This is a genomic window from Paenibacillus arenilitoris (genome assembly GCF_014705655.1).
Lineage (GTDB): Bacteria > Bacillota > Bacilli > Paenibacillales > Paenibacillaceae > Pristimantibacillus > Pristimantibacillus arenilitoris.
The window spans coordinates 1-46,930 of the sequence record NZ_JACXIY010000049.1; the positions used below are offsets into that span (position 1 = coordinate 1).

Genomic DNA, 46,930 nt, shown 5'->3' on the forward strand with positions numbered 1-46,930 from the left:
TGGAAAAATATTCAAAATTTCAGGGGATAAGTGTAGCGCCCACGATTTTTTATCCACAGTGTCAGGTTTGATGCATGGCTAGTGCAGTTTTTGAAATTAAAAAACAAGCCTAGAGGTGGGGGCGTTTGCGCTTCGCCCATTATTGACGAAGGGAAGGCAGAATTAACTCAAAAACCAGAAATGGCGATGCAGGGATGAGCTCCCTCAGCATCGCCATTCTTCTCAACACTAGCCGTTCGCCCGTCCAACCGAATCCCCTTCGACGAGCGAGACATAGATGCGCTCATGCTCGGCTGAGCTGCCGCCTTCGATCAGCTTGATCAGCTGCTCTGCGGCCACCGCGCCCCATCTCCGCTCGGAATAATCGATCGTGGCAAGGCGAGGCTGCACGTAATCGGCGATGTCGATATGGTCGAAGCCGACCACGTGGACATGCTCGCCGATCCGGAACGGCGTCCCCTTCAGCGCATGGTACATGCCGATCGCCATCTCGTCGTTAAGGCAGAATACGCCGACGGGGCCGTCGTATTCGGCTATGATCCGCCTTGCCGCCGCTGCGCCGCTCGCCTTGTCGAAGTTGCCCGGGAGCTCCTCGTACCGGATGCCCGGCCCTCCGCGCTCCACCGTCTGGCGCGCGGCCGCGAGCCGCTGCACGGAGTCGAACGAGCCTTCGGGTCCCGATACCGCGTACAGCTTCTTGTGCCCCCGGCGAAGCAAATACTCCATCGCGAACGTAGCGCCGGCTTTATTGTCCAGCAGCACCTGCACAATATTGTCATGCTTAAGCTTCCTGTCGAGCACGACGAGCTTGTGTCCCCGGTTCGCGTGCAGCAGCAGCTCCTTGTCGGAGAACAGCCGGTCGAGAATGATCGCGCCGTCCAGCATGCCTTCCGGCAGCATCCGATGCGACTGCGTTCCGCTGCAGATGACGAGGTCGTACCCGTGTTTGTTCATTTCTTCCTTCATGCCTTGAAGCAGCTCCCCGTAGAAAGCCCCTTCGAAGGTCGTCAGGAACGCGCCGATAATTCGCGTCTCCCGCTTCTTCAGCGTGCGGGCGGCCGCGTTCGGCACATAATTCAGTTCTTTGGCCACGGCGAGAATCCGCTTGCTCGTCTCTTCCGTCACCTTCGGATTTCCGTTGAGCGCGTAAGATACGGTCGAGATGGAAACCCCCGCGTGCTTGGCAATGTCCTTGATGCTTACCACAGCTATCGCTCCTATCGCTTGCTAACCGCGTTCATTCAAAGTGTAAACGGCCGGTGCTGCGGACGAACCGTTAGCTGCATCTATAGACAGCTCGGTTCTGTGCCGTCCTGGCGGAGCGGCGCACAGCATTTTCGACAATTCCATGTCCTGAATTATAACAGAAAGCGGGGCAATGGGGGTTACGGTCCGCCGGATTACTGCGATTTCGCATATCCTCTCAGAACCTTTGCCCCCGACTGCCCCACCGTTCCCGCTTAAGCCAACTCTACCCATCCGCGGATAGGAAGGAAACGCCGCACTCGTCTACGCGCAGCGCTTAAGCCATTACGATCGCGATTTCGTTCGTCCTATTCGCTGCGAGCAGCGCTTCTAGCTTCTCCCGCGCAATCCGCACGCCGCCGCGGCGGTAGCGGTTCGGCTGCTCGGCCGTCTCGACCGGCACTCCATTCACGGTCACGCTGCAGACCGATTCGCCGCCGACGGCATAACGGATCAGGATCGCCTTGCCCATCCAGCCGAAGCGGAAGCAGAGGCCGTCCAGATCGGCCGGCAATACCGGATCCAGCACGAGACCGCCGCCCTCCTGCCGAATGCCGAGCACGTTCGAGATCAGCTGGTTCATGTAGATGCCCGGACCGCTGGAATAGATACGCCAACCGCCTTTCACTTGCACTTCGCCTGCGCGCAGCTTGCCGAAGCCTTCCGCGGCTTCGTAACGATCGTCGAACTTGCCGTCGGAGCTGCTGAAGTAAGCGTTGCTCTGGCGAATATCCGCGTTCGGCACGACGTCTCGAATGCCGACCGGATTAATGGTCTCAAGCGCCTTCCACGTCTCCTCCGTCTTGCCCAGCTTGGCCATCGCCTCGATGAAGCGGATATGCGCATGGACATACTGCAGACCGATCTCGCGTCCGAAGTTGGCCGCCTGCTCGGCGCGCTTGAATCGCGTGCTGACGCCGCCCGCATAGTCGGCCGGACGGTTCATGAGACGCACCCCATCCGGACAGAGAAGCTCTTGCTTGATTAAGCGATAATGCGATTCCGCTTGCTCCTTGTCGAACAGCTCCCCGATCATGCTGCGCGTCATCGGCAGCAGCCGGTACCGGATGCCGGTCTTGTCATCGTCCGGATGCAGCATCAGGTCGATCGCGCCCGGCTCCTCCATATATGCGAAGCCGGACGTTACGCCGTCCTTCACGAGGTAACGGTTGAAGTCTTCCTCGATGCCTTCCGCCAGCTCGCCAAGCTCCGCGGCCAGAGCCGCCAGCTCGCCGCCTCGGCCTGCCAATGCGCGGGCCAGCTGCGTGAACGTCTGGAACGTCAGCGACACGGTCCAGCTGCTGATCATGAATTGCTTCAGCTTCGCGTTCGCAGGCTGCAGCGTATCGTCCCAGTCGCCGTCGCCGTACGACGACAGCCTTGTGCCGTGCAGGAAATGATCCTTCATATACTGAATTTCCTTGCGCGCGTGGTCGAGAACGGTATAGGTCTCCGCCGTCAGCTCTCCGCCATGTCCCGTATAAGGCACGCGCTCATCCAGCAAGGCGTAATCGCCGGTCATCCGCAAGTAATCGCCGAGCACCTTGAGCGGCCATACGATGACGTCGCCGTGGCTCTCTTCCTGTTGAATCCGGTAATACCGGTCGAACATGAACCATTGCGGCCAATTGCCCTCTTCGATGTATTGATGCGAATAGACGGTCTTCAAAATTTCCTTCACCTGGCCGAACTTGCCCATCGCCAGGAAGTATTCCGTCGGGCCTTGGCATACGTCGCGCGTGCCCCAAGCGGCGCCGCTATATTGCTCGAGACCATGCGGCACGGAATAATGGACGAGCATGTTGTGGGTGTACCACCATGCCAGCGCGTTAAATTTCTCCAGCTCCGTCTTCTTGTCCTTCGAGTCGTGCGACAGCCCGAAGCCGTTCATGACGCTAGCGAGGAAGTCGCGGTAAGCCTCGATATCGGCTTCCGCGGGACGCTCGCTCCGGCCGTTCGGGCCGCCTTGCTCCGCCGCCGCTCCCGGAGTCTTCTCAAGCCTGCCCTGAATCGTCAGCCGCCACTTGGCAGTCGGTTCAAGCTCCAGCACGACCAGGGACGCGGAGCCTGCCAGCGCGCCTGCCGCCAGCGCGGTCTCGTCCAGCACCTGCATGTCCGCGCCGCTGACGCCGAGCCGGAAGTGCAGTTCCGGATAAACGCTAGAGCTGAGCGATGCCGGATCCGCGCGGAAAATAAGCTCGCCGCCGTCTTCCCGCTCCATGCGGAACGGAAGCTCGTATTCCTTGTCGTTCATCGTGATTTGGTTCGTCACGAGGAAGCGGTACGTCTTGCCCTCGCGCGAGACCGCTTCGAGCGCGAGGTCCGGCGCGTCCGGCGATGTCCATGCCGTCACGCGCAAGAGGTCGCCATCTATTTTGTAATGCCAACGCGCATAATTGAAGCCAAGCTCGTACAGCGACGGCAGCGTCAGCAAGCGGTAACGGCCATCAATCTCCACATAAATCCGCTGGCCCGACGTCTTCAGCACATTCAGCGCATTGCGCGCGTTCGTCATCAGCTTGTTGAACGACGTGTTGCCCACCGTGATCTGCGAGTGGAAGAGGCCGTACATATAGTTCGTCGACGATACGACGCGATCGTTGATTCGCGCGTTGTCTCCGCTCATGACAATGTGGCCGTGCGGACGCTCCATGCGAAGCTCCTTCGCCTTCAGCACGACATGCTCGTACTTATCCGTGAAGAAGGACAACAGCTCGCCGCCTTCGCGTTCTTCCTGCAGGCGACCGGGGAACAGCGCTTCGATCTCCCGTTCCGTCATCCCATCCGCTTGCAGCGGCGGACCGAAGCGTTCGTTCCACGAGAGCGGCTCGCCTGCCGGGCGAAGCACGTCATCCTTCAATGCCTTGGCGCCTTCCCAAGCGTTCTCGATCTCGCCCGCGTATTCCAGCTCACCGATCGCTTCCGCATGGTCCGGCTTCAAGAGGCCGTAGAAGACGAAGGCCGTCTCCCCGCTTCCAAGCGTCGCCTTCTCCGACTGCAGCGCCGTGTACGCGAATTCGTACTGGTACACCTTGTTCGCCAGATGCTCGCGACCGAGCGCTTCCGGAACGTCCGTCTCCTTGTACGAGAGACCGAAGAACTGGAAGCCGTCCGTCGAATACCCCGCCGAACCCGTAAGCGAGCCTTGCTGCAAGTACGGGAAGCCAGTCGACATTGGCTGATTCTGTCGCGAGCAGACCGCGTAGCCCCTCTCTTCCGTCCGGAAAGCGGTATGACCGACATATTGGGACATGTACGCCTCGTTCGTCCGAACGGCGCCTTTGTCCGCAAGTCCCACATCCTGCCCGTACAACACGTCCGCTTCGACGCCTTCGCCGCTAAGCGCGACCTCCCAGAACCAGATCAGCCCGGGCATCAGCGTGAACGTCACGCGATACGAGACGCCCAGCGCCTCGCCCGTCCACCGGACGCGGCGGTCGGACGCGCTGACCTTGCTCCCCGAGCGCACGCCGAGCAGAGGCGCGGACTGGATTCGCCCGTCCTTGCGCACGCGCAAATACAGATTGTTCATTGATCCGTCCAGCGGATTCGACATGATCTGATTGACCATGAATCCCTCGTATCCGATCTCGCGAAGGTCGCCGCTGTTCAAGAACGTGAACGCGAGCCCGTCCGCCTGCACGGAAATCGTTTTATCCACCTGTTCCATACTCATTGCCGTGCTCCTTTCCCGCTTTCCTCTATCTACAATCTTCTATCCGTTATTTCTCTTATCCCATTAACCGGCCAACAGCTTGAACGAAAGCTCCTGCACGTCTCTGCTGTTCGGTCCGACCATGATCTTGAACCCGCCCGGATCGCTCTCGAACGACAGATCCGCGTGATGATACCGGAGCATCTCTTCCGTCACTTCGAACCTGACTTCCTTCGTCTCGCCCGGTTCGAGCGCCACCTTGCGGAACGCCTTCAGCTCGCGGAGCGGCCGGACGGTGTCGCCGGCGATGTCGCGCACATAGAGCTGCACCGTCTCCTCGCCTTGGCGAGCCCCTGCGTTCGTCACGCTGACCGTCAGCTGCAGGCTGCCGCCTGGGCGAAGCGAGACGGCCGACAGCTCAGCCGCGCCGTACCGGAACTCCGCATAGCTTAGTCCATAGCCGAACGGCAGCAGCGGCGCGTTCGGAATGTCCAGATATTGCGATTCGTAACGAACCGGCGCATCCGGAGAGCTTTGCGGACGACCCGTGTTGAACGAGTTGTAGTAGACCGGCACCTGGCCGACCGAATGCGGGAAGCTCATCGTCAGGCGTCCCGACGGATTGGCATCGCCATAGAGCAGCTCCGCAACCGCGGCGCCGCCTCTCGTTCCGGGATACCACGCCTCGAGCAAGGCGTCGGCTTCATCCAGCACGCCATGAAGGTCAAGGGGCCGTCCGTTGAACAGCACGACCGCTAGCGGCTTGCCCAGCTCGCGTACCCGCTGGATCAGCTCCAGCTGGCGGCCCGGCAAGCGAATGTTCGCGCGGCACCCCGCTTCGCCGCTCATCTCCGAGTCTTCGCCGAGCGCCAGCACGACTACATCGGCCGAACGCGCCGCGTCAAGCATCGCCGCAAGCTCCTCGTCCGTCATACGCTCCGCGCCGCAGCCCGCGACCGTAACTGCGGCCGAGCCTGCAATGGCGCGCATGCCGTCCGCCAGCGTAACGGCTTCCTCGCGCCTGCCCATGCACGACCATGGGCCAAGCAGATCGCTGCTGGCCGCGAACGGCCCGACAAGCGCGATCTTCGCAGCCTTCGCAAGCGGCAGCACGCCATTGTTCTTCAGCAGCACGCAGGACTTGAGCGCCGCTTCGTGCGCCGCCGCGAGATGCTCCTCGCTAAGCAGAATGTTCCGCTCCGCCGCCGGATCAGCGTACCGATGCGGCTTCTCGAACAGCCCAAGCTTGCGCTTGAGCTTCAAAATGCGCATTACCGCCTCGTCCACGAGCCGGACGTCCACCTCTCCGCTCTCGACCAGCTCCCGCAGATGATGCGGGTAACAAGGCGACATCATCTCGATGTCGACGCCGGCTTCGATCGCCTTGCGCGCGCATTCCCGCTCGTCCTCGGCCGCGCCGTGCGGAATCATCTCCTTCACCGCGCCCCAGTCGGAGATCAGCACGCCGTCGAAGCCCCACTCCCCGCGCAGCAGGTCGCGCATCAGCCTGCGGTTGCCCGTGGCCGGGATGCCGTCCACCGTATTGAAGGCCGTCATGACCATCTCGCAGCCCTCATCCAAAGCCGCCTTGTACGACGGCATGTAATACGCGCGGCGCATCCACTCCGACATATCGACGGTGTTGTAATCCCGGCCGCCCTCGGCCGCCCCGTACGCGGCAAAATGCTTGATGCACGCCGCGATCTTATACGGCTCCCCGGCAACGCCGCTGCCCTGGTAGCCGCGCACAAACGCCCGCGCGAATTGGCCGTTCAGCCACGGATCCTCGCCCGTCGACTCCATGACCCGGCCCCAGCGAGGGTCGCGCGTCAGATCCGCCATCGGCGAGAACGTCACGTGGATGCCGGCCGCCGCCGCTTCCTTCGCCGCGATCGCCGCCGTGCGCTGAGCCAGATCCAAATCCCAGGAGCTGCCGAGCGCGAGCGGCACCGGGAAGATCGTCCGGTAGCCGTGAATGACGTCGGCCATCATAAGCAGCGGTATGTTCAGCCGGTTATGGCGCAGATGCGCCTCCTGAATGGCGATCGCCTCTTCGGCGCCGCCGAGTCCGAGCACAGAGCCCGTCCGGCGCACATTGTCCTCCGTAATGCCCAGCCCCGCAAGCGGCCCCGTGATTTGACCGGCGCTGTTCGCCCCTTCGTAGAAAGCCGGAGCAAGCTGCAGCAGCTGATCGACCTTCTCCTCCAGCGTCATTTCGTCAAGCAGTCGTTGCAATTCCGTATCGTTCACGCGTTACTCCTCCATGCTTCCGCCGGAAGTCCGTCCGGACCTCTAGTGGATATATTCGTCCTGCACCTCGTCCATCAGCTTCTCCAGCCGCTTCGTCAATTCGGCTACTCGTTCGGCGTATGCCGGGTCGGCGTAAACGTTGTTCAGCTCGTACGGGTCGGCCTCCAGATCGAAGCATTCCCATTCCGGCGGACGGTCCTCGTCTCGGGAATCCGTCGTGCCGAGCGCTTGCGCGTAGTAATAAATGAGCTTGTACCGATGCGTGCGGATGCCGTAATGCGAATACACCTCGTGACAGCCGTCCAGATGCATCCAATACCGGTACGCCATCGCCGTCCGCCAGCCCTCCGGCGTCACGCCGTTCAGGAGCGGCCGGATGCTGACGCCCTGCATCCGTTCGTGAACCGGCAGCCCCGCGTATTCCAGGAACGTCGGCGCGAAATCCGTGTTCAGAATCATCGCATCGGCGGCGCTGCCCGGCTTGATCTCCCTCGGATAACGAATCAGGAACGGCATGCGGAGCGACTCCTCGTACATAAACCGCTTGTCGAACCAGCCGTGATCGCCCAGGAAGAAGCCTTGATCGGACGTATAGATGACGATCGTATCCTCGGCCAGCCCCTTCTCGTCCAGGTAGTCCAGCATGCGGCCCACGTTGTCGTCGATGGAAGCGATGCAGCGCAAATAATCTTTGATGTAGCGCTGGTATTTCCATTTGCGCACCTCTTCCGGCGTCAAGCCTTCCGGCGGAGGTCCTTTCGTATCGAGATCGTTCAAATCGTCAATGCGCATCTTCGCCTGAACGGCCGCCTGCGAACGGGTTGCATAATCGTCGTTGAACGTTACCGGCTCCGGTATGTCGATATCCTCGTATAAGTGCATATGCTTCTCGTCCGGTTCCCAGTGGCGATGCGGCGCCTTATGATGGCACATGAGCATGAACGGCCGCTCGGGATCGCGCTTGTCGATCCAGTCGAGCGACTTGTCCGTAATGATGTCCGTCACATAACCTTCGAACTTCTTCCTCGTGCCCATCTCAAAAAAGTCCGGATCGCGGTAATCGCCCTGATCCGGCAGCACGCTCCAATAATCGAAGCCCGTCGGATCGTGATGGCCGCCATGGCCGAGATGCCATTTGCCGATCATCGCCGTCTGGTAGCCGTCCGCCTGCAGCAGCTTGGGGAACGTCACCTGGCGTCCGTCCAGGTCGTCGCCGAGCGTCTTGACCCCGTTAATATGGTTGTACGTGCCGGTCAGAATCGTCGCGCGGCTGGGCGCGCAGATGGAATTCGTGCAGAAGCAGTTGTCGAAGCGCATGCCCTCGTTCGCGAGCCGGTCGAGATTCGGCGTCTCGTTAATGCGGCTGCCGTAGGCGCCGATCGCGTGCGAGGCATGGTCGTCCGACATAATGAATAGAATGTTAGGCCGTTTTTCCTTGGAAGCCGACATGATCTTTACCTTCTTTCCCCATTTATTAGACTTGCTATTTCATACCGGAGATGCTGAAGTTCTCGATGATGTGCTTCTGGAAGTAGGTGAACAGTACGATAACCGGTGCGACCATGAAGGTTGCTCCTGCCATCTGCAGGCCGAAATTCGCGGCGTATTGCCCCTTGAGCAAGGACAATCCGACCGACAACGTGTACAATCCCTCGTCGTTCGCAATAATGAGCGGCCAGAGGAAGCTGTTCCAGCCGGCGATGAACGTCAGAATCGCTTGTACGGCGAGGATCGGCTTCGAGATCGGCAGCGCGATCTGCAGGAAAATCCGGTATTCGCTTGCGCCGTCGAGGCGCGTCGCCTCCAGCAGCTCCGTCGGAATCGTCGACATGAACTGGCGGAACAGGAAGATCGCGAAGGCGCCGACAAGTCCGGGCAGCACGATGCCTGTCATCGTATTGGTCAGACCGAGCGAGTTGAGGATCAGGTAGACCGGAATCATCGTCACCTGGCTCGGAATCATCATAGTCGCCAGGACGAGCACGAACAGCGCGTTCCGGCCTTTAAAATCGTATTTGGCGAAGCCGAAGCCGGCGATCGCGTTCAGCAGCAGGCCGACGAACGAGAAGGCGACGATGATCAGCGTATTTTTGAGATAGACGCCGAAATTCATATTTTCGAACAAATACGCGAAATTGTGCATGGTGAAATTTTCCGGCCATAAAGTCGGCGGAATTTGGACGATTTCGGCCTCCGGCTTGAAGGAGGACATGATCATCCAGAAGAACGGCAGCAGGAAGAACAGGCCGCCGATCGTCAGCACGATACCGGAAATCCATTGGAACCCACGGCCGCCTTCGCGCTCGCGCGAGCGCTTCCGTTTGCCTGCGGTAGTTGAACTCATCGTAATCTCTCCCTTGCCTTAAGTCATGTCCGACTCGTTCTTCTGCACCCTTAGCTGAACGAGCGTGACGGCGATAATGCAGACGAACAGAACGAAAGAGCCGGCAGCCGCATAACCGAAATTGTTGAATTGGAATCCGTTCTGATAGATGAAGAGCGAAACGGACAGCGTGCCGTCGAGAGGGCCGCCGTCGGTCATGACGAACGGTTCCTCGAAGAACTGCAGCCAGCCGATCATCGTCGTGATCGAGACGAAGAAGATGGCGAAGCGCAGCATCGGAATCGTGATCAACGTCACCTGCTGCCACGTGTTCGCCCCGTCAAGCTGAGCGGCTTCGTAATAGGACTTCGGAATGCCTTGCAGCGCCGCAATGAAGATGATCATGTTGAGGCCGATCGCCTTCCATAGCGCGAGCAGGATCAGGGACAGCTTGGCGACCGTCGGTTCCGTAAGCCACGGCACGTCGGGCAGACCGACCGAATTCAGCATGTAGTTGAACAGGCCGAGCGCCGGATTATAGAGATAACTCCAAACGACCGCGACAGCGACGATGTTGGTCACGGAAGGGAGGTAGTAGACGACCCGGAACGCTTTGAAGATGCGGGACGTGCCCAGGTTGATCAACAAAGCGATAGTCAGTGAAAATAAAATGACAAGCGGCACGCCGATGACGACGTAGAACAGCGTATTCAGAATCGCCTTCAGGAAGACGGGATCTTTGATAACTTCGACGTAATTGTCGAATCCGATAAATCCGACCCGGTCGAAGTTCGCCAGCCCGCCCAGATCCATGTCCGTGAAGCTGATCACGAGCGCGACCGCGATCGGAAAGATGGAGAACAAGGTAAGCAGCAGCAAGGTTGGCGCGATAAAGATATAGGGAGCTTGCTTATTCAGAAAACTCTTCATCAGGAACGGTCACTTCCTTCTTTCATGCCGTGGCAAATATGGGAGCGGGCCGGCCTGTGCAGCCGGCCCGCTTCGTACGTTGACGGCGGCCGCGGCTTAAAGCCGCGAACGCCGTCATGCTAAGCTGGTCAATCTTATTTCATGAATTTGACGGCGTCCGCATTGAAAGCTTCAAGCTCTTTCTTCACGTCCGCGTTGTTGCGGTAGATGACTTCGAAGTGCTTCACGTAGCTTTGGCTGATTTGCGACCAAGCCGTAATGACCGGCATCGGAACCGCGGCGTTCAGCTGCTCGCCGATGACTTTGTAGAAGTCGTTGTTTTTGAGCGAATCGTCTTCCCAAGCAGCCGTTGCGGCAGGCAAGGAGCTCGTGTATTCCATCCACTTCAGCTGCGTTTCGGCTTTGCTCATGAAAGCAACGAATTTCGCCGCGGCGTCTTTGTTTTTCGAATATTCGAAGATCGACAGGTTGGAGCCGCCGAGCAACGAAGTGTTGTTTTCTTTCTTAGGAAGAACGGCCATGGACCATTTGCCGTCGATGTCGGCCGCTTGGTCTTGAATCAGCTTAATCATCCAAGGGCCGCTGATGAACATCGGCAGGATGCCTTCCTTGAACGCCGGGATGATGTCGAGACCGAGATCCTTCGGCGCGGAGCCGTTCTGGTAGAAGCTGTTGATGTATTCGACCGCTTCGACGAACTTGTCGCTCGCGAAGTCAGGCTGGCCGTCCGCCGTGAACCATTCCGCGCCGTTCTGGCGGGCGAACATGAAGCCCAAGGATTGTTCCTTCGGATCGATGCTGATGCCGTACTTGCCGTCGCCGCGAGCCGCAAGCTTCTGCGCCGCATCGGACAGCTCTTCCCAATTTTGCGGCGCTTGGTCGTAGCCGACTTCCTTCAGAAGGTCGGTACGGTAGTACAGAACGCGAGTCTCGACGTACCATGGCGTGCTGACGTATTGGTCTTCGTACGTTCCCGCTTCGACGGCGCCCGCGTAGAAGTTTTCCTGCTTCAGCTCCGGATATTGCTCGGCGTAAGGAGCCAGATCGGCGAGAGCGCCTGCGTCCGCGAATTCCGGAATCCAGGACGAACCCATCTGAACGACGTCAGGACCTTTTTTGGAAGCGATCGCCGTCAGCAGCTTCTCGTGTCCTTGATCCCAAGGCAGCGCCTGCACGTTGATCGTAATGTTCGGATTTTCTTTCGTGAACTCCTCTGCGAGTTTCGGCAGCGTCTTCGCTTCTTCGCCCATGCCCCAGACGCTCAGCGTCACTTTCTCGTCGGCCGCGCCGCCGTTGCCGCCATTAGCGCCGCCCTCCGCATTGTTGTTTGCTCCGCAGCCCGCCAGCAAGCCGGCGCCAAGAGCGACAGTCGTCATTAATGCCATCGTCTTTTTCATTCTCGCAATCCCCTCTCGATCAGTCGTAGTTGTTGGTTTCAGAAGCCGCTTTCCCCGCCTGGAACGGAATGCAGTCATTCCGTCCAGGCTCCCCTTCGAATCGTCCGCTTGGATCAGCATCCGGACATGCGCCGTCTTAAGTTAGAATGTCCCGAGATTCCCATTTCATTACATGAGACCGGAAGGCTCGTTTGCCGATCGCTCGAAACGTTTCGAAAAACACTAAAATTTACTGAGTTCGTTTATTCATTACTTGCAAAACTTGTGATTTACGTGCAAAACATAAAATTGAAACGTTTCGATTACGATTATAGACGATACTGTAATCGTATTCAAGTAGAAATTGTCCTTGAATCGAAACGTTTTTATTTATTCGCCGTCAAAAGCTTGCCGCGCTTGCTTACATTTTGTTTTCACAAAACAGATTCACAAAACGAAGGCATCTTGGATCGAAACCAAGATGCCTTCTGTCCAATTATTCTCTTGTCATCGGAAATCCTTCCCTGATTTTATACACCCCCATCAATTATCACTTTAAAGATCACCTTTATATCTTGGTCAAACATGGGGTAATATACGTATTGACTGCCGAGTACCCGATACGAAGGGCCGATCATGAATGAAGTACTTCTCGCGGTTGCTAGTGCGAATGCGATAATCAACTGCCCTGCTGCAGATACGGACCGATCATCGTTTGCTTTAAGGCTTCCATATCCATAACATCGCCTGAGGCGCGGTTTTGAAATATCTCATTTGTTCATTTTCTATTTGGTCAAGTTTTGCTTTGTCGGTAACCGCCCAAGTGAACAAGTACATAATTTTCATCTAGAATGTTTTTCTAATGCTTCCGTATCTTTAGCAACCATTGCCTCATCGATTCGTTGATAAACCGCTAAAATTTGTTGTTGATCAAAATTCATGGATGTTCACGCAGACTCCTTTTCGATCAACCATATTCTGCCTCACCATTACTTCTTTTATCTCGAATTGGGGATTATCATCAGCAAATCATTAATCCTCTGCTGTTCTGTTGCATTTCATACGGGATTCCTCCTCTGCTTTTGAACAAATTTCAGAACGTAATGCGTCCCGCATATATAGATTCCCATAACAGACAGGTAATCCATTAAAAAACTCATACTGGATTCATTGAAGTTCCAAGACCCAAAAGGATCATATACGAGCAGCTTCGAGCCTAGATTTCTTTCAATTGAGGTCTGGACTCCATATACAACAATCAAGATTGCCACTACACGCAACAAAAAGGTTCGGACCCTGCTGGGATTGGTAATTCCCGTCAATCTACGCATGGCATTTATAATCGTTCCCCAAGACATTCCTACATGAATGGCCATTAGAATAAAACCCCAATAGGAAGTCATAACATGAAACTGCATGAAAATCATGTCATGGTTCATTGGTATAAATGAGAGCACTTCACGGGAGATCGGTATGGAACTGATCATCACGGCGGCCATAGCTACAAGAAACAATAGATTGACTGTTATGCTAAGAATACGCCGAATATGGAATGTTCCCTTAAACATCGTCTTATACCAGCGACGGTTTAATAGGTTGTGGGCAATAAATAATACCAGCAGGATACTCCCAACCACTTCATGGACTAGAATTCCGGTTATATGATAAGCCATGGCCACTAGCATCAGAATCGTCATAGTAATATCAATGCTCAGCTTGAGTATCATGCCTCGATTCAATCCGTCCTCCCCTTTCTAAAACGCTGCAAGGTTCCCTTCATCTCCTGTCGAAGTTGTTGCAACCTTAATGAAAGCGACGTCAGCTCCTCGCCGCTAATGCTCGAACCGCTATATTTTGCTTTTTCAAAGATCACCAAAATCGTTTCCAAGTCTTCGCTCCCTGCTTGATTATCGGAGTCGAACCATCTCTGTAACACTTCCCGCGCAGTTTCATGCTTCACGCGGATATAGCCTTTCCTTTTCGCATATTGGAGAAATCTCTCGAATTCTGAAACGGCTTGCTGGTTCATATCCAACTGCCGGTGTGTCGGCCAAAGTAAGCGGAATCTCCATACTAAAAAAAGCAATGCTGCTATAAAAGCGATTCCGATTCCCCACCACAACGAGCGTGGTAAGCTGTCATTTTCAGACGCTTGCCTCATTTCTTCAATCTCCATATCTGGCAAGGTTTCCATCTCATCATTTACTTCTTCCTCAACAGGAGGCTCTGGTATCAGTTCTGCAATCGACGCGTCATCAGGCATGTAAACTGGAAGCTCATAGCTGGCCGTTGGCTCGAATGGTATCCAACCAAATCCAGTAAAATAGATTTCGACCCACGAGTGAGCGTCTGAATTCCGGACCGTATACACACCCTCGCTACTCGCTTCTCCTGTCGTAAATCCTTTTACCCAGCGAGCAGGAATACCAATGGAACGCGCCATCACAACCATCGCCGTAGAATAGTAGTCACAATAGCCTTCTTGGATTTCAAACAAGAAGCGGTCTACGAAATCCGGGCTCTGCCCTTTGCTCAAATCAGGTGTGTTGGTGTAAGGGTACGTACTGGACAAGTACCGCTCGATCAACTTCGCTTTGTCGTAATGATTTGTCCCAGTCTCCGTCACTTGAATGGCCAGTTCCGTAACACGGTTCGGGAGCGACTCCGGGAGTACCAAGTATTCGTCCAGGCCTGCTTCTAAGGGTAACTCGGCTGCCGAATTGCGAAGCTCCGATTCGTTAAAGACCGGTACCTGCGATGTTATCGAATACGAATCCGGGTACGATTGCCGGCCATTGTCAGTCCATCTTAACTCCGACACCTGCGGCAACCATTGCAACGGTGAAAAATCCGTGTCTGTACCTCCATTAGTTATTCCCTGTAACTTGTCGATCGCGTACGCACCGAACAGTACCGGATACTCCTCTTCTGCCCCCTCAAGCATAGTAATTGTCTGAGTTACTTCAATCGTCCTCAAATTTGTTGAAGCAGTGATCGGGTCATTCGTTAACGCAGTATTCGGCAAGACGGACGTTTGCAGCATCCTCCGGTCGGCCTCGCTTTCAGCCCATCCGTTTCCGGTATAAATCGTGCGGGTTTCGCCGCGCCAATAACTAGGAAGAGTAGTGGCAGCCGTCATAACCGGTGTCTCATCGAAGAAAAGCTGGCCTCCGAGCGAAGAATCGTCGAGACTATAACCTGACATTGTTACCGCTCCTAGCGAAATTGACCCTCCCTCAACATTACCTGATATCGCCGATTGATTACCTTGCATGTTCTTCCACATGGTATAAGGATCAGTCAGCACCGCACGAACGTCCGGAGCAAAGATTCCAGTTAAAACGACGAACGATAAGAGGAGTGCGCCTGATAGAGCGATGAATGGTGAGATCTTGGATAACTGCTGTAAACCATTAGGATTACTCTTATTCAGTTCCGTGAAATGGCGTATCGTTAATAAGAATAGTCCGCAGGCGATGGCTGCCGCCGTCTGCATCCACAGGTCGATTGGACTGAAAGAATCGCGAATGGCAAACGCAGTAACCGTCGCTACAAGCATAAACATGATGTTCTTTTTGGACTGCATCAGCTTTATGACAATCAGTGTAATAAGCCAAGCCGCCAATGCGAACCATACGAACGGTACGAATTGAATGAAAATATCACGCAAATAATTGCTCACTTCACTGAGATTCGAAACGTCGCGACGGATTGGTTCATTAATTACCATAGCTCCTGTTGCCAACAGGAGAGCCGTAAGCTGTATGAACCATCGCAGCGATTGATGTAGTCGGAGAATCCATTCAATGACAACCGTAACAACAATAGTTACCTCCACGACTGCAACTGTTGCTGGCAGCCAGCCTTCCCCTTCTTGCTGAATCCAGTATACGTACTGCAGAAGGAACAGTCCTGTCAATGTAATCGAAAAACGCTCGTACCAGTCTCGTAGAAGTCCCATTTGCAGCTTTCTTTGTATTTGCGTTTTCATTTCATGACGCCCCCTAACTTAAGAGAAAGCTCGTCAAGGGACGTTATTTCGTAACCCAAAATGCGGGCTGTTTGCAAATGCCGTTTCCAGTGCTCTTGTTCAGTCTTTGGCACCCCAGCAGCAACCCACATATGACAAGTCTTCATCCTGCGTTGTTCGAGCCAGGCTAGAGTCTGAGACAGTGCATGTCCGTATTGAGGCGAGACGACGACCAGAAAGCTGCCAGGAGTGAATAGCCGCACACGCTCCCGCAGCATATCCAGCAGGAAATCCACACCGTCCGGTTCAGTATCTATCAAATGGTTCATTATGGCATTCTGCTGAATTGCGCCAGACTGTTCAAAATACGTTGTATTTTTTCCAGCCGATACTAATTCAATCGCCAATTCACGGCTAGCTGCATATTCAAGAATGGAAGCCGTAATGGAGACAGCCATCTCATAATGATCATTGTTATCGTAAGCCTGTATGCTCCTGTCAAGAATAATTACGATCTTAGGGGCAGCCTCCCTCTCGTATTCTTTCGACTTCCAAGTGCCCGTTTTGGCAGTAGCTCGCCAATGAATCCGGGATAACCGATCACCGTTGATGTAATCTCGAACGCCGCTTAGTTGCGTCGATTCCCGGTGAGACCTTGTCTTTGCGGTCTGGAATTGACCTCCCGGCAACCTCTGATGCAGCTCCTTCCATTCCCTAATCCTTGTCCTTTGCGGCTGTACTTTAAAGTCGTAAGGCAGTCGGAGATGCCCTTTGTGCTGGAACAAACCAAAGATGTCCTCGGTTGAGCAGTCGGTAACTTCAAAACGGTATATTCCTCTGCGCAGCGGAGGTGTCAGGCAGGACACTTCAGCTCGTCGCTTCCAATCCGGGATGAGAAAGGTTTCCAACACATGCTCCTCGCGGCCTTGGCGGAACAGTCTTTCTTTAACCTTGACATAAGGAATAGGCCATAAGCCGGGAATGTGCACTTGAATATTCACGGAAACTGAAGTACCAGCCTCGATTGCCGCACCGTATTCCGTGTCAGGGATTGAAAGTAAGACGCGCGCTCTGGATATCCCGCTCCAGCGTCCTAACATCAAGTAAATACATAACGAACCAACGATCGTAAATACCATGAAAGCCAGCTTACCGCCTTGAAACAGTAAAAAAAACAAACTAGCGGTAAACAAAAATGCGATCCCCAAAATGCGCGCCGTAAGTGATGTAAACATGCCCATACTATTTACCCATACCAACTGGTACCTGAACTTGTTCGTACACCGTTTCAAACACGGAATCTAGCGTATTTCCGTTGAGTCTTCCTTCGGGCTTCAAAATAATTCTATGCCCTAGTACAAAGGGAGCCAAATACTTAATGTCATCCGGAATGACGTAATTTCGATTCCTTAAGTACGCCAGTGCTTTCGCAGCTTGCAGCATGGCGATCGAAGCACGCGGGCTGGCTCCCAGGAAAACGGAGGAATGTTCGCGAGTTCTTCTCGTGATCGAGACGATATAGTCAATGACCGTCTCATCAACGTACACCCGCAATACACGCTCTTGGATTTGCATCAGACGCTCGACGGTCGCGACAGGCTCGATCCGGTCAATTGGATGTCCGCTCTCTTGAGAAAACAGGATCCGCTTTTCCGACTCTTGATCCGGGTAGCCAAGATTAAACTTCATCATGAACCGGTCCAATTGTGCCTCAGGCAAGACATACGTGCCCTCGAAATCGATCGGATTTTGCGTAGCCAGCAGAAGAAAGGGCTTCGGCAGCGGATAACAATCGCCGTCCACGCTCACTTGGCGTTCCTCCATTGCCTCAAGCAGGGCAGACTGCGTTTTCGTTGATGCCCGGTTAATCTCGTCGACAAGAACAATGTTGCTGAATATCGGTCCTGGCCGAAATAGGAACGTTTCTTGTTTCGGATGATAAATAGCACCCCCGGTAACATCCGTTGGAAGCAAGTCGGGATTGCATTGGATACGTCGGAACTGGCCTCGCAACGATTGAGCCAGCGCTTTGATCAGAACCGTCTTACCGGTTCCAGGCACATCTTCCAGAAGAACGTGTCCGCCCGCAAGCGCGGCGGTCAATAACAGCTCGACCTCCGTTTTTTTGCCGAGAATGCAGCATTCCAAATTAGATTTGATTTGATTTAATAGGTCTATATCTTCTGTAAACGCAGCATTCATCTTTTCTATTCCTCCTGTTGGAATAACTCAGCTCGATAGCTTGATTTTGTACAATTTATCGTCGTTCTCCTGAAGTTGGCCGCGGCCGTCTGTATTATTGCTAATGAAATAGAGGATGCCATCTTCAACGAACACATCACGAATTCTGCCGAGACCGCTAACGATCTCGTGTCGTTCACCCGTCTCTAGATCAAACTGAATAACTGCCGATCCCCTTAATGCAGCGACGTACAGCATGTTGTCGGAATACGCTAATCCGGAAGGCGCCCACGTCTCGTCACTGCCGGACGTAAACAATGGGGATACCATATCTTCCTGTTGCTCATCCCCCTCGATGATTGGCCAACCATAATTTTGCGCAGCCTCAATCAGATTCACTTCATCGTTGGCTCTATTGCCGTGCTCGGTTGCATAGAACGAACCATCTGGCGACCAGTCCATCCCTTGAGGATTACGGTGTCCATAACTATAGACATAGGAATTTGGAAATGGATTGTCGCTCGGGATGGAGCCATCGAGATTCATTCTTAAAATTTTCCCGCCTAGCAGATTGGCATTTTGAGCATTAGCGGATTCAAAAGCGTCACCGACTGTCGCATAGAGCATTCCGTCAGGCCCGATTTCTAGTCTTCCGCCGTTATGGTAGACACCGCTTAAGATGCGATCCAGAAGCACACTTTCCTCCTTCCAAACGTTAGCATCTAATCGAAGAGTTACAATCCGGTTATATTGTCCGGGGCTCTCTTCGTAGGTGTAATAGGCGTAAGCCAGATTCGAAACCGGAAAATCGGGAGCAAGCACAAACCCGAACAGACCCGTCTCCGAGGCAGACGTAAGCGGCTTTTCAAGCTCTACGCGTTGCCGCTCTGCCAGTCCGTTTTCGATCTTAACGATACTCCCTTTTTTTTCGGTTAAATAGATAATGTCTCCGTATTTTGCAATCGACCAAGGCAATTCGAGATGTTCCGCAATGACTTCATGTCCTATCACGGGCTGGACTTGCGCTTCGTTTTCACGTTCGTAAGACAATCTCTCCTGAGCCGAACATCCAGAGAGCAATAATGCTATTGCTATACCTTTCACGATGAAGGATTTCAAGTTCAACCACCTCCCCTGGGCAAACAAACACGGAATAATGCACCCTTCTCTTCCCTGCTTTCAACTTCAATTCGGCCGCCGTGCTGTTCTATGATCGATTTTGTAATGGCCAAACCTAAACCGGCTCCTCCGTATTTTCTTGCCCGTGACGGTTCAGCGCGGTAAAAGCGTTCAAATATATGTTGAATATGAATCTCTTTAATTCCGACACCATTATCTTGAATTGTAAGCTTGATTTCTCTTTCGTCACCATCAAGATCGATAAGGATAACTCCTTTCTCCGGATCCGTGTGTTGAACGGCATTTTGAAATAAATTAAGCAGCACTTGTTTCATTTTATCCGGATCAAAATCCATACAAGGATCTTCGTTCAAATCGACTCGAATCCGCCGCGCACCTGCAATCATTCGCAAATGCGGCTCCAATTGTCTGATAAGATCGCCAAGGCGGCCTCGGGTCAAGCGAACCTCCAGACTGCGATCCATTCTTGCTAAGGTTAATAGGTCACCTACCAGCTTGTTCAGCCTCTCCGATTCGCTATACATACTGACCAATGCCAACCGCAGCTGGTCGGGATGCTCCGCTCCCCCCTCCAGAAGCACTTCCAGAAACCCATGAATGGAGGTCAACGGAGTACGAAGCTCGTGAGACGCATCTGCGATAAAACGGCGCATCTGCTTATGCGCTTCCTTTTCAGCGGTGAAGGAGGTTTCAATTCGCTCCAGCATTCCGTTAAAGGCAACAGCGAGACGGTCAACTTCTACCGTTCCCTGCTTGATGGGTAAACGCTCACTCAGATTGTTGCTGTGAATTCGTTCTACGGTAGTTACGATCCTAAACAAGGGTATTATAGTTCTCCGCAGTACGGGGCTAAAGGTAAGCTTCCCGACGATAAGTGCCAGTATTGAACCGATGACATAGAATAAGAACATGTCCTTCTGATAGTCACGTGTTTCAGTCAAATCGACAATCGATTGAATGATGAACTGATCTTCGTCCGACTTGCCGACCCGCTGGCAAATGACCATTTGAACATTGTCAAGCTCGTCCCGGATCACCTTATATCCGCTGCTTAAGCTCCCAGACTCGAATATGGACCGATATTCCTCCAGAGGCAGCCGAGGCACTGGCAATGAGTAGTGGGGATCGACGTATATCTCCGATACGTTGCCGTTATATTCGATTAACGCAATCGACTGTGCACTGCTCAGAAGCGAATTCATTGCAGGCACATGGTCCGACTTCTCTAAACGGTCTTCCTGCCATCGCTCCCATACATCGGATGGGACGGATAGGATTAAATTGTGAATAGCCCTCTCCTTCTTGTTATATAAAAAGTGTTGCATAGTAAAATATTGAAATACCCCAATCAGGATAAAGAGTCCAGCCATAATTAAGATGGAACGGGAGAGCAGCTGGAAGCCGAGTGAATGGGGTTCGATGCGACGGGATAAGCGAACCAGCCGCTTCATTTAAGGATCAACCGGTAACCCGAACCCCGGAGCGTTCGAATTAATTGACGCGAGTGATCTTCCAGCTTTTCCCTCAACGATCGGATATAGACTTCCACTACATTTTCGTCACCGGTGAAATTATTTCCCCAAACAGCATCCAGAATCGAATTTTTGCTCATGACAAAATCATGGTTCATGACAAGAAATTTCAACAGCTCGTATTCTGTCCGTGAAAGTTCCAGCAGATCATCCTTATAGTGGATTTCTCTACGAGCGTCGTCAATTCGGAAGGGTCCCTGAACCACTTGACCAAGCAATTCTGGAAACAAGTTGCGTACCCGGGCATGAATTCGCGCGATCAACTCCTTTAAGCTGAAAGGTTTAATCATGTAATCGTCGGCGCCCAGATTCAGCGCTTTCACACGATCGTCAATTTCTTCTTTTGCCGTGAGCATGATGATCCCCATTTTATCCATCTTCTTGAGCAAATTGCACACCTCGAATCCGTCCAGCCCCGGCATCATGATGTCGAGAACCACAACATGCGGAAGAAACTCCTTCGCCTGAACGACCGCATCAAATCCATCCTGAGCAGACCGAACTTTGAAACCTCCATTTTGAAGCCCCAACTCCAGAAAACTCACAATATTTGGTTCGTCATCGACTACCAACACCCGAACTTGACCTGGCTGCAGCAAAAACAATCACCTCATCTTCCTTTTCGTAGTACTTACTTCGATTCCGTAAGCGAAATTCTGTACAATTTATCATCATCCGTCTGAGGAGTCCCGCGTCCGTCTGTATTGCTGCTAATAAAATAAAGGATATCGTTTTCAACAAGCACATCTCGAATACGGCCTAGGCCATTCACGATTTCACGCCGTTCTCCCGAGTTTAGATCGAACTCGATAACCGCGGACCCGCTTAGCGCCGCAGCGTACAATTTACCATTGGAATAAGCGATTCCGGAAGGCGCCCACGTCTCGTCGCTGCCGGAAGTAAACTGCGGCGACACCATACCCTCTTGGACTTCATTGCCCTCAATGATCGGCCAGCCGTAATTTTGCCCTGCTTCTATGAGGTTGATCTCGTCGTTTGCATTGTTACCGTGCTCGCTTTCATAAAGCGAACCGTCAGTCGACCAAGCAATTCCTTGCGGATTACGGTGTCCGTAACTGAATATATAGGAATCCGGAAAAGGATTATCGTCGGGGATCGATCCATCGGGATTCATCCGCAAGATCTTCCCGCCTAATAAGTTCAAGTCTTGTGCGATCTCCGCCACATAGATATCGCCTACCGTCGCATAAAGTTTTCCGTCCGGTCCAATTTTGACCCTTCCCCCATGGTGGTACATGCCACTTGGAATGTCATCGAGAAGAATCTGCTCTTCCTTCCATGAGTTACCTTCCAAGCGTAACCTAACGATGCGGTAAAACTGACCGTTGTTGCTTTCATACGAATAATAAGCGTAGGCGAGGTTAGAGTCCGTAAAGTCGGGAGCAAGCTCCAACCCCAGCAGTCCTCCTCTTCCTGTAGTCATCAGCTCATGCTCAAGTTCTACGACCTGCCGTTCCGCAGCTCCATCTTCTATTTTTAAGATTGTCCCTTCCATTTCCGTTACATACAAAACATTTCCACTTTTTTCAATGGACCAGGGCATCTTCAACTGATCCGCCACAATCTCCGGTTCGCCGGTTGATACTGCCTTATCCGCTTGCTCATTAATGATCTGCGTATCGGATGAGCTTGGCTGTTCGGAAATCGAATTGCGCTGATCATCTGAGGAACAGCCAGAGATAAAAACCATTGCAGCAATAAAGATTGATAATTTGATGGTGTTCAACATTATTCACCTGACCTTTTAATGTGTATTTTTTAGGGATGATCGATAAATCCAAATGCGGGTCATCGCAAATGCGTCTTCTCTATTGAATATACTTTAGAAAGGGGCAAGAAACCTGAGAATTACCTTATAACTGCCTGAGAATAGCGGGAAATTTTTTAATATTAAGAAAGAAACCTGCAAAAAAAGATGCCCCAAGGTAAGACCCGGGGCAACAACTGGAAATTAAATCCTGTGAGATGTATTGGCTGGATCCCCCGCCCTGCTTTAGAGGCCGGTCATTCTTTCCATGGCCTCCGTATAACGCGCCCCCATCAACTTTATCTTTGAGGCTGCAGCATCAATCATTCGAATATCTTCAGTCGTCAGTTCAACATATAACGCGCTCAGGTTTTCTTCCAGCCGATTCAATTTACGGGTACCCGGGATCGGAACAATCCACGGCTTTTGGGCAAGCAGCCATGCCAGTGCAATCTGAGCCGGAGTCGCATTCTTCTGCTCGGCAGTCTCTTTGAGCAATTCCACTAGTGCCTGGTTCGCTTCTAGAGCGTCCGGAGCGAACCGGGGAAGAATATTGCGAATATCGCCGGCTGAAAATTTACTATCTGCGTTATAATTTCCGGTTAGAAATCCCTTACCCAAAGGACTATAAGGTACAAAAGTTCACGCGTTGAGCTTACTCGAAATTCGTGTTGTCGGAAACTTCGCGCCATGCTTCGTATTCGGATAGACGTCCTTGATAATGGCGAATAACGGCGCCTACCATGCCCGTACCTGCCAACCAGCGAAGCGGGGGATTGGCATCATTTGAAACCTTAATCAACGCTTTCGCAAGCTTTGCCGGATCGCCGAATTGCTGTCCTGCGAAGTAGAAGTCATGCATTGTATTTCTTTGCTCGGCATAATCCTCGATCTCGATCTCAGAAAATTTGGCAGAGGTCTGCAAATTGGTGAAGTCCGTACGGAACGGTCCTGGCTCAACAATCATTAAGCGAATCCCAAAAGGTTTTAGTTCGGTACTCAATCCTTCTGCCCAACCTTCCAAAGCGAACTTCGAAGCACTGTATACCGATCCTCCCGGAATCGACATGAGACCCATCATGGAACTAAAGACCATAACGTGCCCAGAGTTTTGTTTGCGCATGATCGGCAGAATGGTTCGTGTGAGCCTCATCGTCCCGTACACATTCGTTTCCATCTGCTGACGGATCTGCTCCTCGGACGTTTCTTCGAAGAAACCGAGTTGGCCGTATCCGGCATTATTGACAAGAACGTCAATACGTCCGTATTTTTCCATAGCCTCTTGAACGGAAGCTTGTACTTGCTCTTCATTGGTAATATCAAGCTTGGTGATCAACAGGTTCGGCGAAGTGCCAAGTGCGGTTTCCATTCCTTCCGTTTTACGCGCCGCGGCAACGACTTTGTAACCTTGGTCCAAAGCTTCCTTGGCGATCGCTGCACCAATGCCTTTATTGGCTCCCGTAATAAACCAAACTTGTTCCATAAGTTGTCACCCCTTTATTTCGCGGCGATCTTGCCACACGAAGTGCGACGTTCTCTTGGCGATCAACCAACGCCCATTTACATAGGCATATTCATCGCTGTATTGAACCGCGCTGGAATTTTTAATTTTCTTGCCGTCTTCGGATTGAATTAAGTCCACTAAACAATAGAGCGTCCCGGTCGCACGGTTACCGTCGATTGACACGGTATGTTGGCCATTGAAATGATACACGGTTTCAAAATGACTTAAGAACGCTCCAAAGCCTTCACCTAATGCTTTGGGTCCCGTTAAGCTTGACACTAACGCTCCGTTAACATAAGAATCCACCGTGGCATCTTCGGCAAAAAGTAAAATTTGATTTTGGATATCTTTCTTATCCGCCAGAATCGAGAAATGATCGACAAGTTCCCTCAGTAACCTAACGTTTTCTAATTCCATAATCTATTCCCTCCACTAAGATTGAAATTTAAAGCTGCTGAGCGCCTTTACGATTTCAGGATCGTTATGCGACAGGAACAAGCTCTGTTTCATGTCCAAGGCAGCGATCGTATCCATATCTTCTTGCTTCAATTCGAAATCGAATATATTAAAGTTCTCACTGATACGTTCTTTTCGAACGGATTTTGGAATCGCGACAACGCCTCTTTGCGTTAACCAACGCAAAACGACCTGCGCAACGGACTTGTCATATTCCCCAGCTATGGATACCAGCGCTTCGTTCTGGAACATATGGTTTCGACCTTCTGCGAACGGTCCCCAAGACTGGATTTGAACTCCATTTGCTTTCAAGAATTCGGCGCTTTCGACCTGCTGGCAGAAAGGATGCGTTTCGATCTGATTTACGGCCGGCGCAACCTCGTTATGAATGATGAGATCAATCAGACGATCCATCTGGAAGTTGCTGACACCGATCGCTCGAATTTTGCCTTCGCGGTACAACTCCTCCATCGCGCGCCAAGATCCGTACACATCCCCGAACGGTTGATGAATTAAGTACAAATCTAAATAATCGAGCTGCAGTTTCTCTAACGACCTCGCTAAGGCTTTTTTCGTGCTCTCGTAACCGGCGTCCTGAATCCATAATTTCGTGGTGACGAAAATTTCCTCTCTTGGCACGCCGCTTCGTTTTATAGCCCGCCCAACCGCTTCTTCGTTCTGATACGCCGCGGCAGTATCAATAAGACGGTAACCGACCATCAGAGCCTCATAAACGGCTTGCTCGCATTGTTCCGCATCCGAGATCTGATAAACTCCAAAACCAAGGATCGGCATTTCTACACCGTTATTTAAAATTACATTTTGCATACAATATCCTCCCCATCATAATTGAAGACTAAGCTGTAAGTCGTTCGCCTTTATAGAAGAAATTCCGGAGTAACACGGCCGCGAGACTCAAGACCAAGAACAATAATCCTCCAACAATGACATATCGGATTCCCATTCCTGAAAGGAAAAACCCGCCTACAGCCGTGCCAAGCGTAATACCTAAATTTCCGCAAGTAAGGAACAATCCATTCGCGAATTCGGGCGCTTCGGGAGCTGAAGACGCGATCCAATATTGACTAATATTGTTTCCGATCGCAAAGATCACACCCCAAGCTACAACGACAGCGATCACGACCGGGCCAAAGAAATGGCTTAAAATGAACGCAGCTGTATACGCGATCCCCAAAATGATGGGGTAGGATACGACAGACTTGCGTGCGTTATTGGCAAGTAATTTCCCCGCCAAGAGGTTACCGCCAAGGCTTGCGATCCCAAAGACGAATAATACGAGGCTTAATGTTTGTCCGGATATCATCGAAATGGTACTCAAGAACTCGGCAAGATAGCTGTTTACCGAGGCGATCGCAGAGTTGATAAGAATAACGGCAGCGATCGATAACCATACGATCGGTTTTTTCAAGACGCTAACTTGGGCACCACCGGAAATGGCTGCCGCAGCCGGCATCGACGGGATCAAAAATAAGGTTGCGACGAACGCAGCCGCATTCACGACCGCAAAGAAAGACATCGCCCATTGCAAGGAAGCTGCATTCGCGATAAACGTAGCGATCGGAACGCCAAGAATCATCCCCGCGGATACCGCCATCATAATCTTAGCGATCGATTTCGGAGCATCTTCCGGCTTGGAGGAAGTCGCCGCGAGCGTCAACGCCAGAGAAATATATACGGGATGGAAAAATGCCGGAACGATTCGGGCAAACAGTAACACAGTAAAGTTCGTCGTAAAGATGGAGATCAAGTTGCCAATTATGAAAATGCCGAGTACGAATAACATGCCCCTCTTTCGATTGAAGCGCGAGAACAATACCGGCATCGTCGGACCGGAAAAGGCCACAACAAGGGCAAAGAGGCTTACAAGCCACCCGGCTTGAGAAACGGTGACCCCAAAGGTATCGGCGATGACCGGTAAAATCCCGATGACGCCCATTTCCGTGCTTAATATGCCAAACACGCCTATAGCAAGGATGAGAATTAGCAAGTTATTGTTTTTTACCAAATGTGATATCTCCCATCTCAATCATCGATTGTCGGCACGCCAGTTGGAGGGCGTATCCCCTTCCCACAGACGGAACGCGCGATAAAACGAATTTTGATCCTCATACCCGAGCAGGAATGCGACTTCCTTAATATCAATCGACGGGTCCGAAAGATACTCTTGTGCCTGTTCTCTTCGAGTATCCGTCAAAAGTTGCTTAAAGCTTGTGCCGTCTTCGGTAAGGCGGCGCTGTAAGGTGCGAAAGCTCATTCCAAGCTCGCTTGCTATCACCTGAATATCGGGTCGGCCGGCAGCCAAGCTTCGTTTGATCATCCACTTTACGGTCTGCGTCACCGATTTGGCTCGTTGATATTCATCCAACATTTTGTCCAGCGCCGGGGTTAAGATCTCCAACAATTCGGCGTTATAGGACAGAAACGGACGATCGAGATCCTTTCGGTAAAGCGTTAATCGATTCCGACCAGTATGAAAGTGCACGGGGCAGCCAAAGTGCGCCTCTAACGCCTGACGGTCCCCCATCGAACAGGTGAACTCCACCCGGTCCGCTTTTAATGGTATCCCCGTTCCTCGCCGTCCGATCTCAAGCAACGAGGCAATGGTGACTCCGGACAACATCGACGGCTCTGGACCTTCTGTATATAACCACTCCAGTTGGATGGTACATAGCTCGTTATCTTCGTCGATATGGAAGCGCTCCGGGGCGCACATTTGTTTATATCGGGCCATGCGGTGCAGGGCGTCGCGGTAGTCCCGCGCGTGGTATGGAGCTAATACGCTTGGCGGCAACTGCGTCGTTTCGAAATTCGTCATCATCTTAATGATGCCCGCTGCCGGATCATCGACCATGTCTGAAAGCGCCTGCCATAGCATGAAATACTGAGCGGTCGTCACCCCTCCCGTTTCGGTAAGTACGGTAAGGGGCAATCGAGCTTTGCGAACGACGTCGTGCGGTGCAATGTCTAATTGACGCAGTCCTAGCCAAAAACCTGCGGGAATTTTTATCCGGTCAAGTGCATGAGACGTCACCTAAGTTTGCCCTCCTTTGATCTCCTCTCCAATTGATTCTAACGAATTTGGGATGAGGAGTATCTAACGATCCGCGCCAAAATTCTTGCTTCTCATGCCAATCTTCTTGAAATAAGCAAGAACTGCACCCCGATGGGCTGTATGTGCCTTCGGCATGCAGTTCTGTTTGGCTTCCTATTTAATCTCCCACACTGTTCCGATATTGCTGTGGCGTCATGCCATAATATTTAACGAACACTTTATTGAAATAATGAGGTGTCTGGTATCCTACCTTGGCCCCTATCACATAAACCTTTTCTTTCGAATGCCTCAGCAAGTTTGCCGAAAGCTCCATTCGGTACTTCAATAAATATTCACTCAGATTTTCTCCTGTTTCCTGTTTGTAGATTTTCGATATATAAGCCGGATGCAACCCAATCTCATCCGAAATACATTTCAAGGACAAATCTTTGTTTAAATTGTGCTCAATAAAAGTATGAATTTTATCAACAATCCCCACATAGTGGAAATGATTTTCATTTTGGAAGTGCAGCTTGAATTGTTCCAGGCAATCGAACACCCATTTCTTAAAGGATTCCATATCCAGCATGATATGGCCTTCGATCATTTTTCGAGACAATTCCCCTAGCACGTCGTTCAGCCGTTTGCCGCTCTTATGGGCCGCGAACTGGAAGGAGCCGCATATCGTGTAGAACGCCTCACGGGCATAATCCTCGTAGTTGCCTTGCTTCTGGCTAAGCTCCTGGAACACCTTATCAAGGCGCTCCTTCGCCTGATCCCAGCGCTTGGATTCCATCAGATGGAGCAGGGTCGGGGCTTGGTGCATGGAGACAAGATTTCCGTTCATAACCGGCTCCGGAAGGTCCGCGATGGATGTGAAGAATCCGACCGCTTTCCCGACATTCCCCCGGAGAATGAGTTTGCCTTTCTCATAGACGTCCGGAAGCTCGCCGGGAAATCGAGCCCATTTTTTGACCAAACCAATCGAAATGATATAGTGCAAATATTGATATACCTTCCTCTGCAGCTCTTTGGCTCGTATCTCGATCTGATGAAGCGTATGCTCACTGGGCTCTTTATCCTCTTCATCCGTCTGAAGCAGTGGTTTAATCAGAATGCATAACTTCGCGGGCGCATCGATAGCCCTCCAGAGGAAATACGATTCTCCGAAAATTTCTTGCGCCAGATTGAAAACCGCATAATAAACAAGAGATAAATCAAACTCATTGTAGCCGCCGAAGTCGTCTTCGAGCTTAATGACCATAAAAGCAACAACATCTCCATAAAACAGGGGCAGGTCCATTGTGTCCAGCTTGGTAATTAATGCCGATTTGGGAAACTGCTTGCCACGAATCAAATTCTGCAGCAGCTGCTCACGCAGAATTGGAAGATGCTCGCGGAAGGAGTACTGCAGCTTATGCTGCCGCTCCCTTGCAATCTTTTCCTGCTCGATCTCATCAATAACCGTCTGGAGTGAAGCCACTAGTTCATCCGCGGCAACGGGCTTCATCAGATACTTGGAGGTTTGAAGCTCCAGCGCTTGTTGAGCATACTCGAAGTCTGCATACCCGGACAGCAGGATGCATTTAACGGGCATCGATGCTTTGCGAATGTGACCAATTAGATCAATCCCGCTAATTTCCGGCATTCGAATGTCAGTCAGCAAGATGTCAATCGACTTCGCCTGAAGAATTTCAAGCGCTTCTTTGCCCGAGTATGCGGTGTGCACCTGATCAATCGGCAATCCAGTTTCCTGTATTAGCCCTGAAATACTTTTTACTTGATGAGGATGATCATCGACAACCAAGAGCTCATATTTAAATTTGCCCATTGTTCATCTCTCCTTGCGTATTGAAGATGCGAATGGCAACTTTAAGTCCGCCAAGCTCGGATCGGGATATATGCAGACCGGACTTCTCGCCGAACCTGCGAACAAGCCGCTGGTGTACGTTCCATGTCCCGCTCCACTCGTAACCATCCGAATTCACGCGCAAGCTGGCATTCAGTTTTTTAATGGCGGACTCGTTCATGCCAATACCATCGTCCTCGACGCTGATGTCCAGATAAGCTTCATGCCAGACGGCATTCACCTCGATTCTGCCGCTGCCAAGCCTATTCTCGATACCATGCACAATGGCATTCTCCACAAGAGGCTGCAGGGAAAGTCTAGGAATCTTGATCTCCTCTGCCTCAGGCGGAATACGCAGAACATAGGTTAAGCCGTTCATCTGCATCTTCAGTATCTCCAAGTAATTGCGAACCAATTCTATCTCCTCCCGAATAGGAGCCAAGGTATCGCTATACTTGATGGTTGATCGGTAATAACGGCTCAGATGCTGCGTGAATGCGATAATGGCCTCTTTGTTGTCCATCATGGCCATGCTTTGGATAAAGGCGAAATTATTGTACAGGAAATGCGGATTAATCTGCGACTGTAGCTGCTTGACCGTCGCTTCTTTGACACGAATTTGCTCTTGATAGACATGCTCGATCAGATTGTGTATTTCCTCCGTCATTTGATTGAATTGCTCGTACAAAAAGGAAAATTCCCTGTTCGTCTTTTTTGTTATGCGGTGTAAATAATTCCCGTTCCGCATTTTTTTGACCGCATGAATAATTTGCATAATCGGCATCTGTACGTTCCGGTACAGAAGAGCGGCGGCAGCCACGCCGATTAGCAGCAGCAAGGCGGTTGCCGCGTAGAATCGATCGCTGCTATTCTGAACCGGCTCCATTACCTTGTCCAGCGGTGTGAACTCCACCAAGTACCAGCCGAAAGTTTCCGAGCGGGCATAACAAAGAAGATAGCTCTGCTCCTTTATCCGCACAACGCTGGAACCTTCCGTTCCGAGCTCCATCCCGTGCATGAATTCGATGATCGTTTCCTGATCTTGAGCGAAACGGTCGTAATAGATGGGCTGATATAACGGGTGGTAGAAAAAAGGCGCGCTAGGCTTCCCGGAACCGAACGTTTTGAGCATCTTCTTGATGTTCGATTCCGAAATGGCCACTTCCACGATTAAATTCATTTCCTTTGGTTTCTTCTCCAGGGTAAAAGGCTTGGTCATATGTCGGATAAAGTAATTTTCTTCCTTAATCCCAAGCTGCAGCGGCTTGTAAACCCAATCGTTGTAAAGATTCGCCTCAAAGTACTCCATACTGTACTGAGCTCTTGGGTTGTTCGAAACCGCCGCGCCTGTTACCGGCGAGTAAATGCCCAAATGATTAATCCAGGTCATGGCGTTGCTCTGCAGACTGACTTTCTTCTGAAGCACTTCCTTGGCCCGGATGGCATCGTAGGTAAAATCATTGATGCCCTCATCCATGAGCTTCAAGGCGTCTGGATCGTCGAGCAAGATATATGCCGTTCCCCATAACTGCTCGTTTATAAGATCCATCTGACGAAGGAAGAACGTCAGACGGCTGAGATTCGATTGTATCAATTCATCTCTAATGACCTGCGTCGCGACTTGATTGGACTTGACATACATTAGCAACGTGGGGACAATTAGTATCGCAATGACAATCGTAATTTTGGAGAACAGGTTCATATTCCGCAGCAGTTCCATGCTTTTACCTCAACTTCAACAGGATATTCCTATAATCTACCCTTTAACGGAACCGATCACAATGCCTTTTACAAAGTATTTTTGCAGAAACGGATATACGATCAGGATCGGGAGCGCCCCGATGAATATTTGCGAAGCCTTAACGGTTCGGTTGGAGATTTGCTCCAGCTTCTCCGGATCGACGCCTGTCTGGGCGAAGTTATCCTGAACGACGATGGTCTGAAGGAAGGAGGACAGCGGATATTTATCTGAGCTGGTCAGATAGATAATGCCGTCAAACCAGGAGTTCCAGTGAATAACCATCGTGAATAGGGATAAGGTCGCAATCGCGGGCATGGATACCCAAATATAGATAGAGAATACCGTTCTAAGATGCCCCGCGCCGTCAATAAGAGCCGCTTCCTCCAGCTCCGCAGGCAAATTCCGGAAGAAATTCAGCATGAGAATGATATTCCATACGTTAACCGCATTCGGGATGACCAGTGCCCAAATGGTGTCATATAATCCGGTATTGGATACAACCAGATACGTCGGAATCAAACCGCCGTTGAAGAGCATCATGAAGATGAAGAACCAGGAATACATATTTCTCCCTTTGAATCGGTCATTGGACTTGGATAAGGAATAGGCTGCCATGACAACGATCGTCATTGAAATCGCCGTTCCGAGCACGGTTCGTTCAATTCCGATCATAAGCGCTTGTAGGAACTTATCGTTGCCCAGCGTCTGCATATAGGCATCCAAGGTAAAACCGACAGGCCAGAAATTGACGATGTTCGCCGTTGCCGCCGCCTTGGAGCTCAAGGAAACCGCGAAAATATGAATCAGGGGCAGCACGCAGCAAATACTTAAAATACCGATAAACGTATAGTTCAATATCGAGAAAACGGTATAGGCAGGAGAACGAAATCGCATAGCAGGCACACCTCGCATGTTAAAATATTCGATAATTGGCAAGCTTGTAAGCCAATCTATAGCTGATGACAATAAGTATGAAACCTACGATCGACTTGAACAAACCAACGGCTGTAGCAAAGCTGAACTGGGCGTCCAATAATCCGATCCGATATACGAAGGTATCAATAATATCGCCCTTCTCGTATACCAATGGGTTATACAAATTGAAAACCTGATCAAAGCCTGCGTCCAGAACTCTTCCCAGAGACAAGGTTCCGACGACGATAATGATCGGCAGAATCGAAGGCAGCGAGATATGCAGCACTTGCTTCCATCGATTCGCCCCGTCGATCTCCGCCGCCTCGTATAGCGAAGGGTCGATGCTTACGATCGCAGCAAGGAATATAATAGTCGAGAACCCGAATTCCTTCCACACATCTGATACGACCAGCACGATGCGGAACCAATCTCCGTTCGCTAAGAAGAATATAGGGTCGATTCCGAGAACGGCCAGAAAACGATTTAACAGCCCTCCCCGAATCGACAAGATATCCACGAATATACCTCCGAGGATGACCCAGGACAGAAAGTGCGGCAAATAAACCAAGGTTTGAGCCGCTCGCTTGAACCAACTTTTAGCGATCTCGGTAAGGAGTAGTGCGAATAAGACAGGCACGATTAATTGAAAGACGATCTTCATTCCGGAAATGATAAGCGTATTTTTTATCACCTGCAAGCTATCCGGATAGTTGAACAAGTATTCGAAGTGCTCCAGTCCAACCCACGGCGAATTCCGGATGCCCAGCCAGGGCTCATACTCCTGGAAGGCGATAACAATGCCAAGCATCGGCGTATAACCGTAGATCAATGCGATAATGACAGCGGGAAGCAGCAGCACATGCAGCATCCCGGTTCGCTTCCAATAGGATGCGGCTCGAGACGCCTTTTTTCCCGAGGGTACACTTGATGTGGAAGCAGCACCCGTGTCCAGCTTATTCATAACATTCATCCTTTCTTCTAGTGTCGAGAGACTTTGGGGCTAAGCCCCAAAGTCTCTCCCAATTCATGCTTATTTTTTCGATGAAGCATACCATTCGTTAACTTCCTTGATAATATCTTCCCCGCCGCTCTTCTTCCACTGATCGACAAATTCGTCGAAATATTCGATCGGCTCATCACCGTATATAATTTTGAGGTAGCTTTCTTTCATCAGCTTCAACAGCATTTCCTGTTTCGCAAGCATTGTCTTGGTCGGCGCACCCGTGAACAGGTTGAACACGGCTTGCTCATTCTGACTGATGCGGACCATGGCTGCATCCAGCTGCTCGGCATTTTGCGAGGCAACCTGCCCATCCGTCCAGTTGTTGATTTCTGCGTTAGGATCGTTGTTGAACTTCTCTAAGGACGCATCGATCAGGTATGGAACAAAAGGCGTGTTCGTAATCGGCCATTTCACGCTGTATCCGACCGTTGGATCGCCCGGCTTAGGCCATTTCTCCTCCGGTACGCCGCGCTCTTCGTATTTGCCCCCAACCACTTGTCCGTCATGAATAACGTAGTCGTAGCCTTCATGCCAGCCTTTTGCAATAGATTCATCAAAGTAAGGATCCGATTCTCCGAAGTTTGTGGCATATATTTTGCCCCAGTACGCGAAGTAAGCCTCTGGATGCTCAAAATCCTTGTTCAGCATCTTATAGTTCGCCACCAGTGCTTTCTCTCCCCGACCGACGTTGCCATCCGGTCCTGCAGGAATCGGGAATGCCTTGAAGCCCCCAGCATCCTTCAGAGGCCAACCGGCCATCCAGTAAGGTCCGAATATGATGCCCGCTTTGCCGGATGCCGCCATCTCGCCGGCTTTGGCCGGATCCTTGATACCGGCTTCCGGATCGATATATCCGGCCTTCATCCAGTCATGCATCTGCTGCAAAAATGTTTTCTGCTCAGGAGCGATCGTGCCAAATTCCAGTTCCCCGTTCTCATTCTCGGTCCAGAACTCCTGCATGTTGTAACCAACCGGAATATGATCGCTGAACATTCCCGCGATCGGATCCCCCGTTGCCATCCAGTTATAAGGACCGTCTATTAACGAAATCGCCAGACCGACTGTATCGTTAGCTCCGTTCCGATCCGGATCGTCCTCCGTGAACGCTCTCAGCAATTCCGAGAACTCATCCAGCGTAGTCGGCGCTTTCATACCCAGATTTTCCAGCCAGTCAGCTCTGACCCACATGACGGGCCCTTCATCCATGGCGAAAAATTCTGGCAATCCGTAAATTTTACCGTCTCGCGTGACAGGTGCGAACGCCTGAGGATATTTATCGTATAACGCTTTCATCTCCGGAGACAGATACTTGTCCATGTGTTCGTTCAGCGGCATTACGGCATTGGCGTTAATCAAGTCGATCGCCAAATCGGTCTGCGTATTGATCACATCAGGCAGACGCTTCTTCCCGGCAAGCAGCAACCGAATCTTTGTCTTGTAGTCCTCCCATTTCGGGACGACAAAGTCAAACTGCACATCGATTCCCATCGTTTCTCTCATCCAACGGGTGTGCATGTTGTCTTCGAAGCTTTCACCGGACTTGAAGTCGTTCTGGTTTTCCGCAAACGTATTCGCCGTTCGAATCGTAACGGGAGGATCGAACTTGAAATTTGCCGGATTATCCAATACCGTACTCTCGGCGCGATTGGAATTTCCTGTGTTCGCACCGTTTGCGCTTGACCCGTTATCCGACTGTCCGCCATTCGAGCAGGCTGTGAGCACCCCGGATAAAGCCAAAATGAAAACCAAAGACAGCTTTGAACCTTTCTTTAGCATGTTGTTTCCCCCTATGCGTGGTTGTGTCCTGCAACCTGAATATAGCATGCGTTTTCTTCGTCAAAAATAGAACAATATTTAGATGGTATAACGATATTAAAACAATTCTTTAATCCGCCTAACTACTTGGTAAATTGCGGCAGCATATCTGCATGTACCTTCAGCATTCGGTCGAGCGCCTCGAAGGCGGCAGCCTTGTCCGTAACGGCCGGATCGATCTCAAGCGCGGCTCTCGCAAGCTCCCGGTTCCCTTCTACGGCCGCCCGTGCGGCAAGCTCGTGAACATCGGATATGCTGCGGATCAGCTTCGCCAACTCGGAGGGAAACTCGGGAACGGGCATTGGTTGCAGCTCGCCTTGATGGATTTGGACGGGAGCCTCGACGATGCGGTCTTCAGGCAGCTGAGACAGGCTCCCGTTATTCCTAAGATTGAGAATATCGACACGCACGTCCTCCTCCCACTCCAGCGCAACCGCCAAATCAACCGGATGCTCCCAGCTTGGATGCTTGAACAACTCTTGCCAATCCCGTTGGCCGTCTGCGATCTCGCGAAGCTCCATAAGACGCAGCCTGCGCTCCTCCTCGCTTCCATGATAGGGCGGCGTGACCGTGTATCGAATATCCTCCTGGAACGGCAAATACTCGGCATGATGATCGACGGCTCCTGCCGCTACCGCCCCATATTGCTTCAGCCATCGCTGCATGACGGAGAGCTCGCGCCAGGTCCATTCCGGTTGATTGGACCAATCTCCCTTAATCAGATATTGCTCCAGAAGCGGGAGACATTCCTCTCCTGATTTCCTATCTTTGACACTCACAACCCAGGCGAAATGATTCAACCCCGCAGTTACGATCTCCACCTCTTCGGGACGTTTGCCGATCAACGAAGGAAGAAATGCGTAACCGTCCGGTCCACGATACGCTATATTACAGAACCCGGCGCTTTTTATTGCAGTAAATCGCTCAATCGCGGTTACAACTCGAGGCATTGGATTCGTGACATCTAACAACATGGCGTTCGGGCACAGCCGCTCCATATCCCGGCAGATGTCCATCAGCAGCGTGATCGAGCGGAAGCTGTTCAGCAAGCCGCCTACCCCTCCGCATTCCCTAGCTTGATCAGGCATGCCAAGCTCCACTAATATGTCATAATCCATCTGCCATCTCCTCGCGCCTTGCGGAGAAGCCGATACAATTACGTAATCCGCTCCGACTAACGCCTGTTCGCGATCGACTGTCGCCTCAATTTGAACGGTAACGCCCAGCGCCTTAGCGACGGTACGTCCGGCAGCTGCCATTGCCAAGGCAGCTTCTTCGTTCAAGTCGACCAAAATCAGCTTGCTCGTATTGTCCAGCCGATGCTTGACAATAACATCCTCCACTACGGTATGCGCAAATACAAAGCTGCCTCCGCCTATAACAACGATGTTCAAGTCACAGTCACTCCTAGCTTTTTTTATAATAGAAGGCAAATGAGATTGAGGAGCTTCTACCGCAAATGAATCCAAAAGCAATATCTCGCAAGGAATCACGGAATCTGCATGTCGCCACAGCCGATCATATCAAAAGCCCGGGTAGTTAGATATAACACGATTTATAACTACTACAACAATGTTAAGATGGGATGCCAGTATAACATCAGTTCCTAATATTTAGTGCCGCAGGCAACATTTGTAATTCCGCTATTCTATCCGACAACTGAACGACAACAGGAGCAGCTGCCACGGCGGCAAACTGCTCCTGATTATTGAACTATCGTTCTCAGTTACTTTCAATAGAGCTCAACAGACCTGCTCATGATGAGGACATTAACGCAAGAAGCACTAAAAAATGCCGTTATCGAACTCATGTCAGAGAGGAGTTTCGACGATATCACCATCGCACATTGATCAACTCCGGGCGATATGCAAGTCGTCAGCCGTCCTGGATTTCGTAAGCGGAACCTTGGTATGGACCGAGTATCTGGATCGCAATTAAGACGGAAATCATTGGAGCAGCCGCCGACAGAATCGGCTGTTACAGCTCTTGGCGTGTCGGACGAATGATCATTTCATTAATCGCAACATCGGACGGTTGTTCGATGGCATAGGCGATCGCTCGTGCAATGCTGTCGGCATCAATCGCAATCATGTAGAACTCATCAATCGCCGTTTTCAGTTCCAAACCGGAAATCGTTTCCGGCAATTCGCTGGCAACCGCTCCCGGCGAGATAATGGTCGTACGAATATTGTTTATGCATTCTTCTTTACGAAGTCCTTCCGTAATTGCTCTTACAGCAAATTTCGTGGCGCTGTACACCGAACCTGCCGGCCCGATAAGGTGTCCTGCCACCGAAGAAATATTGATGATATGTCCTTCTTTTCTCTCCCTCATGGAAGGTAGAACTGCAGCAATTCCATAAAGGACGCCCTTGATGTTTACATCGATCATCGTGTCCCATTCTTTGATTTTTCGCTCGTACAGCGGCGATAGCGGCATGAGTCCCGCATTGTTGATCATGACGTCGATTTTCCCGTACGTTGTAATTGCAAATGCAGCCAGAGCTTTCACCTGCTCTTGCGAGGTTACATCTGTGACTTTATAGATCGCTGTTCCGCCTTTGCTTTCGATCTCTGATTGAATTTTATGCAAACGATTTTCACGCCGGGCTGCTAGCACCAACTTTGCGCCTTTTGCTGCAAGTTCCTTGGCAGTCGCTTCTCCGATCCCACTGGATGCCCCCGTAATAACTACAACTTTATCTTGAATATTAGACATACGCGATACCTCTCCTTTTCATTAAATGTACTAATACATAATATTGTACGACAGTACATAATTGATCGTGCGTTTATAATTATAGCTGGACATATGAAAGATTCAATTGTTAAATGAACTCAATTTGTTAATTAGTAAACACAAGTACCATTATTGTTCATTATATGGCGAGGACATTCCCATCGGCGGTTGTTCGTTAGCATGTATTTAACATTGATAAATTAATGGACATATGTTAAAAATGATAGAAAGCATTATTATGAATATATTCGTCTTAATCATTTTGAAAGCATGGTGACCCGCCGATGGCGAAAATTGATCGAAGAATACTCAAAACCCAAGAAGCGCTAAAGAAAGCTGTAATTGAATTGATGAACGAAAAAAATTTTGACGACATCACCATACAAGATCTCTCCGACAGGGCCAATGTCAGCCGAGGTACGATTTATCTTCATTACATGGACAAATATGATTTACTGGATAAGCTTATTGAAACTCATATCAACGAACTTCGCGAAATTTGCAAAGCAGCAGCTGACATGGATTTTGTTACTGGATCACTCCTTTGGACCGAATACCTTGATAACAATTACTCGTTTTTTTCACTGATGTTAGCGAGCAAAGGAGCGCCATTTTTTAGAAGCCGGTTCCTTGAGTTTCTAATCGAAGAGTTTAAGGACGAAGTGGATGTCGCCAAAGGCAAGAACCTAGGGTTAAATGAACAATTAATGGGGCAGTTTGTTGCTTCGGCTTACGTGGGCGTAGTGGAATGGTGGTTTATAAATGAAAAGCCTGTACCCCATGAAGTATTGGCTGAACAGCTTGGGTCGCTGTTGGAGAGAAATTTATAGACGCTGGAACGCGGATAATGAAAACAAAGAGACAGGAACATTGTCCTACTAGTCCTGTCTCTTCTTTCGCTCCCAGCTGCTAATGGTTTACGTGTTTTCTTCGTTGTTTGTCATGCTGACAAGATAATCGGTTAATGCATGGATCCTCCATTCTTCCACAAGTGAACTGGAAGCCGTTCCTGCCTCGCCCTGAAAATCCTCTAGCTCGAAAGTCTTCATTTCATCTAAAGTGTAGACAAAGTCATCCCGTTCCTGCGATGCGTGGCACGATATGCAGCTGGCTACATCCCTTTTCATATTAACCGATTGATCTGCATTGAAGGCTTGGAAACGCCAATCTCCATTTTGCTCCTCGGCAGGCTGGTCCTCCCAATCTGTGCGCTTCTCCATCACAAAAATATCAGACAGTACCTCATCTCTATAAATTTCAAGAGCGATGACGCTCCCACTCGGTATTTCTCCGTCGTTCTGTAGCGCTTCGATCGATTCAGGACTCACGTAAAGCTTCTCATGAGCATTTCCGCGATCGACCGTTGTGTAAATCAAACCATCCGTATAATTCTCAGGAAATTTAACAACCCCGCTGCCATTTTCATTCTCCTGCTGTTCTTCTGACGGCTGTTTAGGAACGGTCATTTCATTGGAGTTCATTTCATTGGAGCCGGGCACGCTCATTTCATTGGAATTACTCTCACTTCCGCATCCGGATAATAAGAAGGCAAAAATCAAGGCGATTTGTACATACGACTTTTTCATACGGTCTTCCTCCCCTGATTTCCTATCCGTCAGGATAAGCTTTTCTTTTGTTTTTGTACAAATTTCAAGCTGGAAGCATCAAAGCGCCAGTCTCCAAAAGGATCGTATACGAAGAGCTTGGTACCAAGATTTCTTTCAAAGGAAGCCTGCACGCCATATACAACAAGGAATACCGCCAAAGCGCGCAACGAAACGGTTCGAATACGGCCCCGTTCGGTGATTCCAGTCATTCTTCGAATAGCATTGATTATCGTACCCCACGATATTCCAATATGAATGGCCATTAGAATAAATCCCCAATCGCCGTTAGCATAAAAACGGTCATCATAACATCGATAATCAGCTTTATGAACATATCTCGATTTAACTACTGCGCTCCAACGACCCGGTGAGGCACATATAGCTCTTCCAGCGATTTTATTTCATCCTGTGTTAACGTTATCGAAAGGGCATCTACCGCTTCTTCGAGCTGGGCTATGCTTGTAGCGCCAATAATCGGAGCTGTCACCTGTTCTTTCTGCAGCAGCCAGGCAAGCGCGACTTGAACACGGGGGACACCGCGTTTTTGTGCAATATCCGCTACCCGGTCAACAATGACTCGGTCCGCCTCTTCCGTTGCGCCGTATTTCCATTTCTGCGCTTGGTCGGTTTCGGAACGCCGGGTCGTCACGGACCAATCACGCGCCAATCTGCCTGAGGCGATAGGGCTGTATGGAATGACGCCGATTTTTTCTTCCTTGCAAAGCGGCATCATCTCCCGCTCTTCTTCCCGGTAAATCAGATTTAAATGATTTTGCATGGATACAAACCGGGTCCAACCATGTCGTTCAGCCACCTGCAGCGACTTCAGAAACTGCCAGGCGTACATAGCAGATGCCCCGATATATCTTGCTTTCCCTGCTTTCACCACGTCATGCAAGGCTTCCATCGTCTCTTCAATGGGCGTATTGTAATCCCAGCGATGGATCTGGTACAGATCAACGTAATCCGTTCCCAGCCTTTTCAGGCTCTTATCGATCTCACTCATAATTGCTTTTCGCGAAAGGCCTGCGCCATTGGGTCCTTCATGCATTCTGAAATGAACTTTCGTTGCGATGACGATTTCATCCCGATTGGCGTATTCCTTCAAAGCCCGCCCTACGATTTCTTCGCTTGAACCGATGGAATAAACATTCGCGGTATCAAAAAAATTAATGCCTAGATCCAACGCTTTTTTAATAATCGGCCGACTATTCTCTTCATCGAGCACCCAGGGGTGCGTCCACCGCTCGGCTACCCCAAAGCTCATACAACCTAGACAGAATCGAGATACATCCAAGCCGGTATTTCCCAGTTTCACATATTCCATTCGTTTCCCCTGCTTTCCAAGTCGTATTTTCCTTCCAAATCATGCTGCATCCGATGACTGTTCGTCGCCAGGTCGTCTATATTATCCCACTTGGAGTTAACTCCAAGTCAATGCTATTTGCCATTATTTTTTTTCCGCAACGCTTTGCCCTTGTTAGATGGGATATTCCTACTTCCGGGCTTCGCGCAGAAACGGTTCGGTTGGCGAAGCATCGGCTTTCAACAAACGTTTCACAAAAAAAGCGAACAGCAGCAAGGAAAACGCGACCGATACGGCGCTTACCGTGAACAAGGCCTGATAGCTCATATACTGGGAGACCCATCCTAACAGGATCGCACCAAGCCCAATGCCGAGGTCGGTAGCCGTTGAGAAAGAAGCATTAGCGGCCCCAATACGGTCCGGGCGGGCAAGACGTATCGTTATCGCTTGAAGCGCCGGCTGTGCGGAACCGAATCCAATCCCATACAAAACCGCCGAAACGAGCACGCCGAACAAGCCGGACGAGAAGCTTAAGGCAATTAAAGCCAAAATCGTGATGACAAGAGCCGGTACAATGACAACCATCTCCCCGTAACGGTCCGAAAGTTTTCCCGAAACGGGGCGAACCAGGACAAGCGTTGCGGCATAGGCCAGAAAAAAAGCGCCGGAATTGACCTTGATCGATTCCGCGAGCAGCGGTACAAAGGTGGTAATCCCGCCGTAAGCAATAAACAGGAAAAAGACCGATGCCGTGACGGGCAGCACGGATTTTTCGAATAATTCGATTCTCCTTGCGCTGGGCTGCGGCCGAAAGGGCATGCTGGCCCCTAACGTCAGGAGCAGCGCTGCGGCAGCGAGGATGGCGACGATGAGAAACAGAGCATGGTACGACAGGTCTTGTATAATCCAAATACCAAGCATCGGACCGATTGCCATAGCCAGGGTCATGGCCGTGCCAAACCACCCCAAACCTTCTCCTCGGCGGGCGGATGGGATCATGTCCGTAATCGCGGTGAGAATGGCGGTTGTGGAGACGGCCCAGCTCATCCCGTGCAATATTCGCAGTCCCATCAATACGAGGATTCCGCCGATCCAGTCATACCCATACATCACCAAGGCGAAGAGAATCAGCCCCCAGACGATGAACGGGCGCCTGCCGAACCGGTCCAGCAGCCCGCCGACGATCGGGCGGAAAATAACGGCCGTCAGCATGAACGCGCCCATCGCCAGACCGACCTGAGCTTCGCTGCCGCCCAGCTGTTTGATGAACATCGGAAGCGTCGGATACAGCATATAAAATCCGATGAATAGAAAAAGAGTCCCTGCTGTCATGAGAATAAACGACTTCGACCATAGTCGTTCCAACTTTCATTCCCCCTCGTTTCGTGTTCTAACCATTCGCATGGAATAAGGCATGATTGGACTCTTGTAAATGATTATAACGAAGGTCGAAATCCCTTCAACGGTTAGATTGCGTGGATTTGTTAAGTATTGAACAGATCGGTGAACATTGTCTATTATTGCATTGATGTCCGGACACATGAACGTAACCGCTGTCTGTAATTGCAGTTCATATGCTCTCGCACAAGGATGCGAATACCCGTCGCACACAAAAAACCGCGCCTTAGCGACGCGGTTGAATGGATTCATCTTCAATTAATCGTTCAATCCCTTGCCATCCAGAATATGCGGCAAATATTTTTCGATCCTTGACTCGCGGGTTTTGGATTGTTTGGGTTCGGAGAAATGAAAAAGATACGCTCTTTGCCGTCCCGGCGTCAATGCCTCGAAAGCCGTTTTCAAGTCGGGGATTTCAACGAATTTATTTTGCAATTGTTCGGGAATCGTATATTCCGTCGTCTTTTTATACTCCACCTGCAGGCCGGCTTTTTCAACTTCAATGGCTTCATCTTTGTGAAACAGAAGCGCGCAGTATTCTTTAAACCCATGGATTAACACGATGTTCTTCCCCTGAAACGTGTAGCATGGATGCATCCACTTAAAATCTTCGGTCAGGTCGCTGTCAAGAACGATTGTTCGGAGTGCCTCGAATTCTTCCTTCCAGCTTTTGGCCTTTCTTAAAAATCCGTCAACCTTAGGATTCATTCTGCTTATTGTCATACAAAGACACTCCTCAATCACTAATAGTCAAAAATGATATTTTCAATTTTATCAATGATTTCCGTAGCTTTCCACTCGTTGTCCATCTTCTTACAGTCTGCGGCTCTTAGGACGCAGCGCCCACGAGGCGATATTCAGTGCGGCATACGAAAGCGGAAGGATAATCGAGAACCCGCTATCGTTAGCAAGCGCATGAGAGAAAGCCGCACCCGTCATGAGGAAGAAGATGCCGGCGTGAGCCCATTCTTTCAGCCGGGGAAAACCCGGCACGACGAGAGCGACGGCTCCAAGCACTTTCCATATCCCGAGAATCGTCATGACGTATAAGGGATAACCCAAATTCGTTACCAACTCGATATTTCCCCCCAATTGCATCAGCTGCCCGATCCCGCTTAACGTAATAGCTGCTGCGAGCAATAATGTGACCGTCCAATAAGCAATCCCTTTACCTTGGGACTCGGTTTCAGCTTTCGCGGAAATTCCCGCACCGATCATCTTGCTCATTTGTTTTCCTCCTCATCATGGTTTGATGCGAAACTTATTTACATGCCGAACTTTCCGTATGACTCGCTTATAATTGGACACCATTTGGTGTCGATTTGATTATAGGACACCGTTTGGTGTCTTGTCAATGATATCTTTCAACACGACCGATTAATAAAAACCGGCAGCATAGGTTCCAATGAAGTCACCTTACTTTTGCCACGCAGAAAAAAAGGGGCCCGCATCTCTGCGGGCCCTTCATCGTTTAAAATCGCCTTAAATTCGACATAGCCAGACTTCTCACCCGAACGGGACCTAAGAGGCCGCTCGGTTCCTGCTGCGCAAAGGCCGATAAGAAATCGCGCTGATCCTTCGCGAGCGTATTACGCAAAAAAGGGGAGGCGGCTCCCCCCTTCTAAGTCTCGCAACCTATTAGCAAATCGAACGCGTTAACCGCTATGTTTAAGTACAACAGGCAAACTTGTTAAGGACATACCTGCAATCGATTCGGTTATATGTTTCCCTACGTCGAACCCCTTCGCCTGATCCATGTCGGCGAACCTTTTTACAAACGAGGCTATAGCCATATTTGCTTCCATCCGAGCGAGCGGTGCTCCCAAACAGAAATGCGGACCGGCACCGAATGCCAGATGGCGTTGATTGCCCGGGCGATGGATATCGAATACTTCGGCGTTCGGAAATTGGGATTCGTCCCGATTCGCAGCGCCGATCCATGCCACGATCGCTTGCCCCTCCTTCATCTGAGGCCCGAAAACATTCGTATCTTGCGCTACCCTTCGATCCATCGAAGCGGGAAAACGGAAACGCAGCACTTCCTCGACCAGCTTAGGAACCAAGGTCAAGTCGCTCCTAAGTTCTTGATAGACATTTGGCTGGTCGTACAGCATGGAATAAAAAATATTGGAAAGAAGAGTGGTCGTCGTCTCGTTGCCCGCGCCAAGCAGGCCGATGGCCGACATCACCACTTCTTCATCCGTTAATCGTTCGCCATCCAGTTCGGCCTTAGTCAAGTCGGATAGGATATCATCTTCCGGGTGCTGCCGTTTCTCCAGGACAATAGGATACAAGTATTCCACGAACGCCTTCATGGCGATTCCCTTACGCATGTCGATGTCGGCGTAATCCTCCGTATTGTAAGGGAGGAACAGAATATCAGACCATCCTTTAATCAAGCGGCGATCCTTAGAAGGGACTCCTAGCAAGTCTGCGATGACGGTAACCGGAAGCGGAATGGCCAGCTTTTGCACGATGTCTACGGTCGGGACGCCTTCCATGTCCGCTATCAACTCGTCGACGATATCCTGAATCCGCGGTTCCCACTCTTTGAGGCTGCGGGGCGTGAAGGCTTGAGAGAGAAGAGCGCGCCGTTTTCGATGCTCCGGCGGATCCACCAAGTTGACATTGCTCCGGCTTTCCAGGCGATCGGGTATCGGAATCAAGCTTCTCTGCTTCTTGTTTGAGAACAGCTCGTGATCGAACAGCACTTGCTTCACATGGTCGTATAAAAACACGTTCCAAACCTCTTGCTCGGCATCGAAATAGACAGGATTATTGTCCCTCATTTCCTTATACCAAGCATACGGTTCCCAGCCGGCTTCCTTGGTGTTAAGCTTCATGATTTCGTTCAGCAGGATCATCTGACGCTTCCCATTCATAATCGTTCCCTCCAATCCGGATTAATCTGCATGAAATAAGCGTAATTATTTTACAATCGGCCTTCCTCTCATGACGATTTTCCCAAAGAAATCAAATTTAAGCTCGAAAACCTCCTTCCTGGGCAAACCAGAATTGGCTATGCAAATTTTATATGTTATTCTTACATAGGTTAGTTTAACATATATTATGAGTTTCCGGCATTTGGATAGCGCCGTTCACCAAACGTTCACATATAGGAGGATTCCATGTACGCAGACATATTAATATTGGGACAGTTGTTGTCGGGTCCCAAGCACGGCTATGAAATCAAGAAAAACGTTCAGGATGCGCTCGGGGAATCGTTCGAAATCAATAATAATTTGTTGTATCCCGCATTGCGGCGTTTTCTGGAAATGGGGGCGATTACCAAGAAGGTCGAGAAAATGGAAGGCAAGCCTGACCGGCATGTCTACCTGATGACGAACGCGGGGGAAGAAATCTTTAATGAGCTCATACGCGATTTTCCAAGGAAAGCGGCCGCTAATCCGATGGACTTTTTAGTACGCGTCGCTCTTCTCGACCGTTTGGAGCCCGAAGCGCAACTCGAGATTTTGCATAATCGGTTAACGGTGTTGGAGGAGGAGATCGCTCGATATCGAAAGTTTGACGACGCCCATTCGGAAAATCGATTTGCAGCGGAAGTCATTCATTTCAAAAGAATGCAAACCGAGCATGAAAGGAATTGGGTGAAAAAGCTGATGAGCATCGTCCAACCGACGGCCTCGGCTTCGGAACATGACGGGTCTTTCTTTTGATTGACTGCTATTCCGCCATCCCTTCCGCTGTCACGGACTGGCCGACCGGAATGTGATTTCGCTCCGTCTGCTCGTTGCCAGGCGTTTTCGTTGCGGCCTTTCCGGACTGGATGGTGTCCAAGTAATGTATCTAAATACAAATGTCCAGCATTGCCGAATCTTTGATTGAAAGGGCTGACGAAGCCAACTCGACGAAGACTTTTAGCGGTAGATTCAGACGCCGTGCTCCTACGCATTCGCTCCGTCCGCTGCTTGTAATCCGTGGTTCATAGCGATTGCTCGCTAAAGTTACGACTGCCCGTCGCATTCAAAAACGCAACCTTAATTAGGTTGCGTTGATGTTTTATTTGGTCACAATATATTGCGCCAGTTCCGTCTTGTATATAGAATCCTCTCCACATCGACAATCTTGAAGGCTTCATCTATCGTATAGAAAACAATGTAATTTTTAACAATAAGCTTGCGATAACCCAACATGGCAAGCCTTTCATCCTGTACATGAGGATATCTCTGAGGATGATCCTCTAAATCCAAGATAGCCTGTTCAATTGTTTGCATCATTCCGAGTGCAGTTTCTGGAGCTGCAAGCTGTGCAGAAATATACCTCACGATGTCTCGGAGATCATTCTCGGCAGGCGCTGAAATATCTATTTTATAATTGCCCATCCTTTATCTCCCGCTTGATATCTTGCATCACATCCTGAAATAAGCGTTTCCTTCCCTCTGTTACCGCTACCCGACCTTCGTCCAACAAACGGTATAGCTCAAGCTTACCATTCATCATCTCATAGGTTTCCATGCTCATCACAGCCAAATCACCTTGCCCGTTTTTCGTAATAAACACGGGTTCTCTGCTTTCGTGGCAGAATTTTGAAATATCGTTATAATTGTTTCTTAAATCCGTACTGGATTTGATATTCGGCACGAACTCCACCTCCACTCAATCTAAAGATATTATATGCGAATTTCTTTAGATCAGCAACCCAGCGGTAATAACAACATGTCGTATAGGCAATGAAATCGGAAAAATCGTCAATAAAATGAATTGGTTTATAATTCATACCGGATTGCTGCATGGCATGTTTTTGTATAAGTGTGCTATTACGATGACCAGCCGAACCATTCCGTTAAAAGGTCTTGGTCTTTTCAACATTTAACGACTTCAAATCCAACCAAAACATATCGATAAAGAGCCCGCTTCCCCGATGCGTATTGTATCCATCATAGGAATCATAGGGTGCGTCATTGCCTTGCGGCTGACAGCATAACTAACCAATGATTCAGCATCTAGGTTTTCAAACAATTGGTCTGCAATCCCTTATGCCACTCGCCCATTCACGTTTCTCTGACAAGTCCTTAAAGCCTTTCGCTATATAATCAAGGGTCGGTCTCCTTGAGGGGCTATACCAAAACAAGAACAAAATCACCTAACGGTGACTTAACGTGCTAGCCGACGGTTACTCTTCCGCCGGCTCTTTCTTTCTCACCAAGTCTCCGT

The 46,930-nt window shown here is 50.5% G+C and carries 38 protein-coding genes and 1 pseudogene; 2 read left to right on the forward strand and 37 right to left on the reverse strand.

Going from position 1 to position 46,930, the window contains the following annotated elements:
• Positions 1 to 228: 228 nt before the first annotated feature.
• The 28 genes and pseudogenes from IDH41_RS28175 to IDH41_RS28310 all read right to left on the reverse strand — a co-directional run bounded on the left by IDH41_RS28175 (position 229) and on the right by IDH41_RS28310 (position 37,423).
• Positions 229 to 1,206 (reverse strand): LacI family DNA-binding transcriptional regulator, encoded by a 978-nt coding sequence (locus IDH41_RS28175; RefSeq protein ID WP_190867168.1) that lies wholly within the window; start codon positions 1,204 to 1,206, stop codon positions 229 to 231.
• Positions 1,207 to 1,522: 316 nt separating this feature from the next.
• Positions 1,523 to 4,915 (reverse strand): GH36-type glycosyl hydrolase domain-containing protein, encoded by a 3,393-nt coding sequence (locus IDH41_RS28180; RefSeq protein ID WP_190867239.1) that lies wholly within the window; start codon positions 4,913 to 4,915, stop codon positions 1,523 to 1,525.
• A gap of 69 nt (positions 4,916 to 4,984) precedes the next feature.
• Positions 4,985 to 7,150: a glycoside hydrolase family 3 N-terminal domain-containing protein gene (locus tag IDH41_RS28185; protein WP_317890832.1), complete on the reverse strand. Its 2,166-nt coding sequence runs from the start codon at positions 7,148 to 7,150 to the stop codon at positions 4,985 to 4,987.
• Between the two features lie 42 nt (positions 7,151 to 7,192).
• A complete protein-coding gene (locus IDH41_RS28190; RefSeq protein ID WP_190867171.1) occupies positions 7,193 to 8,599 on the reverse strand; it encodes a sulfatase family protein in 1,407 nt (468 codons plus the stop codon).
• A 34-nt stretch (positions 8,600 to 8,633) separates the two neighbouring features.
• On the reverse strand, positions 8,634 to 9,494 hold the full coding sequence (locus IDH41_RS28195) for a carbohydrate ABC transporter permease (protein WP_190867173.1): 861 nt from the start codon (positions 9,492 to 9,494) through the stop codon (positions 8,634 to 8,636).
• Between the two features lie 18 nt (positions 9,495 to 9,512).
• Positions 9,513 to 10,403 carry a carbohydrate ABC transporter permease gene (locus IDH41_RS28200; RefSeq protein WP_190867175.1) on the reverse strand — a complete coding sequence of 297 codons (891 nt, stop codon included), beginning with the start codon at positions 10,401 to 10,403 and terminating at the stop codon, positions 9,513 to 9,515.
• 134 nt (positions 10,404 to 10,537) lie between these two features.
• Positions 10,538 to 11,800, reverse strand: coding sequence for a sugar ABC transporter substrate-binding protein (locus IDH41_RS28205; protein WP_190867177.1), 1,263 nt, complete (start codon positions 11,798 to 11,800; stop codon positions 10,538 to 10,540).
• A 1,037-nt stretch (positions 11,801 to 12,837) separates the two neighbouring features.
• Complete coding sequence (locus tag IDH41_RS28210; protein ID WP_190867178.1) at positions 12,838 to 13,518, reverse strand: DUF4405 domain-containing protein; 681 nt, start codon at positions 13,516 to 13,518, stop codon at positions 12,838 to 12,840.
• Positions 13,515 to 15,770 (reverse strand): transglutaminase TgpA family protein, encoded by a 2,256-nt coding sequence (locus tag IDH41_RS28215; RefSeq protein ID WP_190867181.1) that lies wholly within the window; start codon positions 15,768 to 15,770, stop codon positions 13,515 to 13,517. Before IDH41_RS28215 ends, IDH41_RS28210 begins: the two co-directional genes overlap by 4 nt.
• Positions 15,767 to 16,990 carry a DUF58 domain-containing protein gene (locus IDH41_RS28220; RefSeq protein WP_190867183.1) on the reverse strand — a complete coding sequence of 408 codons (1,224 nt, stop codon included), beginning with the start codon at positions 16,988 to 16,990 and terminating at the stop codon, positions 15,767 to 15,769. The genes IDH41_RS28215 and IDH41_RS28220 overlap by 4 nt, the downstream gene beginning before the upstream one ends.
• 1 nt (position 16,991) lies before the next feature.
• On the reverse strand, positions 16,992 to 17,951 hold the full coding sequence (locus IDH41_RS28225) for an AAA family ATPase (RefSeq protein WP_190867184.1): 960 nt from the start codon (positions 17,949 to 17,951) through the stop codon (positions 16,992 to 16,994).
• Positions 17,952 to 17,978: 27 nt separating this feature from the next.
• Positions 17,979 to 19,049, reverse strand: a complete 1,071-nt coding sequence (locus IDH41_RS28230; RefSeq protein ID WP_223830140.1) for a PQQ-dependent sugar dehydrogenase — start codon at positions 19,047 to 19,049, stop codon at positions 17,979 to 17,981.
• Positions 19,050 to 19,051: 2 nt separating this feature from the next.
• Positions 19,052 to 20,521, reverse strand: a complete 1,470-nt coding sequence (locus IDH41_RS28235; RefSeq protein ID WP_223830141.1) for a sensor histidine kinase — start codon at positions 20,519 to 20,521, stop codon at positions 19,052 to 19,054.
• On the reverse strand, positions 20,518 to 21,198 hold the full coding sequence (locus IDH41_RS28240; RefSeq protein ID WP_223830143.1) for a response regulator transcription factor: 681 nt from the start codon (positions 21,196 to 21,198) through the stop codon (positions 20,518 to 20,520). The genes IDH41_RS28235 and IDH41_RS28240 overlap by 4 nt, the downstream gene beginning before the upstream one ends.
• A gap of 35 nt (positions 21,199 to 21,233) precedes the next feature.
• Positions 21,234 to 22,352 (reverse strand): PQQ-dependent sugar dehydrogenase, encoded by a 1,119-nt coding sequence (locus IDH41_RS28245; RefSeq protein WP_190867186.1) that lies wholly within the window; start codon positions 22,350 to 22,352, stop codon positions 21,234 to 21,236.
• A 264-nt stretch (positions 22,353 to 22,616) separates the two neighbouring features.
• A pseudogene (locus tag IDH41_RS28250) lies at positions 22,617 to 22,997 on the reverse strand (aldo/keto reductase); the annotation flags it as partial.
• Positions 22,998 to 23,025: 28 nt separating this feature from the next.
• Complete coding sequence (locus tag IDH41_RS28255) at positions 23,026 to 23,853, reverse strand: SDR family oxidoreductase (protein WP_190867190.1); 828 nt, start codon at positions 23,851 to 23,853, stop codon at positions 23,026 to 23,028.
• 6 nt (positions 23,854 to 23,859) lie between these two features.
• Complete coding sequence (locus IDH41_RS28260) at positions 23,860 to 24,291, reverse strand: nuclear transport factor 2 family protein (RefSeq protein WP_190867193.1); 432 nt, start codon at positions 24,289 to 24,291, stop codon at positions 23,860 to 23,862.
• 15 nt (positions 24,292 to 24,306) lie between these two features.
• Entirely contained in the window at positions 24,307 to 25,158 is an 852-nt protein-coding gene (locus IDH41_RS28265; protein WP_190867195.1) for an aldo/keto reductase, read from the reverse strand.
• A 28-nt stretch (positions 25,159 to 25,186) separates the two neighbouring features.
• Positions 25,187 to 26,356, reverse strand: a complete 1,170-nt coding sequence (locus IDH41_RS28270; RefSeq protein ID WP_190867197.1) for an MFS transporter — start codon at positions 26,354 to 26,356, stop codon at positions 25,187 to 25,189.
• 21 nt (positions 26,357 to 26,377) lie between these two features.
• Complete coding sequence (locus IDH41_RS28275; protein WP_190867199.1) at positions 26,378 to 27,382, reverse strand: AraC family transcriptional regulator; 1,005 nt, start codon at positions 27,380 to 27,382, stop codon at positions 26,378 to 26,380.
• Positions 27,383 to 27,560: 178 nt separating this feature from the next.
• Complete coding sequence (locus IDH41_RS28280) at positions 27,561 to 29,213, reverse strand: response regulator transcription factor (protein WP_190867201.1); 1,653 nt, start codon at positions 29,211 to 29,213, stop codon at positions 27,561 to 27,563.
• Entirely contained in the window at positions 29,200 to 30,951 is a 1,752-nt protein-coding gene (locus tag IDH41_RS28285) for a sensor histidine kinase (RefSeq protein ID WP_190867203.1), read from the reverse strand. The genes IDH41_RS28280 and IDH41_RS28285 overlap by 14 nt, the downstream gene beginning before the upstream one ends.
• Positions 30,952 to 30,987: 36 nt before the next feature.
• Complete coding sequence (locus IDH41_RS28290) at positions 30,988 to 31,866, reverse strand: carbohydrate ABC transporter permease (protein ID WP_190867205.1); 879 nt, start codon at positions 31,864 to 31,866, stop codon at positions 30,988 to 30,990.
• Between the two features lie 19 nt (positions 31,867 to 31,885).
• Complete coding sequence (locus tag IDH41_RS28295; RefSeq protein ID WP_223830142.1) at positions 31,886 to 32,755, reverse strand: ABC transporter permease; 870 nt, start codon at positions 32,753 to 32,755, stop codon at positions 31,886 to 31,888.
• 162 nt (positions 32,756 to 32,917) lie between these two features.
• Entirely contained in the window at positions 32,918 to 34,666 is a 1,749-nt protein-coding gene (locus tag IDH41_RS28300) for an extracellular solute-binding protein (protein ID WP_190867209.1), read from the reverse strand.
• Between the two features lie 122 nt (positions 34,667 to 34,788).
• Positions 34,789 to 36,099 (reverse strand): family 4 glycosyl hydrolase, encoded by a 1,311-nt coding sequence (locus IDH41_RS28305; protein WP_190867211.1) that lies wholly within the window; start codon positions 36,097 to 36,099, stop codon positions 34,789 to 34,791.
• Positions 36,100 to 36,682: 583 nt separating this feature from the next.
• Positions 36,683 to 37,423, reverse strand: coding sequence for an SDR family oxidoreductase (locus tag IDH41_RS28310; protein WP_190867213.1), 741 nt, complete (start codon positions 37,421 to 37,423; stop codon positions 36,683 to 36,685).
• A 305-nt stretch (positions 37,424 to 37,728) separates the two neighbouring features.
• Here IDH41_RS28310 and IDH41_RS28315 point away from each other — a divergent pair, with 305 nt between their 5' ends.
• Positions 37,729 to 38,274: a TetR/AcrR family transcriptional regulator gene (locus IDH41_RS28315; protein ID WP_190867215.1), complete on the forward strand. Its 546-nt coding sequence runs from the start codon at positions 37,729 to 37,731 to the stop codon at positions 38,272 to 38,274.
• Positions 38,275 to 38,361: 87 nt separating this feature from the next.
• Here the strand turns inward: IDH41_RS28315 and IDH41_RS28320 are convergent, their stop codons facing one another.
• The 7 genes from IDH41_RS28320 to IDH41_RS28350 all read right to left on the reverse strand — a co-directional run bounded on the left by IDH41_RS28320 (position 38,362) and on the right by IDH41_RS28350 (position 44,637).
• Positions 38,362 to 39,030, reverse strand: coding sequence for a cytochrome P460 family protein (locus tag IDH41_RS28320; protein WP_190867216.1), 669 nt, complete (start codon positions 39,028 to 39,030; stop codon positions 38,362 to 38,364).
• 29 nt (positions 39,031 to 39,059) lie between these two features.
• The gene (locus IDH41_RS28325) at positions 39,060 to 39,314 is read right to left on the reverse strand and encodes a hypothetical protein (RefSeq protein WP_190867218.1); all 255 of its coding nucleotides are present in this window, start codon (positions 39,312 to 39,314) and stop codon (positions 39,060 to 39,062) included.
• An 83-nt stretch (positions 39,315 to 39,397) separates the two neighbouring features.
• Positions 39,398 to 40,378 (reverse strand): aldo/keto reductase, encoded by a 981-nt coding sequence (locus tag IDH41_RS28330; RefSeq protein ID WP_190867220.1) that lies wholly within the window; start codon positions 40,376 to 40,378, stop codon positions 39,398 to 39,400.
• Between the two features lie 168 nt (positions 40,379 to 40,546).
• Positions 40,547 to 41,722: an MFS transporter gene (locus IDH41_RS28335; protein ID WP_190867222.1), complete on the reverse strand. Its 1,176-nt coding sequence runs from the start codon at positions 41,720 to 41,722 to the stop codon at positions 40,547 to 40,549.
• Positions 41,723 to 42,013: 291 nt separating this feature from the next.
• Positions 42,014 to 42,478 (reverse strand): YdeI/OmpD-associated family protein, encoded by a 465-nt coding sequence (locus IDH41_RS28340; protein WP_190867224.1) that lies wholly within the window; start codon positions 42,476 to 42,478, stop codon positions 42,014 to 42,016.
• A gap of 90 nt (positions 42,479 to 42,568) precedes the next feature.
• Complete coding sequence (locus IDH41_RS28345) at positions 42,569 to 42,982, reverse strand: DoxX family protein (RefSeq protein ID WP_190867226.1); 414 nt, start codon at positions 42,980 to 42,982, stop codon at positions 42,569 to 42,571.
• A gap of 428 nt (positions 42,983 to 43,410) precedes the next feature.
• Positions 43,411 to 44,637 (reverse strand): cytochrome P450, encoded by a 1,227-nt coding sequence (locus tag IDH41_RS28350; RefSeq protein WP_190867228.1) that lies wholly within the window; start codon positions 44,635 to 44,637, stop codon positions 43,411 to 43,413.
• A 246-nt stretch (positions 44,638 to 44,883) separates the two neighbouring features.
• Here IDH41_RS28350 and IDH41_RS28355 point away from each other — a divergent pair, with 246 nt between their 5' ends.
• Positions 44,884 to 45,432: a PadR family transcriptional regulator gene (locus IDH41_RS28355; RefSeq protein ID WP_190867234.1), complete on the forward strand. Its 549-nt coding sequence runs from the start codon at positions 44,884 to 44,886 to the stop codon at positions 45,430 to 45,432.
• 351 nt (positions 45,433 to 45,783) lie between these two features.
• Here IDH41_RS28355 and IDH41_RS28360 read toward each other — a convergent pair whose 3' ends face one another.
• On the reverse strand, positions 45,784 to 46,098 hold the full coding sequence (locus IDH41_RS28360) for a type II toxin-antitoxin system RelE/ParE family toxin (protein ID WP_190867236.1): 315 nt from the start codon (positions 46,096 to 46,098) through the stop codon (positions 45,784 to 45,786).
• The gene (locus IDH41_RS28365; protein WP_190867237.1) at positions 46,085 to 46,357 is read right to left on the reverse strand and encodes a type II toxin-antitoxin system Phd/YefM family antitoxin; all 273 of its coding nucleotides are present in this window, start codon (positions 46,355 to 46,357) and stop codon (positions 46,085 to 46,087) included. The genes IDH41_RS28360 and IDH41_RS28365 overlap by 14 nt, the downstream gene beginning before the upstream one ends.
• Positions 46,358 to 46,930 lie beyond the last annotated feature (573 nt).

Bases quoted from the DNA above. Each gene is read 5' to 3' on its own strand.
- IDH41_RS28350 (WP_190867228.1), bottom strand. From the start codon at position 44,637: ATGAATGGGAAGCGTCAGATGATCCTGCTGAACGAAATCATGAAGCTT.
- IDH41_RS28195 (WP_190867173.1), bottom strand. From the start codon at position 9,494: ATGAGTTCAACTACCGCAGGCAAACGGAAGCGCTCGCGCGAGCGCGAA.
- IDH41_RS28280 (WP_190867201.1), bottom strand. From the start codon at position 29,213: ATGGGCAAATTTAAATATGAGCTCTTGGTTGTCGATGATCATCCTCAT.
- IDH41_RS28255 (WP_190867190.1), bottom strand. From the start codon at position 23,853: ATGGAACAAGTTTGGTTTATTACGGGAGCCAATAAAGGCATTGGTGCA.
- IDH41_RS28300 (WP_190867209.1), bottom strand. From the start codon at position 34,666: ATGCTAAAGAAAGGTTCAAAGCTGTCTTTGGTTTTCATTTTGGCTTTA.
- IDH41_RS28200 (WP_190867175.1), bottom strand. From the start codon at position 10,403: ATGAAGAGTTTTCTGAATAAGCAAGCTCCCTATATCTTTATCGCGCCA.
- IDH41_RS28245 (WP_190867186.1), bottom strand. From the start codon at position 22,352: ATGTTGAACACCATCAAATTATCAATCTTTATTGCTGCAATGGTTTTT.
- IDH41_RS28310 (WP_190867213.1), bottom strand. From the start codon at position 37,423: ATGTCTAATATTCAAGATAAAGTTGTAGTTATTACGGGGGCATCCAGT.
- IDH41_RS28360 (WP_190867236.1), bottom strand. From the start codon at position 46,098: ATGGGCAATTATAAAATAGATATTTCAGCGCCTGCCGAGAATGATCTC.
- IDH41_RS28340 (WP_190867224.1), bottom strand. From the start codon at position 42,478: ATGACAATAAGCAGAATGAATCCTAAGGTTGACGGATTTTTAAGAAAG.
- IDH41_RS28290 (WP_190867205.1), bottom strand. From the start codon at position 31,866: ATGCGATTTCGTTCTCCTGCCTATACCGTTTTCTCGATATTGAACTAT.
- IDH41_RS28325 (WP_190867218.1), bottom strand. From the start codon at position 39,314: ATGGCCATTCATATTGGAATATCGTGGGGTACGATAATCAATGCTATT.
- IDH41_RS28345 (WP_190867226.1), bottom strand. From the start codon at position 42,982: ATGAGCAAGATGATCGGTGCGGGAATTTCCGCGAAAGCTGAAACCGAG.
- IDH41_RS28260 (WP_190867193.1), bottom strand. From the start codon at position 24,291: ATGGAATTAGAAAACGTTAGGTTACTGAGGGAACTTGTCGATCATTTC.
- IDH41_RS28285 (WP_190867203.1), bottom strand. From the start codon at position 30,951: ATGGAACTGCTGCGGAATATGAACCTGTTCTCCAAAATTACGATTGTC.
- IDH41_RS28320 (WP_190867216.1), bottom strand. From the start codon at position 39,030: ATGAAAAAGTCGTATGTACAAATCGCCTTGATTTTTGCCTTCTTATTA.
- IDH41_RS28330 (WP_190867220.1), bottom strand. From the start codon at position 40,378: ATGGAATATGTGAAACTGGGAAATACCGGCTTGGATGTATCTCGATTC.
- IDH41_RS28190 (WP_190867171.1), bottom strand. From the start codon at position 8,599: ATGTCGGCTTCCAAGGAAAAACGGCCTAACATTCTATTCATTATGTCG.
- IDH41_RS28180 (WP_190867239.1), bottom strand. From the start codon at position 4,915: ATGGAACAGGTGGATAAAACGATTTCCGTGCAGGCGGACGGGCTCGCG.
- IDH41_RS28315 (WP_190867215.1), top strand. From the start codon at position 37,729: ATGGCGAAAATTGATCGAAGAATACTCAAAACCCAAGAAGCGCTAAAG.
- IDH41_RS28355 (WP_190867234.1), top strand. From the start codon at position 44,884: ATGTACGCAGACATATTAATATTGGGACAGTTGTTGTCGGGTCCCAAG.
- IDH41_RS28265 (WP_190867195.1), bottom strand. From the start codon at position 25,158: ATGCAAAATGTAATTTTAAATAACGGTGTAGAAATGCCGATCCTTGGT.
- IDH41_RS28225 (WP_190867184.1), bottom strand. From the start codon at position 17,951: ATGAATGCTGCGTTTACAGAAGATATAGACCTATTAAATCAAATCAAA.
- IDH41_RS28220 (WP_190867183.1), bottom strand. From the start codon at position 16,990: ATGGGCATGTTTACATCACTTACGGCGCGCATTTTGGGGATCGCATTT.
- IDH41_RS28235 (WP_223830141.1), bottom strand. From the start codon at position 20,521: ATGAAGCGGCTGGTTCGCTTATCCCGTCGCATCGAACCCCATTCACTC.
- IDH41_RS28215 (WP_190867181.1), bottom strand. From the start codon at position 15,770: ATGAAAACGCAAATACAAAGAAAGCTGCAAATGGGACTTCTACGAGAC.
- IDH41_RS28205 (WP_190867177.1), bottom strand. From the start codon at position 11,800: ATGAAAAAGACGATGGCATTAATGACGACTGTCGCTCTTGGCGCCGGC.
- IDH41_RS28295 (WP_223830142.1), bottom strand. From the start codon at position 32,755: ATGCTGCATGTGCTGCTGCTTCCCGCTGTCATTATCGCATTGATCTAC.